Origin of the sequence: Aminobacter sp. J44 (assembly GCF_007829415.1) — a bacterium.
Classification (GTDB): Bacteria; Pseudomonadota; Alphaproteobacteria; order Rhizobiales; family Rhizobiaceae; genus Aerobium.
In genome coordinates this window covers 1-56,141 of sequence record NZ_VLJG01000056.1, presented here as the reverse complement: position 1 = coordinate 56,141, position 56,141 = coordinate 1, and the positions used below count along the sequence as shown (strand labels likewise).

Here is a 56,141-nt window from a genome sequence, read left to right as displayed (position 1 = left end):
CCGAGGCCGGCGGCAAGGGGCTGTTCACGAAGGAAATCGAGGAGGCACTGCTCGACAACCGCATCGACATCGCGGTGCATTCCTCGAAGGACATGCCGACGCAGCTGCCGGACGGGCTGGAGCTTTCCGCCTTCCTCGAACGCGAGGATGTCCGCGACGGTTTTATTGGCCGCGATAGCCCGACGCTGGAGGAGCTGCCGCATGGCGCGGTGGTCGGTTCGTCGTCGCTGCGGCGCCAGGCGCTGATCCGCCGCCTGCGTCCCGACATCGAGGTCGTGATGTTCCGCGGCAATGTGCAGACGCGCTTGCGCAAGCTGGATGAGGGACAGGTTGCCGGAACGCTGCTGGCCAACGCCGGTCTTCGCCGTCTCGGGCTTTCGGACATCATCACCGAACTCTTGCCGGTGGAGAAATTTCCGCCTGCGCCGGGGCAGGGCGCCATCGGCATTGAAAGCCGCATTGGCGACGAGCGGGTGAAGGCACTGCTTGCGCCAATCAGCCATGCCGCAACGGGCGCGGCGCTTTCCTGCGAGCGCGCGTTCCTTGCCTCGCTCGACGGCTCCTGCCGCACGCCGCTTGCCGGCTATGCGCAGGTTGAAGGCGACCGCATCGACTTCCGCGGCATGATTCTGACGCCGGACGGCGGCCAGGTGTACGAAATCGGCGCCGAGGGCAGCGTGGCGGAAGCCGCCGCACTTGGCGCGGACGCCGGCGCGCGGATCCGCGACAAGGCTGGCGCGAAATTCTTCGAAGGCTGGTCTTGAGGAAGCGGGTTCTCGTAACCCGCCCCGAACCCGGCGCGAGCGCCACCGCCGCGCGGCTCAAGGCGCTGGGCTTCGCGCCCATCGTCCTGCCGCTGACCAGGATCGTGCCGGTTGAGCCGAAACTGCCGGCCCCGCCGGGTGTCTATGACGCCGTCATTGTCACCAGCCCCAATGCCGTTCGGCACATACCGGCGAAACTCATCGATGCATTCCACACCCGGCCGCTCTATGCGGTTGGGGAGGCGACCGGATCTGAGGCAAGGAAGTCTGGCTTCACGAATGTGCGCATAGCAGGCGGAACAGCCGTGCAGCTTGCCGATCTAATTAGCAAGGAGCTGCCCGCCGGTTCGCACCTCCTGCACCTCGCGGCAGTACAGCGGACGAAGGGATTTGCCGATGCGCTGGACGCGTGCGGCATTCGTCTCGACGTCGCCGAAGTGTATTCGGCAGAAGAAGTCAGTTACCCAACTGACTTTGTTTTGAATGCGATTGCGCAAGGAGAAGTGTGGGGCGCGCCGGTGCTGTCGGAGCGTGCTGGCCAGCTGCTTGCCGGGCTAACAGCCCGTGAAGGTATATGGCAAGCATTTGAAAAGACGACGTTCTTCTGCATCTCGCAAAAAGTCGCGACGGCGTTTTTCGGCGTTGATGCCAAGCGCATCTTCGTAAGCGCGGCGCCTTCCGAAGAAAGCGTTCTTGAACTTCTTCTTACCCATTCGGGAGGGTGACCACCGCGTTGCCCTTTTCACGATCTAGCGAGCGGCCTAGATCAGGAAGAAACGGTTATCGTGAACCGTCATGAGCTGAAGGACTGCCGGCATGGTGAAGACGCCCCGAACCCGACACTCAAAATCCAGCCGGGAGCCTGTGACGATCGACCTTTCGCCTGACGAGGTCTCGCGTCTGGACGAGGAGCGGAAGGCAGCAGAAGCAGAAGCTTCTCCCGTCGATCAGCCAGCCGAAACGGACGCACCTACCCAGCCGGCAGAGGCCGTCGACGCGTCCGAGACACCGGCCGAGCCTTTTGAGCCGGAGGCGACTACAGAAAAACCGGTTCGCGACGTGCCCGAGGGCGAATCACCCTACAGCACGGCATCCTCAAGTTCCTTCGGCCGCAGCGAATCGGTGCGATCGCCGGGGGCCGCGAAGCGCGGCTCTAGCGGCTCGCTGCTTGCAGGCGTCGCAGGCGGCGTGATCGCGCTGGCGATTGCCGGCGGCCTGCACTTCGCGGGACTGCTCCCCGGCAGCCGCAGCGTCCTTGAGGACCACAGCCCGGCCATCGCCTCGCTGGAGGAACAGGTGGCCGCGCTGCGCCAGCAAGTTGCATCCGCTCCGTCGGGCGGGGCCGATACGTCCGCACTCGAAGCACGCCTGCAGGAGGCCGAACAGCGCCTCGCCACCGTCACCGAGCAGGTCGAGGGGCTGCGCCAGGAAGTTGCGTCTGCGGCGCAGACGGCCGGTGATGCGGGCACCATCGATCTCACGCCGGTTGAGGAGCGCCTGACGAACCTTGAAAACGCGATCCGGGAACTGCGGGAAAACCCGGCAACCGATGAAGCAGCGCTTGGGGAGATGAGCAACGATGTTGCCTCGCTGCGCGAGCTAGTCACGAATGTGCAGAATGCGCAGTCGCAGCTGACCGGACGCCTCGAAGGTCTTGAAACCCGTATCAGCGAGTTCGCTTCGCGCCTCGACGAACAGGCGGATGCGCCGTCGACCGCGATGGTCATCGCCGTCTCGGCGCTGAAGGCTGCGGTTGACCGCGGCGTGCCGTTCAAGGCTGAGCTCGACACCATTGCAGCGCTGACGCCGGATGCGGCCGAACTAGACGGCCTCCGCCCCTACGCGCAGAACGGCGTGGCGACGCTTGCGCAGCTCGCGGCGGAAGCTGATGCAGCCGCCAATGCCATGATCGCCGCCGAGCGTCCGGTCGATCCCGATGCGGGCATCGCCGACAAGCTGTGGCAGAGCGCGATGGGGCTGGTGCAGGTCCGTCCCGTCGGCATGGTTGAGGGCGACGGTGTGCCGGAGATCGCGGCGCGCATTGACGCCGCCGTCGAGGCCGGGAACCTCGAGCGTGCGCTGACCGAATACGAAAATTTGCCGGACGCCGCGAAGGAAGCGGGCAAGCCGTTCATCGAGAAGGTGCGGGCGCGCCGCGAAGTCGACCAGCTTGTCGACCAGGCTTTGGCCGCCGCGCTGAGGAGCTAACTGATGTTCCGTATCCTGTTCTTCCTGCTCCTCGTTTTCCTGATTGGTCTTGGCTTCGCGTGGCTCGCCGACCGGCCCGGCGAGCTGGTCATGACCTTCAACGGCTACCAGTATCAGGTGAGCCTGATGGTCGCCGCCGTCATCATGGTGGCGGTCGTGGCGCTGACCATGCTGAGCTGGTGGGTTCTGAAAGGCATCTGGTACAGCCCCTACACCGTGACCCGCTATTTCCGCGTCCGCCGCCGCGACCGTGGCTACCAGGCGCTGTCGACCGGCATGGTCGCCGCCGGTGCGGGCGATGCCGCGCTGGCACGTAAGAAGAAAAAGGAAGCGATGAAGCTGATCGCGGCCGATCAGGAGCCGCTGATCCATCTTCTCGACGCGCAGGCGTCGCTGCTCGAAGGCGATCACGAAGCTGCGCGCACCAAGTTTGAGGCGATGCTCGCTGATCCGGAAATGCGCCTGCTTGGTCTGCGCGGCCTCTATCTGGAGGCTGAACGGCTGGGCGACCGTGTCGCTGCGCGCCACTATGCGGCAAGGGCTGCGGAGGTGGCACCGCAGCTTGGCTGGGCTACCGATTCGACGCTCGAAGAGAAGGTCGAGGCGGGCGACTGGGACGGCGCGTTGAAGCTGGTCGAGACGCAGAAGGCGACCAAGCAGATTGACAGGGTCGCCGCAAACCGCCGCCGCGCGGTGCTGCTGACGGCGAAGGCGCAGGCGATCTTCGATGCCGATCCCGCCGGCGCGCGCACTGCCGCGACCGAAGCCAACAAGCTCGCGCCGGACCTCGTTCCAGCTGCGGTGATTGCCGCGCGCGCGGCCTTCCGCCTCAATGACATGCGCAAGGGCGCAAAGATCCTCGAGGCTGCTTGGAAACTCGAGCCACATCCCGAGATCGCCGAGGCCTATGTCCACGCGCGGCCGGGCGATTCCACCCATGATCGCCTTGAGCGCGCAAAGCGCCTGCAATCGCTTCGCCGCAACAATGTCGAGTCGGCGCTCGTGGTGGCGCGGGCTGCGCTCGACGCGGGCGAATTCGGACTTGCGCGGCGCGAGGCGGAGACTGCGGCAAGGCTTGGTCCACGCGAAAGCGTGTTCCTGCTGCTAGCTGACATCGAAGAGGCCGAAACCGGCGACCAGGGCAAGATCCGTCATCTGCTCGGTCAGGCCGTGCGCGCGCAGCGCGATCCGGCCTGGGTTGCCGATGGCGTCGTTTCGGAAAAATGGGCGCCGCTGTCGCCCGCCACCGGCCGACTCGATGCGTTCGAGTGGAAGGTACCAGCGGAAAAGATCAGCCAGCTGATCGAGCCCTATGAGCCGGAGGCGCCCACGCCGAAGCCGGTGATCGCGGCTCCGGCTGCACCGGCTCGCCCGGCCGAACCGGTCGAGGAGGCGAAGGTGGAGCAGCCCGAGCGTCCGGCTGCCGCAAAGAAACCAGAGGAAGCGGCGGGTCTCGCTTCGGTCGTCATCACGCCGCCGGTGCTCGATGCCGAGCCGGTTGATCTGGAAGAGGAAGAAGTCCGGATTGCCCGCCTGCCGGATGATCCGGGTGTCGATCCCGAAGAAAAGGAAGAAAAMCCCGCCGGCTTCAGACTGTTCTAGCGAAAAGCTTCGCGCTACTAAGAAGGTATGCTCGACCAACTCAAGACCTTCCTGGCCAATCTGAAGCCAGCTTCCGGCGACAAGCTGCCGGAAGCGGACGATCCGCGCGTGGCGGCGGCGGCACTGCTGACCTATGTTGCGGACGCGGATGGCACGCGCGCGGATTCCGAGCGCGCCCAGTTGCGCTCTGGACTGGCAGAAGCGTTCGGCTTGTCGGGCAAGCAGCTCGACCAGCTGCTGTCAGCGGGCGAGCAGGCGAGCCGCGAGGCGATCGACTTCTACCAGTTCACCAGCGTTCTCAACCGCACGCTGCAGCAGCCGCAAAAATCAGAGCTGGTGCGTCTGCTGTGGGAAGTCGTCTACGCCGATGGCGAGCTGCATGAACTCGAGGACAATGTCGTCTGGCGCGTTGCCGAACTGATCGGAATCGAGCAGCGCGAACGGGTGCTCCTGCGCAAGCAGGCGCGCGAAGCGGCGGGAATAGGCGAACAGGACTGACATGCATCCGCACGATCCGCATCGGCCCTCGCGGGGAAAGATCCTCATCGTGCTGCATCAGGAGCGATCAAGCCCGGGCCGGGTCGGCCAGCTTCTCACTCAGGCGGGCTTCCATCTCGACATCAGGCGCCCGCCGCTGGGCGATCCGCTGCCGGAGACGCTGCACGAGCATCGCGGCGCGGTGGTGTTCGGCGGACCGATGAGCGCCAACGACCCGGAGGAGTATATCCGGCGCGAAACTGAGTGGCTCGCCGTGCCGCTCAAGGAAGAGAAGCCGTTCCTCGGCATCTGCCTTGGGGCGCAGATGCTGGTGAATCATCTTGGCGGCCGCGTTGGCCCGCGCGAAGACGGCGCGGTCGAAATCGGCTGGTACCCGATCCACGCGACCCAGGAAGGCAAGCAGATGATGGACTGGCCGGACATGGTCTATCAATTCCATCGCGAAGGTTTTTCGCTGCCTTCCGGCGCGACGCTTCTTGCAGGCGGACAGACCTATCCGAACCAGGCGTTCCGCTATGGCAGGAAGGCCTATGGCATCCAGTTCCATGCCGAACTGACGCGGGCGATGATGCACAGCTGGGTGGTGCGCGGCGCAAGCCGCTTCGAGCTGCCCGGCGCGCAGCAAGGCCGTGAGCACCTCAACGGCCGGTTTTTGTGGGACATCAGGCTGCGGCGCTGGCTGGAGGAATTCCTCCAGCACATCTTCGAGCATGGGTCCGACGCGCGCGTCGTTCCGGCCGCAGAGGCCAACGAGGCAATCAGGTACGGCCGTCGAGACGACGTGCTCTCCTGAGTTCCGGGAACAGCCACGCCCAGAGCGCTGCGATGCCGATCGCGCCAATCCCGCCGACGACCACGGCGGGGACGGTGCCGATCAGCGAGGCCATGGTGCCGGCGCGGAATTCGCCAAGTTCGTTCGAAGCGCCGACGAAGACGCCGTTGACGGCACTGACGCGGCCGCGCACGCGATCCGGCGTCCAGAGCTGGATCAGCGTGCTGCGGATATAGACGCTGACCATGTCCGCGGCGCCGAGCAGCGCCAGCGCGGTGATCGACAACCACGGGATCGTCGAGACACCGAAGACGATGGTGAAGACGCCGAACAGCGCGACGAAGAAGAACATGAGCAGGCCGGCGTGGTCGCGGATCGGATGGCCCGCAAGCCAGACGGCAACGCAGACCGCGCCAAGGCCCGGCGCCGAGCGCAGCATGCCGAGCCCCCATGGGCCGAGCTCGAGGATATCGCGCGCATAGACCGGAAGGAGCGCGATCGCGCCGCTCAGCAGCACGGCGAAGAGGTCGAGCGAGATTGCCCCCAGCACCACCTTCTCGCTGCGAATGTAGCTGAAGCCGGCAAAGAGCGAGCCAAGGCCGCTCGATTCGCGCTCGAAATGCAGTGCGGGCTTCGGGATCGAGAAGATCAGCAGCGCGGCAACGCCCATCATCACAGTGGCGACGGTGTAGGCTGCTTCAGGCGAGATGCCGTAGAGCAGGCCGCCCGCTACCGGGCCGACGATGGTGGCGACCTGCCAGGCAGACGAGTTCCAGGCGACGGCGTTTGCGAAATCCTCCGGCGGCACGAGATTGGCGACGAGCGACGATGAGGCAGGCGAAAAGAACGCGCGGGCTGTGCCGAACACCGCCAGCACGAGGAAGACGTGCACGACGTTGGTGAGACCCCGAAGCGTGAGAAGCAGCAGCGCGAGCGCACACAGCGCCTCGACGGTGATGGCGAGGCCCATGATAAGGCGCCGGCCGAACCGGTCGGAAACGGCGCCCGTCACCAGCACCAGCAGCAACGCCGGCGCGAACTGCACCAGACCAACAAGTCCCAGATCGAACGGATTGCGGGTCAGGTCATAAATCTGCCAGCCCACCGACACCGAGACGATCTGCGAAGCAAAGTTCGTCGCGAAGCGGGCGCCGAAGAAGCGCAGATAGGACGAGTGGCGGAAGGCGGCGTAGCGGTCGTCGGGACGTGCGGAAGAGGGCATGCGGGAACACTCTGTGCGGGCTGGCCGCCTGATAGCGCAACTCGCCGCGGCCGCGCAGGCCTATTCAGGCGCGTTCCGTTTGCCGAAATGTCAGGCGACCTGGCGGGCGAGGGCGCAGCGGGACCAGAGGCTCGACAGGGCATGCACCAGCGCGTCGATGTCGGCATCCGTGTGCAGCGGCGTCGGCGTGATACGCAGGCGCTCGGTCTTCTTCGGCACCGTCGGATAATTGATCGGCTGGACGTAGACCCCGTACTCGTCGAGCAGCAGGTCGGAGATCCATTTGCACTTGGCCGCATCGCCCACCATCACCGGCACGATGTGGCTCGGGTTCGGCATCACCGGGATGCCGAGCTTGTCGAGACGCTGGCGCACTTTTGCGACGCGGTCGCGATGGGCCGCGCGCTCGACATTGCTGGTCTTGAGGTGGCGGATCGAGGCGAGAGCGCCAGCCGCGATGTGCGGCGGCAGAGCGGTCGTGAAGATGAAGCCTGAGCCGTAGGAGCGGATGAAATCGATCACCGCCGCGGAGCCGGTGATATAGCCGCCGACAACGCCGAAGGCCTTGCCGAGAGTGCCCTCGATCAGGGTGATCCGGTTCATCAGCCCTTCGCGCTCGGCAATACCGCCGCCACGCGGGCCGTACATGCCGACGGCATGGACCTCGTCCAGATAGGTCATCGCGCCATGCTTTTCGGCGACCTCGACGATGTCAGCAATAGGGGCGATGTCGCCGTCCATCGAATAGACGCTCTCGAAGGCGACGATCTTCGGCCGGTCGGGGCCGACCTCGGCGAGTTGCCTGTCGAGATCCTCGACGTCGTTGTGCTTCCAGATGCGGCGCTCTGCCTTCGAGTGGCGAATGCCCTCGATCATCGAGGCGTGGTTTCCGGCGTCGGACAAGATCACGACGTCCGGGATCTGCGCCCCGAGCGTCGACAGGCTGGTCCAGTTGGAGACGTAGCCCGAGGTGAACAGCAGCGCGGCCTCCTTGCCGTGCAGGTCGGCAAGCTCCTGCTCGAGCAGGACGTGATAGTGATTGGTGCCGGAAATGTTGCGGGTGCCGCCGGCGCCCGCACCGTAGCGGTCAAGCGCCTCATGCATGGCTTCGATCACCTTCGGATGCTGGCCCATGCCGAGATAGTCGTTCGAGCACCAGACGGTAACGTCGCGAATCTCGCCGTGGGCGTGACGGCGTGCAGCCGGGAATGCGCCAGCCTGGCGCTCCAGCTCGGCAAAGACGCGATAGCGCCCTTCGTCCCGCAGGACGTTCAGCTTCGTGGCGAAAAAGGCTTCGAAGTCCATGTCGCGTCTTTCGTGATAATTCGTCTTTTCGTGTTTTCCGCGCCTTCGGTCAAGTGTCGGGGGTGATGCTACGTAAGTCTGAGGTCAGTCTCGCCCCGGCTTTACTGCCCGGGAACGAGTTTTGCGCTATGACTTTCTCATAGTCAGGAGAGGGGGACGCCATGCCGCGAGGGGACCGACCGACGAAGACCGTGCTTGCCGTTTTCGGCACGCGGCCGGAGGCGATCAAGATGGCCCCGGTGGTGAAGGAGCTGCAGCGCTCCGACCGGCTGCGGGTGCGCATTTGCGTTACAGCCCAGCACCGGCAAATGCTCGACCAGGTGCTGGAGCTGTTCGACATCGTGCCGGACTACGACCTCGACCTGATGAAGCCCAACCAGACGCTCGACGCGGTTACGGCCGGCGTGCTCACCGGCATCGGCCAGGTGCTCGATCAGGAAAAGCCGGACCTCGTTCTCGTCCACGGCGACACGACGACGACGCTGGCAGCATCGCTTGCTACCTTCTACCGGCGGCTCCCGCTCGGCCATGTCGAGGCGGGGTTGCGCTCTGGCAACCTGCAGGCGCCGTGGCCAGAAGAGATGAACCGGCGCGTGACGACGCTTGCGACGCGTTTTCATTTCGCACCGACGGCGACGTCCAAGGCCAATTTGCTCGGCGAAGGCGTTCCGGAAGCCCACATCCACATCACCGGCAACACGGTGATCGACGCGTTGCTCGAGACGGTGGAGAAGACGCGCGAGTGGGCACGGCAGGCTGAGTTTGCGCAGCGCTTCTCGTTCCTTGACCCAAAGAAAAGGCTGGTGCTGGTGACAGGTCACCGGCGGGAGAATTTCGGCATCGGCTTTGAGAACATCTGCAACGCGCTCAACGAGATTGCGCAGAAGCATGACGTACAGATCGTTTATCCGGTGCATCCGAACCCGAGCGTGCGCGAGCCGGTCGAGCGGCTGCTAGGAGCCAACCCCGCGATCCACCTGATTGATCCGCTCGACTACGAGCCGTTCGTGCACCTGATGGATCGCGCCTTCATCATCATCACCGATTCCGGCGGCGTGCAGGAGGAGGCGCCGTCGCTCGGCAAGCCGATCCTGGTGATGCGCGACACGACCGAGCGCCCGGAGGCGGTCCAAGCGGGAACCGTCATACTTGTCGGCACCGATCGCGCCAGGATTGTTGGTGAGGCTTCAAAGCTCCTGACTGACGAGGCGCACTACCGGCGCATGGCGCAGGCGATCAATCCCTATGGCGACGGCCTTGCCGCAAAGCGCATTCGCGCCGTCATTGAGGATGAGCTATAAGCCGGCCTCTCAGGCCGCAGCATCATTGGAGCACAGCGTGACATTCGTATTTCCCCCAGCGCCGCAGGCAAGCGTTGCCGTTCGCGGCGAGGCCGCCCGTTTTCCGGTCCGCCGCATCTTCTGCGTTGGCCGAAACTACGCCGCGCACGCCCGCGAGATGGGAAAAGACCCCGATCGTGAGCCGCCGTTCTTCTTCACGAAACCGGCCGACGCGGTGGTTGAAGACGGTGACACGATCCCTTACCCGCCGCTGACCGAAGACCTACACCACGAGGGCGAACTGGTAGTCGCGACCGGCAAGGGTGGTTTCAACATTCCCGAGGCCGACGCGCTGTCGCATGTGTTTGGCTACGCGATCGGCAACGATCTTACGCGCCGCGACCTGCAAGCCGAGGCCAAGGAGCTTGGCCGTCCTTGGGATTTCGCCAAGGGATTTGACCGCTCCGCCGTCTGCGGCCCGATCGTGAAGGTGGAAGAGGTGGGCCACATCAGCTCCGGCGCCATCACCCTTTCGGTAAATGGAAAGGAGCGCCAGCGCGGCGACATTGCCGACCTGATCTGGTCGATCCCGGAGGTGATTGCGATTCTGTCGCAGTCGATTCGGCTCGAGGCCGGGGACCTGATCTACACCGGCACGCCCGCCGGAGTGGGCGCGCTGGTGCCGGGGGATGTCTGTGTCGTCGAGGTCGAAGGGCTCGGTTCCGTCACCACGACAATCGGGCCGCGCGAAGCCGCCTGATCTCTCGGTCTTAGCGTCCAGCCTGCCGGGCCGATCAGTCCGGCAGGTTGTTTCCTGCGCGCGTTAACCTTCGTAAAGGTTTGATTTAATTACCAAACGGTAATCTTACCGTTCATTTTCCATTCAGTTTCGCGCCGCTAGGTTCGCCTCATCAACAACGAGGACCCCCCAAGAATGTTCAAGCGTACGATCCTTGCGGCGATTGCCTTCTCCTTCATCGCGGCCCCGATGGCGCAGGCCCAGACCCGCCACGATCCGCGGCACCCGGCCCCGCAGCATCATCACCAGCCGGCGCCGAAGCCGCATTTCCAGGCTCCCGGTAAGAAGCCGCAGGCGCACGCTCCGACCCCGAAGCGTCATCACTGGAAGCGCGGCGAGCGCGTGGCGGACTGGAAGCGCCGTCCGGCGGTTCGTGACTACCACCGCCACGGCCTGAAGCGCCCGTCGAAGGGCCAGCAGTGGGTCAAGGTCGACAACGACTACCTGCTGATCAGCGTCGCAACCGGCCTCATCCTCGGCATCGCTGCTAGCCGGTAAGGCTCAATCAACGAGAAATTACAGTGGACCGGCCGCCGCAGGGTGGGCCGGTTCATTATTTTAGGCCTTAACCTTCTTTTTGTTGCTATCCATTATCCCGTTACCAAACGGGAACCTCCATGACCGGTGCGGCCTACATCCTGATCATAGCCCTGTCGATCACGGGGCTGTTCAGCGCTGCCTTTGCGGCAATCGCGCTCTACGACCGCCGCTACATTTCCGCATGGTGGTTCGCGGCGACCTATGTGATGGGCATCGCCTACGGCGTCTCCGAATTCCTGCTGCCGTATTTTTCGAATCTGCAGCTCGGCGCCTTCCTCGGCCACGTCCTGTTCCTGGTCGCCCTCACATTGCTCAATATCGGCCTGACCTGGCATTACAATGTGAAGACGCCGATGGCGGCGCTGGCGTGCATCTTCATTGTTTCGGTGGGAATCAGCAGCGTCATTCACGGAATGCCGCGCGATTCGTTCACGCGGCTGATGCTCTACCAGGCGCCTTACTGCGCGATGCAGGCGCTGGGCGTTTACATCATCCTGCTCGCGCCAAAGCGCCGCACGCTCGACAACGTCCTGGCGGGCTTCCTCGTCATCAGCTCGCTGCACTACCTGCTGAAGCCCTTCCTGGCAGTGGCCTTCGGTGGCACGGGGCCGTCCCCGGCGAGCTACCTGACGACCACCTATGCGATGGCATCGCAGTCGCTCGGCACGGTGCTGGTGGTGGCAACCGGCCTGTTGCTCCTGGCCAGCCTTGCCTTCGACATCATCCAGCAGATCACGCTGCGCTCCGAGACTGACGCGCTGTCGGGCCTTCTCAACCGGCGCGGCTTCGAGCTGCGGTTGGCAGAGCTCGCGCGCGAGAGTGCCGAGAAGCATTTGCCGCTGACGCTGGTGACCTGCGACCTCGACCACTTCAAGACGGTCAACGACACCTATGGCCACACGGCCGGCGACCGTCTGATCGTGTTGTTTGCCGACATTCTGCGCCGCATTGGGCGGCCGAATCATGTTGCCGCGCGCATCGGCGGCGAGGAATTTGCCGTCATCCTGCCCGCGACCAACCTGCACGCGGCGAGACTCCTCGCGGAAAACATCCGCAGCGTCTATTCCGCCAGCCGGCCGCAGGACATTGCCCGCGACCTGCGCATCAGCGCCAGCTTTGGCGTTGCGGAACTGGCCGAGGGAGAAAGACCGCAGTCGCTGTTCGCTCGTGCTGATGCCGCGCTCTACGACGCCAAGCGCGCCGGCCGCGATTGCGTGCGGCCGAGCCTGTTCGTTTGCCCGACGGAAGAGAAGTCGGGCTCCTGCTAGTTGGAGGTCTCGGTCACCAGTGCGTAGCGGACGAGCTCGTCGCGCGACAGGTGATAGAGCGACTGCGGCGGCGTATCGAGCGCATGCAGCCACAACTCCGCTTCCACGCCCATTTCCGTGAGATAGCGGGCGATGCGCGCAATGGCGATTGCATCTTCAATCGAGCCGCCCGGCGAATTGAGGGAGACCGTCTTCACCTCTGACTCAACGGTCGCGAATTTCTCGCGAATACGTCGGGCCGAACCGGGCTCGATCAGGCCGGTGAGCTCAACCACGCCGTTGGCCTTGAGGTCGAGCTGCATCGGCCGGAGCAGCGGGTCAATGGAAGATTCTGCCGGGGGAGCGGTATAGCTTGTTGCCTCTCGGGGCTGAGGTGCCGCGCGGCTGATGGGGACTGCCGGCGTGCCCATCGGCCGCAATGCCGGGGCCTCGCTCTCGAAGGCTACGGGGACTTCAAGGGCGACCAGCGCGATCACCCCCGCCAGCATGCCGTAGATGGCGGAACGAAGTGTCTCGCCCGCGTCGAAGCGGGAGATGTAGCGCGACAGTCGTGACTGCGGGCGAAAGGCAACGCGCGGGGAGCGGCGAAAGGTCTGCGCTGCCTGCATCGACGCCCCCTCTGTTCGTTGAAAACCCGGTTACCTGCAGACGAGCGGCGCTTGCGGGATCTCGCCGTCGGTCAGGCCGTTCATGTGGGCGCGGCCCGTCCAGACATGCGGCGGGCGGGTGCAGAAGGTGTAAGTCTTTTCCTCGGCCTGAGGCTTGTCGTCGAGGTAGACGACCTGGGGCTCGTAGTAGGAGCCGGTCTCGTTGTAGGCGTCGGCGGTATGGCCCATGCCGACGATGATGCGCTTGTAGCCGGCGGGGCTATGGATCACGAGGTTGCCATAGGAGTCGGCATAGACCCGGTCGCTAACCGCGCCGCCGGCTGCCGCTACGGAAACAGAAGCCAGCATCGCCGCAGCGACGGCACTTGCTAGGAAGATATTGCGCATCGGTTTGCTCCCAAGCCGACAAGAACAGCAACGTTAACTCAGATATTAACCTTTTATTAACCATTGTTAAGGGCTTCTGCACCTGGTCAGGCCCGCGCATGCGAACATGGTTAACGCGCGGTGATTGACAGCCCCATCCGCCTGGGCCGATACAATTGCGATAAAGGAGCGGTGCATGAATCAGCCACACCAGATCGACATCACCCTTCTGCGCCTCAAGGACGCCCGGGCGTTCGCGCCGCTGCTCGCCGCCTATGTGCAGGCCCTGAAGCGCGGCGCGCCGCGCAGGCCGGACGAGTTCTATGCCGAGACGCTGCTGCAGGACCGCGTGGCGGAAGTGCTCGGCGCGCGCATCGACGACAATCTCGTCGGCTTTGCCATCTTCACCGACATGCCGGACCCGATTTCGGGCCTGCGTTGCGGGCAGGTCGATCACCTTTACGTGCACCACGATCATCGCAAGAAGGGCATCGCCAAGGCGCTGATCGACGTCCTGAGCGATCAGGCGGAGGAGCGCGGCTGGTCGCGGCTGATCCTCAACGCGCCGCGCCAGCCGGAAGAAGGACGCCGGCTCTACGAGCAGATCGCAGCCCCCGCCGACTGGACCTCGCACGTCATTCGCTACGACGTCGCCTGACACTGCGAGCCCGGCGTCTCTTCCGGGCCCTTCATCCTCAATTCGACTGAAAGCATCCCTGCCGCTCATGACGACGAAATTTCATCCGGGCCGTGACGCCCTGCGAGTGGCCCTGGCAGCAGGCGCCGTCCTTTTCCTTGCAGCCTGCGTGTCCGAGACGGGCCCGACGTCCGAAACGACCGGCACCATCGGTGACGGCAATGTCCCCCAGCCACGCAGCGCAACCTATGCCTGCGAGACCGGCGGCAGCATCCGTGTCGAAGCCGGCCGTGGCGCGGTGCGCCTCACCAACACCGAGGGCGAGGTGTTCGAACTGATGGCAGCGCCGCCGAATCAGAACACCCGTTTCGGCCAGAGCGGAATGGCGCTCGTGGTCGAGGGCGGTGAGGCGCTTTGGATGCATGCGGGCAAGGAACCGCTTACCTGCCGCAGGTGAACCTGCGTCCCGGCCGGCAAAAAATGCCGGTGGGGCAAGCGACGATTAATCGATTGAAGCGGGTTTGCGGGAAATTCGGCCGCATTATCGCCACTTTACGGCTTTGACGCGCTGCGAAATCCGCATTAGAAGACCCGCACGCCAAAAGGTCGCGATCCGTACCGGCACCGCCGTTGAATAAGCTCGGAGCGAGGCCCTTAGATTTGGGGGAGCCATGAGCAAAACCACAGCCACCCGCGCCAGACCACTTTCACCGCACCTGCAGATCTACAAACCCATCCCGACGATGGTGATGTCGATCGTACACCGCATCACCGGCGGCGCGCTTTACTTCGGTATCCTCCTGTTCGTTGCCTGGCTGCTCGCAGCGGCGACGTCCGAGGATTGGTTCAACACGCTGAGCGTGATCTACGGGTCCTGGTTCGGCAGGCTGGTCCTGTTCGGCTTCACCTGGGCGCTGATCCATCACGCGATCGGCGGCATCCGCCACTTCGTCATGGACACCGGCCACTGGCTCGAGAAGCACGCGTCCACCCGCATGGCGGTCGCGATGCCGTTCATTTCGGTCGCGATCACCGTGGTGATCTGGATCATCGGCTACATGGCGCGGGGAGCATAAGCATATGTCCGATTTCCGCACTCCACTCTCGCGCGTGCGCGGCCTCGGCGCCGCCCGCGAAGGCACCGGCCACTTCTGGTACCAGCGCCTGACGGGCGTTGCGAACCTGCCGCTGATGCTGTTCTTCATCGGCCTGATCATTGCGCTCAGCGATGCATCGTTCGCCGAGGTCCGCGCCACGCTCGGCAATCCGTTCGTGACGGTCGTGCTGATCCTCGCGCTGCTCTCCGTGCTCTATCACATGAAGCTCGGCATGCAGATGATCATCGAGGACTACGTCCACGGCGAGCTCTGCAAGATCGCGCTGCTGATGCTCAATATCTTCTACACCCTCATCCTTGGCGCGGCGTCCTTGTTCGCGCTGCTCAAGATCGCATTCGGAGGCTAAAGACGTGGCCGAGATCAGAAAGAACCTCGAACGTCCTGCCGTAAACGGAAGAGCGTATACCTTCGTCGACCACAAGTTCGACGTGGTCGTGGTCGGCGCCGGCGGCGCGGGCCTGCGTGCCACCCTCGGCATGGCCGAGCAGGGCCTGAAGACGGCCTGCATCACCAAGGTGTTCCCGACCCGCTCGCACACCGTAGCGGCACAGGGCGGCATCGCCGCCTCGTTGCGCAACATGGGGCCGGACCACTGGCAGTGGCACCTCTACGACACCGTCAAGGGCTCTGACTGGCTGGGCGACACCGACGCCATGGAATACCTCGCTCGCGAGGCTCCGGCTGCGGTCTACGAGCTCGAGCACTACGGCGTTCCGTTCTCCCGTACCGAAGACGGTCGCATCTACCAGCGCCCGTTCGGCGGCCACATGCAGAACTTCGGTGACGGTCCTCCGGTGCAGCGTACCTGCGCCGCGGCTGACCGTACCGGCCACGCGATCCTGCACACGCTCTACGGCCAGTCGGTCAAGAACAACGCGCAGTTCTTCATCGAGTACTTGGCGCTCGACCTGATCATGACCGACGGCGTCTGCACCGGCGTCGTTGCCTGGAACCTCGACGACGGCACCATCCACCGCTTCGCTGCGAAGATGGTGGTGCTGGCAACCGGCGGCTACGGCCGTGCCTACTTCTCGGCGACGTCCGCGCACACCTGCACCGGCGACGGCAACGGCATGGTTGCCCGCGCTGGCCTGCCGCTGCAGGACATGGAGTTCGTCCAGTTCCACCCGACCGGCATCTACGGCGCAGGCTGCCTCATCACAGAGGGTGCCCGCGGCGAGGGCGGCTATCTCGTCAACTCCGAGGGCGAACGATTCATGGAGCGTTATGCTCCGTCGGCAAAGGACCTTGCCTCGCGTGACGTCGTCTCGCGCTGCATGACGCTGGAGATCCGCGAGGGCCGCGGCGTCGGCAAGAACAAGGACCACATCTACCTGCACCTCGACCACCTCGATCCGGCGGTCCTGCACGAGCGCCTGCCGGGCATTTCGGAGAGCGCCAAGATCTTCGCTGGCGTCGACGTGACCCGCGAGCCGATCCCGGTTCTGCCGACCGTCCACTACAACATGGGCGGCATTCCGACGAACTACTGGGGCGAGGTGCTCAACGCCGACGCCGCCAACCCGGAGCGCATCCAGCCGGGCCTGATGGCTGTCGGCGAAGCAGGCTGCGCATCGGTGCACGGTGCAAACCGCCTCGGCTCGAACTCGCTGATCGACCTGGTCGTGTTCGGCCGCGCCGCTGCGATCCGCGCCGGCCAAGTGATCGACCGCGACTCGGCTGTTCCGGACATCAACGAGCAGGCCTGCGAGAAGATCATGGAACGCTTCGACGGCCTGCGCTTCGCCAACGGCGGTACGCCGACGGCGGTGCTGCGCGAGAAGATGCAGCGCGCGATGCAGGAAGACGCTGCGGTGTTCCGCACCCAGGAGTCACTCGAGAGCGGCTGCCGTCGCATGTCGGAGATCTGGTCGGAGCTGCCGGACGTGAAGGTCCACGACCGCTCGATGATCTGGAACTCGGACCTCGTCGAGACGCTGGAACTGCACAACCTGATGGCCTGCGCCATCACCACGGTGCACGGCGCCGAGGCGCGCAAGGAAAGCCGCGGTGCGCATGCGCGCGAGGACTTCACCCAGCGCGACGACGTCAACTGGCGCAAGCACACGCTGTCGTGGGTGGACGAGAAGGGCAAGGTCACGCTCGACTACCGCCCGGTCCACACGGAGACCATGCTGCCCCTCGAAGAGGGCGGCATCGACCCGGCCAAGATTGCGCCCAAGGCGCGCGTCTACTGATCGCGGGGAAAGAGAATGGTTGAAATCACCCTACCCAAGAACTCCCGGGTTCAAGAAGGCAAGGTGTGGCCGAAGCCGGAAGGCGCGACCAACCTTCGTGAGTTCCGCATCTACCGCTGGTCGCCGGACGACGACGAAAATCCCCGCATCGACACCTACTATGTCGATCTGGACGATTGCGGCCCGATGGTTCTCGATGGACTGCTGTACATCAAGAACAAGATCGACCCGACGCTGACGTTGCGCCGCTCCTGCCGCGAGGGCATCTGCGGTTCGTGTGCGATGAACATCGACGGCACGAACACGCTGGCCTGCACCAAGGGCATGAGCGACATCAGCGGGGCGATCAAGGTCTACCCGCTGCCGCACATGCCGGTGGTCAAGGACCTGGTGCCGGACCTGACCGTGCCGTACGCGCAGCTCTCTTCGATCCAGCCCTGGCTGCAGACCGTATCGCCGACCCCGGCGAAGGAATGGCGCCAGAGCCACGAGGACCGCGCCAAGCTCGACGGCCTCTACGAGTGCATCCTCTGCTTCTGCTGCCAGACCTCGTGCCCGAGCTACTGGTGGAACGGCGATCGCTACCTTGGCCCGGCCATTCTGCTGCAGGCCTATCGCTGGCTGATCGACAGCCGCGATGAAGCGACCGGTGAGCGCCTCGACAACCTCGAGGACCCGTTCCGCCTTTATCGCTGCCACACGATCATGAACTGCACGCAGGCCTGCCCGAAGGGCCTCAACCCGGCCAAGGCGATCGCAGAGATCAAGAAGATGATGGTCGAGCGCCGCGTCTGACGCGCCGTCTGGGACCTAAAGATAGGAAAGGCGGGCTTCGGCCCGCCTTTTCTTTTGCCGTCGTGTTGGCGCCTATTTCAGGAGCGCGACGAGATCGGCGATGATTGCTGCCAACACGCCGGCTGCAATCAGCAGCACGCCGATCATGAAGGTCCGGCTCGCCCGGTCGAAGACGCGGCGCTTGAGCGAGTCGTGGCCGAGCATGACCAGGAGCGAGCGCAGCTGGGCGGCAATGCCCAGGAACAGGCAGGCGAGCGCCGGCAGATCGTCCAGCTCCCACGGAACCGGGTTGTTGGCCCACTGCGTCACGAATGAAAGCGAGAACGACAGGACGATGCCGATGACCGTGATCGTCCCGTTGCGGAAAAGTAGTTCGACCAGCTGGTCGTCGTCGTTGTGCTGATGCATGCCTGCCCCTCGTTGCTGCTTGCGGTGCGGTCACCACATCGTGCGGGCATAGGCCTCCGCAAGCGATTTGTCGACTTCCGCGCCGCTCTGGGTCATCGCGATCTGGTCGGCCAGGATCTGGCCGAGGGTCGGCAGCGTCGAACGGTCCGGCCATGTCTCCGGCTTCCAGAGTTGTGAGCGCATGAAGGCCTTGGCGCAGTGCATGTAGCAAGCCTCGACCGTAACGACGAGAACGGTGATCGGCAGTTTGCCGTCGACCGCGAATTTCTCGCGCAGGGCCAAATCAGCCGTGAGCCGGCCCTTGCCATTGATGCGCAGCGTTTCGTTCATGCCGGGGATCATGAACAATAGCCCCGCCGCCGGATTGGCGAGCAGGTTCTCCCAGGTGTCGAGTCGGTTGTTGCCGGGGCGGTCGGGAATGGCGATCGTCGCGTCATCAAGGACGGCGACGAAGCCGGGCTTGTCGCCCTTGGGCGTGACATCGGCGCGTCCTTCGGCGTCCTGAGATCCGATCAGCACAAAGGGACTGTGAACGATGAAGTTGCGCGCGTGGTGGTCGAGCGCGCGCATTTCCTTGAGCCTGGCGCGCTCAGAGGTCTCGCCGTAACGGGCCCGGAGTTCTTCCTTGCTGGTAATGAACTCCATTGCGCCCCTCCTATTCAGCCGGCTTTTCCTCCACGGAATGGCGCATGATGAGCGGCATCTGGCTGAATGTGAAGAGGACGGTGATCGGCAACGTCGCCCAGACCTTGAAGGCGACCCAGAAATCGGTCGAGAAATTGCGCCAGACGACCTCGTTCATCGCCGCGAGGACGAAGAAGAAGACGCCCCAGCGCAGCGTCAGCTTGCGCCAGCCCTCGGCGTCGAGCCTGAAAGCGGAGTCGAAGACATAGCCGAGCAGCGACTTGCCGAATATGAGGCCGCCGAGCAGCACCGCGCCGAACAGCGAATTGACGATGGTCGGCTTCATCTTGATGAAGACGTCGTCCTGCAAATAGAGCGTCAGCGCGCCGAAGATGAAGACGACGACGCCGGACACCAGCGGCATGATCGGCAGTGTGCGGGTCAGCAGCCACGACACAACCAGCGCGACCGCGGTTGCGATCATGAAGAGGCCGGTGGCGACGAAGATCGGCCCGCCGAGCCCGCCGAGCACGGGCCAGGTATCGATGAGCCATTCGCCCCGCGTATTGGCGAAGAAGAAGACGAGCAGCGGCCCGAGCTCCAGCGCCAGCTTCAGCAGCGGGTTGAGCTCCTGCTTCTTCGGGTCCGAGGGATCGCGCTCAAAGACGGGCTGATCCATCAATTTACTCCAGCAATCGCCCGGGCGAAGTCGCGGGCGGAGAAGGGCTCAAGGTCGTCGACCTGTTCGCCGACGCCGATGAAATAGACCGGCAGCTTATGCTTGGCGGCAATGGCGACCAGGATGCCGCCGCGTGCGGTGCCGTCGAGCTTGGTCATCACCAGACCGTTGACGCCCGAGACATTGCGGAAGATCTCGACCTGGTTGAGCGCGTTCTGGCCGGTGGTGGCATCGACCGTCTGCAGCACGGTGTGCGGCGCTTCCGGATCGTGCTTGCCGAGCACGCGGACGATCTTTTCGAGCTCCGCCATCAGCTCGGCCTTGTTCTGCAGGCGGCCGGCAGTGTCGATGATGAGGACGTCGGAATTGTTCGCCTTCGCCTTCTCGAAGGCGTCGTAGGCGAGGCCGGCGGCATCCGCGCCGAGCTTGGAGGAAACCACCTCCGAGCCGGTGCGCTCGCCCCAGATCTTCAGCTGTTCGATCGCGGCGGCGCGGAAGGTGTCGCCCGCGGCGAGCGTGACCTTCAGTCCGCCAGCGGTGAGCTTCGCGGCCAGCTTGCCGATGGTCGTGGTCTTGCCGGTGCCATTGACACCGACGACGAGGACGACGTGCGGCTTGTGCGAGAGGTCGAGTTCGAGGGGCTTCGCCACGGGCGCCAGCACCTTCTCGATCTCCTCGGCCATCACCTTGCGCACTTCCTCGCCGGAAATGTCCTTGCCGTAGCGGCCGGAAGCCAGCGAATCCGTCACGCGGATCGCGGTCTCCATGCCTAGATCAGCGCGCAGCAGCACGTCCTCAAGGTCCTGCAGCGTGTCTTCGTCCAGCTTGCGCTTGGTGAAGACGCCCGCGATCGAGTCGCGCAGCTCGCGCGACGATCGTGACAGGCCCTGAGACAGGCGCTGGTACCAGGACAGCCGCGGTTGCGGCTGGGTCTCTGCCTCCGCCGGCGCGTCCTCGACCCGCGCCTCAACCGCTTTTGAGACGATAACCTTTGCCGGGGCGCGGTCCTCGACAGCGGTGACGGCGGAAAGTTCCGGCTGCGGCGTGGACGGAATCTCCGACGGGCCGGACGGAATTTCCGGCTCGGCTGGTGCCGGCGGGACTTCCTCCGGTTGCGGCTCCGGCATTACCGGTTCCGGCTCGGCCGGAATTTCGGGCCGCGCTGGTTCTGGCGCAGGCGCAACGTCCGGTTCGGGTTGTGGCACTTCCGGAGCAGGCTCCGGCTCTGCGGGCACTTCCTCGGGCTGCGGCGGCACGACCTCGGGTTCTGCAGGAACCTCGGGCGCAATGGGCTCGGGAGCCGGCTCGGCAGGAACTTCGGCTGGCTGGGGCGCGGGAACGTCGGGCTCTGCGGGCTGCAGGACTTCCTGCTCTTCCGCGGGCTTTGCCGCTTCCTCTTCCGTCTTGCCGAAGGAGAAGATCTTCTTGATGAATCCGAGCGCCATGTTTCCTGCCAGTTGCTTCAGGCCGCGCGCATGGCGGCAGTCTGGGCGATCAGCTTCTCGCCGTCGTGACCCGAGATTTTCGCCTCGATGATGTCGCCGGGCGCGCCTGCTGCGATCGAGGTGACGAAAAAGCCCTCGGCGCGGCCGATGCCTTCCTTCTCGATGAGGATGCGCTGCGTCGAGCCGACGAGGCGGTCGAGATGAGCGAGGTGCGCGGCGTCGCCTGCGGCACGCAGGCGGGCTGCGCGTTCCTTGACGATGCGTCGGTCGACCTGCGGCATGCGCGCGGCCGGCGTTCCCTTGCGCGGTGAATAGGGGAAGACGTGAAGATGCGTCAGGCCGCACTCCTCGATGATCTTCAGCGAGTTCTCGAACATCGCGTCGGTTTCCGTCGGGAAGCCGGCGATGATGTCGGCGCCGAAGACGATGTCGGGGCGCAGGCGGCGCACCTCTTCGCAGAAGCGGATGGAATCGTCGCGCAGATGGCGCCGCTTCATGCGCTTGAGGATCATGTCGTCGCCGGCCTGCAGCGACAAGTGCAGGTGGGGCATCAACCGGCTTTCTCCGGCGATCGCCTCCATCAGGCTCTCATCGGCCTCGATCGAGTCAATCGACGAGAGGCGGAGGCGTGCAAGGTCGGGCACCTGCCGGAGGATTGTCGTGACCAGCTTGCCGAGCTTCGGCGTGCCGGGGAGGTCCCCGCCGTAGGAGGTGAGGTCGACGCCGGTCAGCACCACCTCGCGAAAACCATTGCCGACGAGGCGCTTGACCTGCTCGACGACCGAGCCCATCGGCACCGAGCGGGAATTGCCGCGGCCATAGGGGATGATGCAGAAGGTGCAGCGATGGTCGCAGCCGTTCTGCACCTGCACGAAGGCGCGGGCACGGCCTTCCAGCGAATCCACCATGTGCGAGGCCGTCTCGGTCACCGACATGATGTCGTTGACGCGGACCTTCTCGAAATCGTTGACGCCGAAGTCCGGCAACGCGCGGTAGGAGTGCGCCTTGAGCTTTTCCTCATTGCCGAGGACGAGGTCGACCTCGTCCATCGAGCCAAAGCCTTCCGGGTCGGTCTGGGCCGCGCAGCCGGTGACGATGATGCGCGCGTCCGGGTTCTCGCGGCGGGCCTTGCGGATCGCCTGCTTGGCCTGGCGCACCGCCTCGGCGGTGACCGCGCAGGTGTTGACGATGACCGCGCCGCCCGCGAGCGTGTCGAGCCCGGCCGTATGCGCTTCGCGCCGCATCACCTCGGATTCGTAGGCATTGAGCCGGCAGCCGAAGGTGAGGATGTCGATGCCCTTTGGATCGCTCACGGCTTCACCTCCGCAAGACTACCCCCACCCCGTACCCCTCCCCACAAGGGGGAGGGGGATACTGGGACGTGGAGCCCGGCAACAGTTGCTGTCGTCGATGCGAAATGCACCAATTCCCCTCCCCCTTGTGGGGAGGGGCTAGGGGTGGGGGTGATCCCCACATAACGCTTAAACATCATGCCGCGTCCTCGCTGACGCGCTGCCAGGAGCCAGTCTGCGGGTCGAACTCGCCAGCGAATTCCCATTCCGCCGGGCCGGTCATGATGACGTGCTCGTCCTCGCGCCACTCAATGATGAGCTTGCCGCCGCTGGGCGCCGTGATCGTCACCTTGCGCTCGGTGCGGCCGGTGCGCACGCCGGAGACGGCGGCAGCACATGCAGCCGAGCCGCAGGCGAGCGTGAGGCCTGCGCCGCGCTCCCAGGTGCGGATGTTCATCGAAGTGCGCGAGGTGACCTGCGCAATGGTGATGTTGGCGCGCTCGGGGAAGATCGGGTGGTTTTCCAGCAGCGGCCCGAACTTGTCGAGGTCGTAAGACCAGACGTCCTCGTCGACCCAGAAGATCGCGTGCGGGTTGCCCATCGAGGCGACCGAGGGCGAATGCAGCACCGGCGCATCGATCGGGCCGACCTGCAGCTCGATGGCGCGGGTGTCGGCAAACTCTTCGGCGAGCGGAATGTCCTGCCACCCAAGGCGAGGCTTACCCATGTCGACTGAGATCAGCCCGTCCTCGTGCTCGACCGCGTTGACGATGCCGGCGAGCGTCTGGAACGTGAACACCTTCCGGCCGGTCTCGGACGCGAGCGCAGAGACGACGCAGCGGGTGCCGTTGCCGCAGGCCTGCGCCAGCGTGCCGTCGGAATTGATGATCTCGATGTAGAAATCCGTGCCCGCAATGCGCGGGTCATGGATCGCCATGATCTGATCGAAATGGGTTGCCGGATCGGCCACGAGCGCGATCGCGGCCTCGGCCGTGATGCGATCGGCGCGGCCGCGCATGTCGGCAACAATGATCTTGTTGCCGATGCCGTTCATCTTGGCGAAGGAAGCGAGCGCACTCATGGGCGGTATATGGCGGAAATGGCGGGAAATTACCAGTGCCGCGGCCGGGGGCGAAGCGTCCCTGCCGCGACCCGGGCCGCGTTTGGCGTCAGGTGTGGAACTGCGCCCGGTCGATCAGCGGCTCGCGCCGCTGCGAGCGGAAGGCAGCCTGCAGGAGGCAACGGCCGCGGTTGAGCTCCAGCTCCAGCTGCAGCAGGACCTTGCGCAGCTTGCCTGCAGGCCGAAACGGCTTCTTCTGCGGCGGGCGATGAAACGCCAGGACGCTGTCGCCCTCGCCGAGGAAGCGCATCTGCACGGCCTGCGCCGGCTCGATCTGCAGGCCGGAAAGCCACGGCCGGTGCCAGAAATAGGAATCGACCAGTCCGTAGCGCTCGGTGTCCTGCAGCATGCGGCGTGCGACCTGAGGGCCGATCACATAGGCGGCCAGCCCGACGCGGTTCTTGTAGACGCGCCGCGCGACAACCTTCCCGCCAAGGAAGGTGAGGCTCTCGTGCTCGGCGAGGATGTGCGGCTCGGGCGTGAATTCTAGGTCGTAGGCGGTGTTGGCCGGCATGGGCGACCTCTCGATCTCGGCGAGCACCTGCGGCAGCGTGTCGGCCAGCACTGCGTCGTCCTCGAGGATCAGCACCGGCGCGCCCATTTCGGCGACCTTGTGCCAGGCCATCCGGTGTGAATGGAAGCAGGCGATGTCCTGCGGCAGCGTCGGGCCGGGCCAGACATTGGCGGCCGCCTGGCATTCGGCATCGGAGAGATCGCGGGCCTCGAAGGCGTCAAGGAACTCGAAGGAAAGGCCAAGGCGCGCAAGCTGGCTGGCCTGAAATGCCCGGCGAGTCGTTTCCTCTTGCCGGCTTATGATGATGATATGCATGCGGTATCCGGTATGTTGGGCGTCCCGGTTCGGTCGGGCTACGGGAGGTCGCGGCCCGCCCGCGATATGTCGGCGCAATGTCGAATCGGCGCCGCGCAAGACGCGCCGCGCCATTAGCATTTTCCCCGCCCAAAGGATCGAAAAGCCGGAAGCGTTCCCGCGCGCTGTTGCCGCAGGGAAGCGTCAGCCGGTCACGAGTCGATGATGTCTATGGGGAAGTCGGCGAAAGCATGGCCGGGGGGCGCGCGGATCGCTAGCCGCGGCCGCTATTACTTGCAGATTTCGTCGGGACGATTCATATCTACTAGAGGTGTGCTTCGGACGGTGAGAAGGGTGACTCTGATGAATGATCTGATCGGTGTTGGCCTTTATACTCCGGCCGAAGCAAGTCGGTTGCTTCACATACCTGCATCAAGAATTTTTCGGTGGCTTCGCGGGCATGAAGCCGCAGGAAAACAATACGAACCTCTGTGGGACCCTGAGGTAACGCTTGACGACGGGCGTCTTGTTCTGGGCTTTCGTGACTTGATGGAGGCGCGGGTCGCTGATGCCTTCATTCGACAGGGCGTTTCTGCCATTCGCGTTCGCGCGGCCATAAAACTCGCACGCGAAATCATAAAACAAAGTCACCCGCTGTCCACGAATCGATTCTTGACGGAGGGCAGGGAAATATTTCTTCATGTCATAGAAGAAGATGATGATGGCAATCAGACAGAGCGGCTTCTAAATCTCTTTAAGCGGCAATATGAGTTTAAGGGAGTGTTGGAGCCCATTCTGAAGACCGTTGATTTCGGGGCGGACGGACTGCCGAAGATGTGGTGGCCCGCGGGAAGACAGGTGAATATCGTCGTGGATCCGGAGCGGTCATTCGGCGCGCCAATTGACGGGGAAACGAGCATCCCGACTGCCGTCCTCGCTTCTGCGGTGCGTCTGATGGGCGAGGTTGACGCGGCGAAAGCCTACGAAGCTCCAATTTCTGCGGTACGTCGCGCGCTCGAATTTGAAGAAAGATTGGAGCAACGTTTGGCAGCTTGAAGGTCTTCTTCGACAATTGCACGCCGCCAGTACTCGCTACAACGTTGCATGGCTTTGTCCAAAAAGACGGCCATGCCGCGTATCATATAAAAGACGTCCCCGGGCTGCCTCGCGGGCGAAACTCCGCCGATGTCGAGTGGATCGAACTTCTGAAGAAGTCGTCTGAGCGGTGGATATTCATTTCAGGTGATCGGAGGCTACTGAAGAACGCGGCAGAGCGGGCGGCGCTACGCAGTGCGGGGCTCCATGGCTTTATTCTGGCACCCGGCTACCAAAAGACAGAACTCCATCACGTTGCGTCGCTTCTTATCTGGAGGTGGCCAGAGCTGCTGAAGATTACTGAGCTTGTCGCGCCCCCGGCGATGTACGAAATTCCGATGCAGCGCGGCTCGAAGCTTCGTCCAGTGAGTTTGAGATAAGGAAATCCTTGGTGGAGCTGAGGGGGATCGAACCCCTGACCTCGTCATTGCGAACGACGCGCTCTCCCAGCTGAGCTACAGCCCCTTCAAGAAGGTGGCGGAATTTAGGGTCGGGGTGAGCGACCTGTCAAGCGACGAAAAGGGCCTGCGACGCACATTTCGCATCACGTTTCGGAAGCGCGGAATTGCCGGCTCCCCTTGCCGCTGCCGGCAGGCTTGTTTACATGTTCCGGGTTCTTAGGGGAAACGGCATGCTCGCACTACTACTCACGGTTGATTACGCTCTCGGCATCTATTGGTGGCTGATTATTGCGTCGGCCGTGTTCTCCTGGCTCTACGCGTTCAACGTCGTCAATCCGCGCAACCAGTTCGTCGCCAATATCGGCTACTTCCTGCATAGGATCACGGAACCGGCGCTGCGACCGATCCGCCGCTTCATGCCGGATCTCGGCGGCATCGACATCTCGCCTATTCTTCTCCTCCTCATAATCTTTTTCATCCGTACCCTCATTCGTACCGAGCTGCTTCAGTTGGTGTGAACGAGCAGTCTTCCTTCTACAGGCGAGTTTCGGGCGGGCTCGAGCTTTTCGTCCGCCTGACGCCAAAATCGTCGCGCGATGCGGTCGAAGGCGTCGAGACCGCGTCCGACGGACGTGCGCATCTCAAGGCGCGGGTGCGGGCGGTGCCGGAAAAGGGCAAGGCCAACCAGGCGCTGGTCAAGCTGATCGCCTCGACGCTTGGCGTTCCTGCGCGCGACGTCGAGATCGTCTCGGGCGATACGGCGCGGCTGAAGACGGTGCGGGTCAGCGGCGATCCGGAATCGCTTGAGGAGAGCGTGCGCGGCCTGTCGGCCTGACCCCGGCTTTTCACGCGGCAAGGCGGCGGCTACCATGCCGGGGCGGAGTTTGCCCGGGGAGGACACCATGCGGCTTCCGGCATTGCTGGCGCTCGCGCTCGCGCTTGGTCCCGACGCTGTCGCCGAAGAAATCTTCAGCGAATACACCGACATCGACATCGAGCAGAACTGCACCGTCTACGATCAGGCGGGCGATGATGGCGGCGACTGGGTCAGCATGATCTGCGCCGGCTATCGCGGCTATCCGGTGATCCTGCAGTACAGCGACCTGCGCGAATCCGTGTTCTACGGCTTTCCGCCGATCGGCGAGGACGCGATTGCGTGGGAGAGTTTTGGCGTCTTCAACTCGACCGGCCCGAAGATCGAATGGCGCATCGAGCGCGACGGTGACGTCGAAACCCCGTTTGCCACCATCCATCGCTGGTTCGTCGCCAATCCGGTCGACGACAACGGCAAGCAGATCGAGGTGCTGGTGGTCGAAAAGGTCGGGCAGCTCAGCGACGGCGAAGGCTGCGCGGTCGCCTATGTCGTCGCAACCGGAAATCCCAATGCAAATGAAAAGGCGCGCCGCATTGCCGATGGCAGGGCGCGCCATTTCAGATGTGGTGATGAGCCGTCGGTCGATGCCGGCAGCGTGCCGCTGCCGGATGTCGTTCGCTGGACGGACAACCGGGGCTGACGCCCCGGGAGCAAAGGACCGGGTCTTTACTTGGCTTTCTTGGCGCGCTCGATCGCCTCGACGATTAGCTTCTTGGCGTAGTCGGAACCGTGCCAGCCGCCGATCTTGACCCACTTCCCCGGCTCGAGGTCCTTGTAGTGCTCGAAGAAGTGCTCGATCTGCTTGAGGGTGATCTCCGGCAGATCGGTGTGCTCGAACACCTTCTCATAGCGGCGGGTGAGCTTCGGGACCGGAACGGCGATGACCTTCTCGTCCTGGCCGCCATCGTCTTCCATCACCAGCACGCCGATCGGGCGGACGTTGATGACGCAGCCCGGGATGAGCGGGCGGGTGTTGCAGACCAGAACGTCGATCGGGTCGCCGTCGTCCGACAGGGTGTGCGGGACGAAGCCGTAATTACCCGGGTAGGTCATCGGGGTGTAGAGGAAGCGGTCGACGACGAGCGTGCCGGATTCCTTGTCCATCTCGTACTTGATCGGCTGTCCGCCAACCGGGACCTCGATGATGACGTTGACGTCTTCTGGCGGATTCTTGCCAATGGAGATGGATTCGATACGCATTTTCTTTTTCCTGACAGGCTTGAAAACGCGCTCAGGCGGGTGAGCGCAACTCGCCCGTGCCGATATACCGACCGGCTCGCTATTGCAATGCAACAACGTGCTGCAGGAGAGGCAGGATCAGTTCAATTGTTGTTTGAGAAGAGGGCGATCGGTGACTGACGACCGCTTTCGCGTGCGTCAGTTCCAGACGAAGGCGACCTTGCGCAGCGCCTTGGTGTCGAACACCTCGACGCCCTCGGCAACGTCCCGGCCGCCGGCACCCTCGTAGAAGCGCAGCGCGCCGTCGTTCTCCTCGAGCGCCCAGACGACGAGACCCGACAGGCCATGTGCGGCGAGACGCTCGCGGGCGGCGTTGAACAGGCGGGTGCCAAGGCCGATGCCTTGGTATTCAGGGCGCAGGTAGAGCTCGTAGATCTCGCCTTCCTGCGGCAATTCGCGGGCGCGGTTGCGGCCGATCGTGGCATAGCCGACGATGTCGCCGCCCATCTCGACAACGAGGACGCTGGCAGCGCGGCGAATCGCGTTCTCCCACCAGGCGCGGCCGCGGCGGCCGATCATGGAATTGAGGGCGCGATGCGGGATGATGCCCGCATAGGCGTTCTGCCAGGCTTCGTGATGCACGCAAGCGACTGCTTCCGCGTCGCGCGGCTCAGCCTTCCTGATGTCGATCGTCAGCGTATTCATGATTTGTTAAGGTTAACCTCGCGGATTCCGCCCGGCAAGCCGTCCAAGGGCCGCCGCGAAAATTTTCTTTGCGAGGCTCAAGCAGCCGTCAGATCTCGACGACGTGGTCTTCCAACTCGTTGGGATTGTTGGTTCCGCCGGGAAAATGCGCGGTCAGAAGCTCGCCGGAACGGCCGATCGCTTCGGCCAGTCCGTCAACGAGATGACCGGCCCTGGCTGCTGCCGTCAGCTTCGCGACGATGTCGTTCCACTCCGACTGCTCCACGACGGCATTGATTCCCGAATCGGCGATCACCGCCGCGTAACGCTCGGCGAGCGAGACGAAGATCAGGATGCCGGTGCGCAGCTTGGTCGTGTGGACGTTGTGAGCGAGGAACTGCTTCAGCGCATTGTCGTGCGCGCGCCGGTAGGCGAGGCGACGCGGCACCATGCGAATGCGCAGCGCAGGCACGAAGCGCGCGAGGAGAAGCGCGGCGGCAATCGCCGCGATCTGCGCCAGCACGAAGGTGACGTGCGAAACCTCGTGCCAGCTGCGGTCGAGCCAGAAGGCGACGGCAAGGCTGGCGATCAGCATGCCGATCGTTAGCATGAAGGCGGCGGGGAAGATGTAACTGTCGCTGGTGCGCGCGATGACGCAGTAGATCTCGCCGCGCGTGGTTGCCTCGGCCTGGCGGATGCAGTTTGCCAGCCGCTCGTGCTCTTTAGGCGTGAGTGATGGTATCGGCATCGCTACCAGCTCCCCGAGGCGCCGCCGCCACCCGACGATCCGCCTCCTCCCGAAAATCCGCCGCCGCCGGACCAGCCACCACCTCCGCCCGCCCAGTCGCTGCCGCCGGTGTGGATCACCCAGCCGGAGGACGAGCGCCGGCGGCGCGGCTTCGGGTTGAGGTCGACGTCCATTCCGAGCCAGCGATAGCGGCGCGGGCCGATCTTGCGGCCGAAGATCGGGGCCAGCAGGCTGATGCCGATCGAGCCGAAGAAGATCGAGAACCAGATCGTGAAGAAGATGATGACGATCCAGGTGTCGATGTCGAACGCGCTGTCGCTGTGGCGGTTGCGCTCGGCGCGCGCTTCAAGCTCGGCGCCGTTGCCCTCGAGCACCATGATGATGTCGTCGACGGCGCGCGAGATGCCGCCGGAATAATCGCCGGCGCGGAAGGCCGGCACCATCGTGTTCTCGATGATGAGCTTGGAGTGCAGGTCGGTCAGCGTGCCCTCAAGGCCATAGCCAACCTCGATGCGCATCTTGCGGTCTTCAAGCGCGACGAGGAGGAGGATGCCATTGTTCTCGCCGGCCTGGCCGAGGCCCCAGGCGCGGAACAAGCGGTTGGCGTAGGGCTCGATCGCCTCACCGCCGAGGTTCGGCACCGTGGCGACGACAATCTGATCGGACGACTTCTTCTCGAACTCTGCGAGCTTTGTGGTGAGGTCCGCTTCGGTCGCGGCATCGATGATGCCGGCGCTGTCGACGAGGCGGCCGGTAAGCTGCGGCTGCTGGGCAAGCGCAGGCAGCGCGGCGCCGATCGCGATGACGATCAGCAGGGCGCGAAGAATGCCCGCAAGGCTCATGACGCGCATCGCCCGACCGGCCCGCAATCCACTACTTCGTGCCGAAGTTGACTTGCGGCACCTCCATCTTGTCCTCCGACACGGTGAAGTTTTGGAACGGCACCGCATCGGTGAACCAGAGCTTGGCCCAGATGATCGACGGGAAGGTACGCAGCGTCGTGTTGTAGACGCGCACCGCCTCGATGTAGTCGCGGCGGGCGACCGCGATGCGGTTTTCGGTCCCCTCGAGCTGCGCCTGCAGGGCAAGGAAGTTCTGGTTCGCCTTGAGGTCGGGATAATTCTCAACAACTGCGAGCAGGCGCGACAGCGCGCTTGTCAGCTGAGACTGGCTTTCCTGGAAAGCCTGGAAGGCGGCCGGATCCTGCAGCATCTCGGGCGAGACCTGAACCTGCGTGGCCTTGGCGCGGGCCTCGACCACCGACTCCAGCACCTCGCGCTCATGCGCAGCATAACCCTTCACCGTCTCGACGAGGTTCGGAATCAGGTCGGCGCGGCGCTGGTACTGGTTGAGCACCTCGCTCCAGGCGGCCTTGGCGCGCTCTTCCGCCGTCGGGATGGTGTTGAAGCCGCAGGCGGTGAGCAGCGGCATGAGAAGTGCGAGGAACAATGCGGAGATGAGGTTGCGCGACATGGCACGTAATCCGGCAGGTTGTGACGCCTGACCTTAGCTTCATTCCGTCGAGACGCAAATGGCGCGCAATCATCGCTTGTGTGGGGGGCAGACGCGCGACTAAGCTGGCGCTCTTGCTGGGAAAAATCAGATGAGCCGGGACGACAGGGCCACGGATGAAGCACGGCGGATCATCGACCGTGTCGGACTGGAAAGCGAGCCGACCATGCTCGGGCGCGCCCGCGACCACATGGCCGGCAGGGACGCCGACCAGGCCGACTGGGTGGAGCTGTGGGGAACCCGCATCGGCCGCTGGGGTGGCGTGGCCCTGCTTCTCTACCTGATCTGGTGGCTCCTCGATTTCGCATTCACTGCCGGCTGACAGATGCACAACGACCAAACCACGCTCCATCCGCCCATCATCGTCATCTCCAGCCACGTCGTGCGCGGCTCCGTCGGCAACCGCACCGTGGTGTTTGCGCTGGAACAACTCGGTTTTCCCGTCTGGGCGGTGCCGACGATCACGCTCGCGTGGCATCCCAATCAGGGCCGCTCCACACGCATCGTCGCCGATGAGAGCCAGTTTGCCTCCCTGATGGAGGATTTTGCCAATTCGCCGCTTCTCGGCGAGGCAGGCGCCATCATCAGCGGCTATTTTGGCGACGCGGCACAGGCGAAGGCGGTCGCGGGGCTCGTGCGGGCGCTAAAAGAGCAGAACCCCGACGCGGTCTATCTCTGCGATCCGGTCTGCGGCGACGAGAAGGGGCTCTACGTATCGCAGGAGATCGCGGAGGCGATCCGCGACGAGCTGCTGCCGCTCGCGGACATTGCGACGCCGAACCGCTCCGAGCTCGAATGGATCATCGGTCATAGCCTCGACGACAACACCTCGACGATCCGCGCCGCGCGCGAGCTCGGCCCCGCGACGATGCTGGTCACGTCCGCGCATGCGATGATGGCGGGCTCGATCGGCAACCTGCTGGTGACGAAGCGCGAGGCGGTGCTTGCCGAGCACCGTGCTGTTGAGAACGCGCCGAAGGGCACCGGCGACCTGTTTGCGGCGGTCTTCCTTGCGCGGCTGATGGAAGGCCTCACGCCCGACAAGGCGCTGCGTTCGGCAACGGCCGCCGTGTTTGAGGTGGTCGCGCGGGCGGTCAAGCGCGGCTCGGAAGACCTGATGCTCGCGACGGATGCACAGAGCATCGTCCACCCGATGGCGATGGTGCAGACGCGGCGGCTGGTCGAGCCGCGCGGAGGCAAGTCTGCGTGAGCCTTGCCTGCGGCGTCGATGGCTGCAAGGGAGGCTGGGTCGCCGTCTTCCGCGACGACGGCGGCGCGCCGTCCGCTACGGTCTATCCTGACTTCGAGACGCTGATCGACAGCCTGCCGACAGATACGCAGGTCGCGGTCGACATGCCGATAGGGCTTCCAGACCATGTCGGCCATGGCGGGCGCGGACCGGAGGCGCTGGTCAGGAAGTTCCTCGGTCAGCGCCAGTCGAGTGTGTTTTCGATCCCGTCGCGAGCGGCGGTCTATGCCGAGGCGGGACCGTTTACCAGCACAGAAGAATGGTATGACGCACACCGCCGCGCGAGCGCAGTCGCGCGGCAGACTTCGGAGCCGCCACGCGCGATCTCGATCCAGGCGTTTGGCATCTTCTCCAAGATTCGCGAGATCGACCAGTTGCTCATTACAGAACCGCAATTACGGGAACGGTTGATCGAGTCTCATCCCGAAGTCGCCTTCTGGCGCCTCAACGGCGAGAAGGCGATGAGCCTGCCGAAGAAGATCAAGGGCGCGGTCAATCCGGCCGGAATGGAGGAGCGCCGGGCGCTGCTGGCAAGAAGCGGGCTGCCTCGCGCCTTCCTTGACCAGCCGCCGCCGCGCCGCTCGGCTGCCGATGATTTTCTCGACGCCTGCGCGATGCTTTTGGTCGCGGAAAGGCGCCGCGGCGGGCTTGCAAGGCCCTTTCCAAACCCGCCGCCGACCGACCGTTACGGTAATTCGATTGCCATATGGGCATGAGCGGAATTGTTGCGCGATAGCCGTTTTAGGTTTATCCGCAAGCCATGGACGCTCTTCCCCCCCACCTCCTCCGTGGCTACCGCGACTTCATGAGCGGTCGCTACGCTTCCGAAAGCGACCGTTACCGCAAGCTCGCAAAAGAAGGCCAGACACCCGAGACGATGGTGATCGCCTGCTGCGACTCGCGCGCGGCCCCCGAAACCATTTTTGACTGCGGCCCCGGCGAACTCTTCGTCGTGCGCAACGTCGCCAACCTTGTCCCGCCCTATGAGCCGGACGACAAGCACCATGCGACGTCGGCAGCGCTCGAATTCGCGGTGCAGAGCCTCAAGGTCAAGCACATCGTCGTGCTCGGCCACGGCCGCTGCGGCGGCATCAAGGCGGCACTCGACCCGTCAGCGCCGCCGCTGTCGCCCGGTGACTTCATCGGCAAGTGGATGGGCCTCGTTGCCCCTGCCGCCGAGGCCGTTGCCAACAACACGATGATGACGCCCGGCGAGCGCCAGACCGCGCTCGAGCGCATCTCGATCCGCTATTCGCTGGCGAACCTGCGCAGCTTCCCGTGTGTCTCGATCCTCGAAGGGAAGGGCAAGCTGTCGCTGCACGGCGCCTGGTTCGATATTTCGACCGGAGAGCTTTGGGCGATGAACCCGGCCACCGGCGACTTCGAGCGGCCGGACTACAAATAACCGCGACGTCTGGAGCGTTGCACGGCGGGCGGGCCGCGCCTACATCAGGTGCAACCCGCCTTCTGCATTTCCTGCAATCCTCCGGAGTCATTCATGTCCGATCTAGCCAGCCATCCCCTGACGAACTGGACGGGGCCGCTTGGCCTGCCTGCCTTCGACAAGATTTCCGACGACCAGTTTGCTCCCGTCTTCGATGCAGCTCTTGCCGCGCACGAAGCCGAGATCGCCGCCATCGCGTCGAACCCCGACAAGCCGACCATCGACAACACGCTCGCCGCGCTGGAACTCGCCGGCGACGCGCTCGGCAAAGTATCCGCGATCTTCTGGATGCGCGCTGGAGCGCACACTAATCCCGAGATCCAGAAGCTCGAGCGCGAGATTGCACCGCGCATGTCGCGCCACTTCTCCGCGATCTACATGAACGAAGCGCTGTTTGCGCGCATCGACGAGCTCTATGCGCAGCGCGACGCGCTCGGTCTCGATGCCGAGACCGGGCGCGTGCTCGAAAAGACCTGGAAGCGCTTCGTCCGGGCGGGCGCCAAGCTCAATGCCGAGGACAAGCAGCGTCTTGCCGCGATCAACGAGCGCCTTGCTTCGCTCGGCGCGCAGTTCGGGCAGAACGTGCTCGCCGACGAAGCCGGCTGGGCGCTGTTCCTCGACGGCGGCGATGACCTCGCTGGCCTGCCGGACTTCCTCGTGTCGGCGATGGCGGAGGCTGCCGCCTCGCGTGGTGAGGAAGGCCGCTATGCGGTGACGCTGTCGCGCTCGATCATCGAGCCGTTCCTGACATTCTCCGATCGTGCGGACCTTCGCGCCAAGGCCTTCGAGGCCTTCACCAAGCGCGGCGAGAACGGCGGCGAACACGACAACCGCGAGAACGTCCGCGAGACGCTGTCGCTGCGCGCCGAGAAGGCAAAGCTCCTCGGCTACGAGAGCTTTGCGGCATTCAAGCTCGACGACACGATGGCGAAGACGCCGGATGCGGTGATGAACCTGCTCGAGCCGGTCTGGCAGAAGGCGCGCGCGAAGGCGCTGGCCGACCGCGACGAGCTCCAGAAGATTGCGGCCGAGGCCGGCAGCAATGAAAAGCTGACCGCCGCCGACTGGCGCTACTGGCAGGAAAAGCTGCGCGCGCAGAAATACGCGTTCGACGAGGCAGAGCTTAAGCCGTACCTGCAGCTCGACCACATCATCGATGCCTGCTTCGACGTGGCGACACGGCTGTTCGGCGTGACCTTCGAGGAAAAGACCGGCATTGCCACCTGGCACGAGGAAGTGCGGGTATTCCAGGTGAAGAACCCAGACGGCTCGCACCGAGCGACCTTCCTTGCCGACTACTTCAACCGCCCATCCAAGCGCTCCGGCGCGTGGATGAGCTCGCTCGAAAGCGGCTACTCGCTCGGCAAGGGTGCGTCACCGATCATCTACAACGTGATGAACTTCGCGAAGCCGCCGAAGGGCCAGCCGGCGCTCCTGTCGATGGACGATGCGCGTACGCTGTTCCACGAGTTCGGCCACGCGCTGCACGGCATGCTCACCGAGGTCACGTGGCCCTCGGTTGCGGGCACCTCGGTGTCGCGCGACTTCGTCGAACTGCCGTCGCAGCTTTACGAGCACTGGCTGACGGTGCCTGAGGTGCTGGAGAAGCACGCGCGCCACTACAAGACCGGCGAGCCGATGCCGAAGGAGCTGCTCGACAAGATGCTGACGGCGCGGACCTTCAATGCCGGCTTCGCCACCGTCGAGTTCACCTCCTCGGCGCTGGTCGACATGGAGTATCACCGCCAGGGCGAGGCTCCGGCCGATCCGCTAGCTTTCGAGGCAAAGGTGCTGGAAAAGCTGGAGATGCCGGAAGAGATCGTCATGCGTCATCGGACGCCGCACTTCCTGCACGTCTTCTCGGGCGACGGTTACTCAGCCGGATACTACTCCTACATGTGGTCGGAAGTGCTCGATGCCGACGCATTCTCCGCCTTCGAAGAGACGGGCAATCCGTTCGATGCCGAGACGGCGCGCAAGCTCAAGACCTACATCTACGCGGCTGGCGGCTCGCGCGATCCGGAAGAGCTCTACACGGCCTTCCGTGGCCGCATGCCGACGCCGGACGCCATGATGGAAAAGCGCGGCCTCGCCTGAGGTCGCGCGTCAAACCTTCAAACTCTAGTGAAAAATCAGAGGCAGGGGCGCAGGTCGCCCCTGCGCTCGGGATCGGCGCAGGCCGGAGCCTTGCTGCGGTCGGCGCGCGGGCCGGTCACAAGCGCATAGTCGATGCCATGATCGCCGGGCTTGAAGGTATCGAGGGAAACGGTGTCTTCCTTAGCCGGCGGCACGACGACAGCGTCCCGGGCAGACGGCGCAGAAAAAGCCGCTCCCATGCCAATCAGGGCAGGGATCGTGGCTGCTGCAGCGATCTTGACCAACCAGGGCGCGTTCATGTGCGGGGTTCCGTCTCCTCTAAAGGAACCCCTAACGCGCAACGGTTAAAAAAGTTTCAATAAAATTAACCTTAGCCCGCGGTAACCATTCATCCCCGGCGGTAGGGGTCGCGTGGCTGGCGATCTTCAGACAGCGAGGGCCGTCCGTGCCGGACAAGGTTCTCGATGGCATCGGCCAGATGCTTCTCGTTGATGTTGTAGTCGCCAGCGGCGACGCGGATGTGGTGCGCCTCCATCAAAACGTCGGCGTGGGTGAAGCCGTGCGGCGGCTCGAAGCGATAGGAGGCGAGTTCGATCAAAAGGCCCAGCGGGTCCTTGAAATAGATCGAGTCCATGAAGCCGCGATCCTTCACGCCGCTATGGGCGATCTTTCGCTCGTCAAGACGCTCGACCGCCTGCAGGAAGGTGACCCTCGACACCGAGAAGGCGATGTGGTGGACGGCGCCGACTGGGGCTGGCCCGCGCGAGCGGTCACCCTTGCGCTCCTCATTGGTGAAGATGGTGATGAGGCGGCCATCGCCCGGGTCGAAATAGAGGTGGCTCTCATTCGGATTGTCGAGGTTGGGCTGCTCGAACACGAAAGGCATGCCAAGCACGCCTTCCCAAAAGTCGATTGAGGTTTGCCGGTCCGCGCCGACGAGCGTGATGTGATGGACGCCTTGAGCCTGAAGTTTCCGCATCGGACCCTCCTGTCGCGGAATGGTGACGGAAAGTTGAGCCCGCATGTCCGCAGTTGATGTGGCTGTTATTCTAGACTTTCCCGGCATCTGCGGCAGATGCCCAGTCTACTACGGACCGTTCATCGCCGGGAGACAATCTCCCCATTTTGATGTCCCCCTTTCGCAAATCCTAAAAAAACGATAAGAGCCGCCCATTGAAATCGGCGCGCCCCCTGTGCCGCGCAAGCCTCCTGAGGACATATGAAGCTTCGAAACATCGCGATCATCGCGCATGTCGACCATGGAAAGACCACGCTTGTCGATGCGCTCCTGAAACAGTCCGGCTCGGTCCGCGACAACCAGCGCGTCGCCGAGCGCGCAATGGACTCAGGCGACATCGAAAAGGAACGCGGCATCACCATTCTGGCCAAGGCAACTTCGGTCGAGTGGAAGGACACGCGCATCAACATCGTCGATACCCCGGGCCACGCCGACTTTGGCGGTGAGGTCGAGCGCATCCTGAACATGGTGGACGGCGCGATCGTGCTCGTCGATGCCGCCGAGGGCCCGATGCCGCAGACCAAGTTCGTGGTCGGCAAGGCGCTCAAGGTCGGCCTCAAGCCGATCGTCGCCATCAACAAGATCGACCGTCCGGACGCACGCCACGTCGAGGTCATCAACGAGGTGTTCGACCTGTTCGCCGCGCTTGACGCGACCGATGAGCAGCTCGACTTCCCGATCCTTTACGGCTCGGGCCGCGATGGCTGGATGTCGGAATCGCCGGAAGGCCCGAAGGACCAGGGTCTCGCGCCGCTGTTCGACCTGGTGTTGAAGCACGTGCCGGAGCCGACCGTGAAGGAAGGCCCGTTCCGCATGATCGGCACCATCCTCGAGGCCAACCCGTTCCTCGGCCGCATCGTCACCGGCCGCATCGAGTCCGGCTCGCTGAAGCCGAACCAGGCGGTGAAGGTGCTCCACCATGACGGTTCGCTGCTGGAAACCGGCCGCGTCACCAAGATCCTCGCCTTCCGTGGTCTCGAGCGCCAGCCGATCGAGGACGCGCAGGCGGGCGACATCGTCGCGATCGCCGGCCTCTCCAAGGGCACCGTCGCCGATACTTTCTGCGATCCGGCGGTCACCGAGCCGCTGCAGGCCCAGCCGATCGATCCGCCGACCGTGACCATGTCCTTCCTCGTCAACGACTCGCCGCTGGCCGGCACCGAGGGCGACAAAGTGACGAGCCGCGTCATCCGCGACCGCCTGCTCAAGGAAGCCGAGGGCAACGTCGCGCTGAAGATCGAGGAGTCGGAAGACAAGGACTCGTTCTACGTCTCCGGCCGCGGCGAACTGCAGCTCGCCGTGCTGATCGAGACCATGCGCCGCGAAGGCTTCGAGCTTGCCGTGTCGCGCCCGCGCGTCGTCATGCAGAAGGACGAGAACGGCCAGACGCTGGAGCCGATCGAAGAGGTCGTCATCGACGTCGATGAGGAGCATGCCGGCGTCGTCGTGCAGAAGATGAGCGAGCGCAAGGCCGACATGATCGAGCTTCGCCCGTCGGGCGGCGATCGCCAGCGCCTCGTCTTCCACGCCCCGACCCGCGGCCTGATCGGCTACCAGTCGGAGCTGCTCACCGACACGCGTGGCACGGCGGTGATGAACCGTCTGTTCCACTCGTACCAGCCCTACAAGGGCGAGCTGCCGGGCCGCACCAACGGCGTCCTGATCTCGAATGACCAGGGCGAGGCAGTGGCCTACGCGCTGTTCAACCTCGAGGACCGGGGCCCGATGATCATCGATCCGGGCGTCAAGGTCTACCAGGGCATGATCATCGGCATCCACTCGCGCGACAATGACCTCGAGGTCAACGTGCTCAAGGGCAAGAAGTTGACCAACATCCGCGCCGCCGGCAAGGATGAAGCGGTCAAGCTGACCCCGCCGATCCGCATGACGCTCGAGCGCGCGCTGTCGTGGATCCAGGATGACGAGCTGGTAGAGGTCACGCCGAAGTCGATCCGCCTGCGCAAGATGTATCTCGACCCGAACGACCGCAAGCGCTTCGAGAAGCAGAAGGCCAGCGCGGCCTGATAGCGCTCACGGGCCGGAAGGCCCGGCTTAGTCAGAATGCGGCGGCCGAATGGTCGCCGTTTTCGTTTCCGCACCAGATGCCAGGAGCTTGAAAATGGCCAAGATGATCCACTCGATGATCCGCGTTCTCGACGAGCAGCGATCGATCGACTTCTACAACAAGGCCTTCGGCCTCGAGGTCGCTGAGCGCCTCGACTTCGAAACGTTCACGCTGGTCTACCTCTCCAACAAGGAGAGCGAGTTCGAGCTGGAGCTGACCATCAACAAGGGCCGCGAGGAACCGTATGATCGCGGCAACGGCTACGGCCACCTTGCGGTCTCCGTCGAGGACGTCGCTGCCGAGCATGCGCGCCTGACCGAACTCGGCTTTAACCCGCGCAAGCTGGTTGACTTCGCGCCGGGCGGCGAGGTGATCGCGCGCTTCTTCTTCATCGCCGATCCGGACGGCTATGAGATCGAGGTCCTGCAGCGCGGCGGCCGCTACCTCTGATCGCTCTCTTTCATTGACACGCGCCGGCCGGAGGTGATGATGCAGCCCGGAGGATACGCCTCATGGATCTGACATCGCTCGTCATCTTCGCCGGCGCGCTTTTCGTTGCCGCCGGATCACCCGGCCCTTCCGTCGCCGCACTGGTTGCACGCGTCATCAGCAAAGGCAGCCGCGACGTGATGCCGTTCCTCGCCGCCATGTGGATCGGCGAGGGCATCTGGCTGTCGATGGCGGTGTTCGGCCTCGCCATCGTCGCGCAGACCTTCCACTTCGCCTTCCTCGTCATCAAGTGGGCCGGCGTCGCCTATCTCTGCCTGTTGGCTTACCGGATGTGGACCGCACCGGTCTCGGTCGAGGAAAGCGACCTGCCACGCGCCGAATCGCCGTGGAAGATGTTCGCTGCCGGCCTTGCCGTCACCCTCGGCAATCCGAAGATCATGATGTTCTACATGGCGCTGCTGCCGACCATCATCGACCTGGCCTCGGTCACGGTGATCGGCTGGCTGGAACTCACCGTCGCGATGGCGCTGGTGCTGATGGCGGTCGATCTTGCCTGGGTTGCCGCAGCCGTCCAGGCACGGCGCATCATCCGCAGCCCACGCGCCATGCGGATCGCCAACCGCGTCTCGGCGAGCATCATGGGCGGCGCTGCCGCGGCGATTGCCGCGCGCTGATCTTCCACTCGCCAAACACTCCTCGTCTGCTACCATGCCGCAAGCCCGGAGCAGACGAAGGAAGCTGGCATGACCGCCAAATCCGCGAAGTCGAGCAAGGATACTTCCAGGCTGGGGGGCGTGGACGCGCTGGTCGCGGTTTTTCGCATGCGAGGCGCGCCGGAGGATCTGGCGAGTTATGATGCCAGCGTGCTCAAGAGCGCGGCGGAACAGGCTTTTGCGGCCCTGAAACGGCACAAGCCGGGCGAGTGCATCATCTCCATCGAGGACGGACCGAAATTCGTGCACGACGGCAAGCCGCTGTCTGTCATCACCGTCGTCAACGACAACATGCCGTTCTTGTTCGATTCGGTCTCGGGCGAGATCGCCGAACACACCGGCGAGCCCACGCTGGTGCTGCATCCGGTTATGGATGTGCGCCACGACGGCACCGGCGTCTGCGAGATCCACGATGACGGGCAAAGCCACGCAGCAGGCAAGGACTGGCCCCGTGTCAGCCTGATCCACATCCACGTGCCGAAGCTGGCGGAGGCGGTGAAGGAAAAGCTGCGCGAGCGCCTCGAAATCGTCCTCTGGCAGGTGCGGCGCTCAGTGACGGACTGGAAGCCGATGCTGGCGCGTCTCTACCAGGCGATCGAGAATTTCAGCCGACCCGGCCTGCCGCTGGCGAAGCCCGCGCTGGATGAGGCCGTCGCCTTCCTGCGCTGGCTGCGCGACGACAACTTCATCTTCCTCGGCATGCGCGAGTTCATCTATGCCGGTGGCACCAGGGACGGCGCGCTGGAGCCGTCGGGCAAGGAGGGGCTCGGTATCCTTGCCGACCCCAACGTGCGCGTGTTGCGGCGCGAGGACGAAGGCCTGACCACCACACCCGAAATCCGCGCATTCCTGCACGGACCCGACCCGCTGATCGTCACCAAGGCGAACGCCAAGTCGGTCGTGCACCGCCGCATCTATCTCGACTACATCGGCGTGAAGACCTTCGACGCCGAGGGCAGGCTCGCGGGCGAGCTGCGCATGGTCGGCTTGTTTACGTCGACCGCCTATACGCGCTCGGTGATGCAGATCCCCTATCTTCGCTCCAAGGCGAAGGCGGTGATGGATGCGTCAGGTTTCGACCCGCACGACCATTCCGGCAAGGCACTCATCAGCGTTCTGGAATCCTTTCCGCGCGATGAACTCTTCCAGATCGAAACCCCGCTTCTTCAGGCACACGCCCATGCGATCCTCGCGCTCGGCGAGCGGCCGCGCGTGCGCGTCCTGTTCCGAGTTGACCGGTTCGACCGCTTCGTCTCGGTAATCGTGTTCGTGCCGCGCGACCGCTACGATTCCGACGCCCGCGAAAAGATCGGGCAGCTGCTGAAGGACAGGTTCGACGGCCGCGTCTCGGCCTATTATCCGGCGTTCCCGGAAGGCTCGCTGGTGCGCGTCCACTTCATCATCGGTCGCTCCGGCGGCAGGACGCCGGAGGTTGACGCGAAGGATCTGGAGGCCGAGGTCCGGCGGATCGTGCGCACCTGGGACGACGCGCTGCGCGACGCTGTCGGGAGCGACGCGGACCCGGCGCTGCTCAAGCTGGCGAACCGGCTGCCGCAGAGCTACCGCAACGCCTTTACCCCCTACACCGCGCTTCAGGATGCGCAAGTGCTGGGCACCATCGGCCCCGAGCATCCGATTGCAATCGACTTCTACCGCGACACCGGTCAAGGCGCGAAGGAAGCCTCGCTCAAGATCTACCACTACGGAGAGCCGGTGGAGCTGTCGAAGCGCGTGCCGATCCTCGAGAACATGGGGTTCCGCGTCATCAGCGAGCGCACCTTCGAGATCGGTGGCGATGGGCGTATCTTCATCCACGACATGGAACTTGCGAACGCGCGCGACCGCGAGGTCGACCTTTCAGACGAGGGCGAGCTTCTCGAAGAGGTGTTCCTGTCGATCTGGGATGGCCAGAGCGACAATGACGAGTTCGCCGAGCTGGTGCAGACCGCACGGCTGCGGGCACGGCAGATCCAGCTGCTGCGGGTCTACGGCCGCTACCTGCAGCAGGCGGGCATTCCGCAGAGCCAGGGCTATATCGCCGGCGTCCTCAACCGCTATCCCGACATCGCGCGCGGATTGTTCCAGCTCTTTGAGGCCAAGTTCGATTCCGCCGTCAGCGACGGTGAGGTGGTCGCGATGCACCTCAAGGCGGCGATCAAGGATGCGCTCGACGATGTGCCGCAGATTGATGACGACACGATCATCCGCAGGCTGCAGAACCTGATCGAGGCGTCGCTGCGCACCAACTACTACCTCGAGGGTGAGGCGGGGCCGCGCTCGCTCGCGATCAAGTTCGACTCGCGCGCCATCATTGGCTTGCCGGAGCCGCGCCCCTGGCGTGAAGTGTTCGTCTACGGCCCTGAGGTCGAGGGTGTGCACCTGCGCTTCGGCCCGGTCGCGCGCGGCGGCCTGCGCTGGTCGGACCGGGCGCAGGACTACCGCACCGAGGTGCTGGGCCTCGTTAAGGCACAGCAGGTCAAGAACGCGGTGATCGTGCCGGTGGGAGCCAAGGGCGGCTTCTATCCGCGCCGGCTGCCAGCACGCGGTAGCCGCGCCGAGGTGTTCGAAGCCGGGCGCAGCGCCTACATCAACTTCATCTCGACGCTAATCTCGATCACCGACAACATCGAGAACGGCAGGGTCGTCCCGCCGAAAACACTGGTTCGCCACGATGGCGACGACGCCTATTTCGTCGTTGCGGCCGACAAGGGCACAGCGACCTTCTCCGATACCGCCAACGCCATCAGCCAGGAGCATGGCTTCTGGCTGGACGATGCCTTCGCCTCGGGCGGCTCGGCGGGCTACGACCACAAGAAGATGGGCATCACCGCCCGCGGCGCTTGGGAGGCCGTGAAGCGGCATTTCCGCGAGATGAACCGCGACATCCAGACCGAGCCGTTTACCGTCGCCGGCGTCGGCGACATGTCGGGTGACGTGTTCGGCAACGGCATGCTCTTGTCGTCCTGCATCCGGCTCGTCGCGGCCTTCGACCACCGCGACATCTTCATCGATCCGGACCCCGATCCGGAGGCGACCTATGCCGAGCGGCGGCGGCTGTTCGAAAACCCGCAGCTCAGCTGGCAGGATTTCGACCGGAAGAAGCTGTCGAAAGGCGGCATGATTGTCTCGCGCGCGCTGAAAACGGTGAGCCTCACCAAGCAGGCCGCCGAAGCCATCGGGCTCGCGAAAACCGACGCGACGCCAACCGAGATCATGAACGCGATCCTCAAGGCGCCGGTCGACCTGCTCTGGTTCGGCGGCATCGGCACCTATGTGCGGGGCGCGGGTGAGACGAATGCGGACGTCGGCGATCGCGCCAATGACGCGATCCGCATCACCGGCGCGGAGGTGCGCGCGAAGGTGGTTGGCGAAGGCGCCAATCTCGGCATGACCCAGCGCGGACGCATCGAATATGCGCTTGCAGGAGGACGCTGCAATTCGGATGCGATCGATAATTCGGCCGGGGTCAACTCCTCGGACGTTGAGGTGAACATCAAGATCGCGCTGGCACCGGCGATGCGGAAGGGATCGCTGACGCGCGCCGCCCGCAACAAGCTGCTCTCGCAGATGACCGACGAGGTGGCGGCGCTGGTGCTCGCCAACAATTACGAGCAGACGCTGGCGCTGTCGCTTGCAAGGGCCCGTGGCGCAGCCGACCTTGCCCATCTCGAGCGCTTCATGCAGGCGCTGGAAGCACGCGGGCTGCTAGACCGCACGGTCGAGTCGCTGCCCTCCACCGGCGCAGTGGCGGACCGCGCGGCGAGAGGCGAGGGGCTGACGCGGCCGGAGCTCGGCGTGCTGCTTGCCTATGCCAAGCTCGCTCTGTTCGACGATCTCGTTTCCGGTCCATTGCCGGACGAGCCCTATCTCGAGGCGGACCTCTTTTCCTACTTCCCGGAGAAGATGGCGAAGAAATTCGGCGAAGAAATCCGCGCGCATCCGCTGCGCCGAGAGATCATCGCGACCGTGCTGGCCAATGACGTCATCAACCGCGGCGGGCCGTCCTTCATCACGCGGCTGCAGGACCTGAGCGGCCGCACCGCAAGCGACGTCGTTGCGGCCTATGTCGTCGTGAGCGAGGGTTTTGAGCTTCCGGCTCTATTCCGGCAGATCGATGCACTCGACAACCGCATCGACGGGATTGCGCAACTGGAGCTCTACCAAGCGGTGGGACGTTTGATCCATGCCGCAACTCTCTGGCAGCTGCGCCATGGCGATGCCGCGGCACCGCTTGCCGAGCGGATCGCCGCCCTTCGGAGCGCGCGGAAAACGCTGCAGCCACACCTCGCCGCGAAGGTGCCGGCGCAGACTGTCGAGTTCGTCGAACAGCGGTTGCGCGAAATCGCCGAGACCGGCGCGCCGAAGGAGCTGGCGACGCGGCTTGCCTGGCTGCCAATCGAGGAGCTCATTCCCGACATCGCGCTGCTTGCCGAACAGGCGACCGCCGAACTGAGGATCGCGGCGCGCGCGTACTTTTGCGTCACCGAGAAATTCCGAATCGGCCGCATCAACGAGGCCGCCCGCGCGATCCAGCCAGCCGACTATTATGACGGGCTGGCGCTGGCGCGTGCGATCGAGACCATGAACAGTGCCCGCAGAGGCCTGGCCCGCGCCGCGCTGGTAGCCTATCCGAAGGACAGGGAGCCTGTTACGAAGTGGGTTGAGGCCGGCGGCGAGCGTGTCGCGCGCACCCGCGAGCAGCTGCAGGCGCTGACGGAAGCAGGGGAGCTCACCGTCTCGCGCCTGACGGTGGCTTCCGGGCTGATGGCGGATTTGGGATAGGCGGCGGCCTTTGGGGGAAAATGCATGGATGCTGAGGCGAGAGGGCCGGTGCCGCGTCGCGGGATCATCGGCTGGATGCTGTTCGACTGGGCGGCGCAGCCGTTCTTCACCGTGGTCACCACCTTCGTCTTCGGACCCTACTTCGTCTCGCGCATGGTCGCAGACCCGGCTGCCGGACAGGCGGCCTGGGGCTACGGCATCGCGGCGGGCGGCATCCTGATCGCCATTCTTTCGCCGGTGCTCGGCTCGATTGCCGACCGCGCCGGGCCGCGCAAACCATGGATCGCCGCCTTCGCAGTGCTGAAGATCCTCTGCCTGTGCTCGCTATGGCTCGCCGAGCCGGGTTCGGCGGTGGTGCCAGTGCTGCTCGCCTTCGTCCTGGCGCAGGTGGCGGCGGAATTTTCCATCGTCTTCAACGACTCGATGATGCCGGCGCTGATTGACAAGAAGGAGATCGGCAACGTCTCCAACATCGCCTGGGGGCTCGGCTATCTCGGCGGCATGCTGGTGCTGATCTTCGTGGTCGGCTTCCTCGCCGTTTCGCCCGAGACCGGCAAGACGCTGCTCGGCGTCGAACCACTGATCGCGCTCGATCCGGCCAAGGGCGAGGACGCGCGAATAAGCGGACCGCTGTCAGCGCTCTGGTATTTCGTCTTCCTGCTGCCGCTGCTTCTGTTCACGCCCGATGCACGCAAGATGATGCCGCTCGCCGCAGCCGTGCGCGCGGGCATAGCCGACCTTGCGGGGACGATCCGCGAGGCGCGCGAGCGGGCCGGCATCGTCCGGTTCCTTGTCGCGCGCATGATCTATCAGGACGGCGTCAACGCGCTGCTCGCGCTCGGCGGCGGCTTCGCCACGGCCATGTTCGGCTGGTCGATCACCGAGATCGGCCTCTACGGCATCCTGCTCAATGTCGTCGCCATTCCCGGCTGCCTGATTGCCGGCCGGCTCGACAATTTGCTCGGCTCGAAGAAAGTCGTCGTTCTCTCGTTGATCGTACTGTCGATCGCCACCATCGGCATCGTCTCGACCGGGCCGGGCTACACGCTGTTCGGAGCCTTGCCGTTGCCCGGCGAGGACAGCGGCGGGCTGTTCGGGACGCCAGCGGAACTAGCCTACATCGCCTTCGGCCTGCTCATCGGCCTCGCGTTCGGCCCCGTGCAGGCCTCGTCGCGCTCCTATCTCGCGCGCAGTGTCTCGGCTGACGAGGCGGGGCGCTATTTCGGGCTTTATGCCTTGTCCGGCCGGGCAACCAGCTTTCTGGCGCCATTTCTGGTCGCCAGCGTCACGGCGCTGACGGCGTCGCCTCGTGTTGGAATTGCTACTGTCGTGCTGTTCCTGCTCGTTGGCCTGTATCTGCTGCTGCGGACGCCCTATCCGGCGGACGGGGTAGGCTGACGGGGAGAGTGCTGGGCACAGTCTGATTTACCTTCAGACGGCAATCGGCTGTTGCTGTTGGCGTGGGCGGCGCCTGACTGCTGCGCCGATGCTTTGCTGTCGTGGCACGGCGCCTGGTCACGCCCCCTCCACCGCCTTCGGCGGTCCCCCTCCCCCATGAATGGGGGAGGATCCGGGTCGTGCCGGGGGAAAAGGGAACGACAGCCGGAACCGATCTTGAACAATCGAACGGTGCTGACGCTGAAAGATCAGGAGATGGCGCAGGAGAATGTGATGGCCTCTGCCCCTCGGATCCTCCCCCACTTGTGGGGGAGGGGGACCATGCGAAGCATGGTGGAGGGGGCTGCCGGACGCCGGCGCCCCAGACCAATCCAATCCGCGCTTAGTGGCGGAAGTGGCGCGTGCCGGTGAAGACCATGGCGATGCCGTGCTCGTCGGCAGCGGCGATCACCTCGTCGTCACGCATCGAGCCGCCGGGCTGGATCACGGCCGTCGCGCCTGCCTCGACCGCGGCGAGCAGGCCGTCGGCGAACGGGAAGAACGCGTCCGACGCAACCACCGAACCCTTGGCGAGCGATTCCGTCAGGCCCGCAGCCTCGGTCGCGTCGAGCGCCTTGCGGGCGGCGATGCGTGAGGAGTCGACGCGGCTCATCTGGCCGGCGCCGATGCCAACGGTCGAAAGGTTCTTCGCGTAGACAATGGCGTTCGACTTAACGTGCTTGGCAACGCGGAAGGCAAAGCGCAGGTCGGCCATTTCCTTGTCCGAGGGCGCGCGCTTCGTGACCACCTTGAGGTCGAGGTCATCGACCACGGCATTGTCCCGCGACTGCACCAGCAGGCCGCCAGCGACCGACTTGACGATCATGCCGGCAGCGCGGGGGTCAGGCAGGCCATCGGTGACGAGCAGGCGCAGGTTCTTCTTGGCAGCGACGATCTCGACCGCCTCGGGCGAAGCTTCCGGCGCGATGATCACCTCGGTGAAGGTCTTGACGATTTCCTCGGCCGCTTCGGCGTCGAGCAGGCGGTTGAGCGCGACGATGCCACCGAAAGCCGAGACCGGGTCGCAGGCAAGCGCACGCAGGTAGGCGTCCTTCAGCGTCTCGCCCTCGGCAACGCCGCACGGATTGGCGTGCTTGATGATGGCGACCGCCGCGGTGCGCTTCGGGTCGAACTCGGCGACGAGCTCGAAGGCCGCGTCGGTGTCGTTGACGTTGTTGTAGGAGAGCTGCTTGCCCTGCAGCTGGCGCGCGGTGGCGACGCCCGGGCGCTTGTCGCCATTGACGTAGAAGCCCGCCTTCTGGTGCGGGTTCTCGCCATAGCGCATCACATTTTCCAGCTTGCCGCCGAAGGCGCGCCAGGTGGGCGACTCGATTTCCAGCGCATCGGCAAACCAGCCGGAGATCGCCGCGTCATAAGCTGCCGTGCGGGCATAGGCCTTGGCGGCCAGCTCCTGGCGGAAGCGGTACGGCGTTGCACCGTCGTTGGCGGCGAGGGTCTCGATCAGGCGCGTGTAGTCGGCCGGGTCGGTGACGATGGCGACGTAGGCGTGGTTCTTGGCCGAGGCGCGGACCATGGCCGGGCCGCCGATGTCGATGTTCTCGACCACCGAGGCATAGTCACCGCCAGCGGCGCGCACTTCCTCGAACGGGTAGAGGTTGATGACGGCAAGGTCGATGGCGCCGATATTGTGCGCTTCCATCGCGGCGCGATGCTCTTCGTCGTCACGGATTGCGAGCAGGCCGCCATGCACCGACGGATGCAGCGTCTTGACGCGGCCGTCCATGATTTCCGGGAAGCCGGTGATGTCGGAAACGTCCCTGACCGGAATGCCGGCTGCGGCGATCGCCTTCGAGGTGCCGCCGGTCGAGATCAGCTCGACGCTGCGATCGTGCAGCGCCTTTGCGAGGTCGATCAGGCCGGTCTTGTCGGACACCGACAGAAGCGCGCGGCGCAGCGGGACAAGATCGGGAGCAGGGATTTTCTTCGAGACGACGGCCATGGTTGTGGCTCCGGCTGGTTGGAAGCGGGGAGGGGTTGGCGGGGGCCTACCACAGCCGGCCAGTTTTGAAAACGCCGTCAGCGCTGCGGGAGGTGGAGGAAGGGAATGAATCGAGGCGGCGAGGGAGGTCTTCACCCCCACCCTGACCCTCCCCCTTGTAGGGAAGGGGGCGGGAGTGTCTCAGATCGATGAACGACGGCGCGAGGCGCTGCAGGATGACTCCACTGGCGCTTCCCATCACGTTGTGATTGGCGCCTCACCAATCTGCTCCCGTGACGCATACCACCAGCCCGTCGGGCGCGGGGTCCGTCGCGCCTCGCACCTACAGCCTCTTCAGCCGCCAGTGAATCTCCGGATGGTCGGAGGCCGCGTAGGTGAGCACGATCTGATGGCTACGGCGTGGGCCGCCGAGACCGGCGAAGAACAGCGATTCCTCGGCCTGTGGCGCGAGTTCCTCGCAGGAAAACTCCCAGCTCTCTTCCGCGCCCTGAAGCACGAAATGGCCGCGGCCGTTCTCGAACAGCTGCACGTCCGGATGGAGGTGAAACCGCGCCGTGACGCGGTCGCGGCCGTTGGCCTTTGCCACCTCGCCGTCCTTGCGGTTCACCCGGTCAATGCCTTCGAGCACGTCGCCGTTCGCCGACAAAGCAAGCTCACGCTCGTGGTAGAGCCCAAAGCGGGCGGCGTAGCCGTCGTGGCGCGCGACAAAGCCTTGGATGCCTTCGGAATCGAGGCGCTGGCAGTGGACGTGCCTTGGCCCGTCGATCAGGGGCGCGCCGACGATGCGCGCAAGCTCCTTGCCGAGGATGAAGCGGGCGGAGGAAGTGTCGTTGAGCGTCAGCGCCGAGTGCGCTGCAGTTGAACGCGCCAGCGGCCGGAAGTCATCGGCGCCATAGGTGTCGACGCCGCAATTGACGATGAAGTGGCTGCGTCCTGACGACATCTCGAACGACAGGCAGCCAGCCTGCGCGCAGTGCGAAAGCTCCGGCGGCGGAGCGACGCCCGTGTCGGCGATCACCGTTGTGTTGCCCATCACCAGCCGCTCGTAGCCGGAATGGGGCGCATGCAGCAGCGGCGCGCCGGCCGTGTCATCATGATGCAGGATCGAGGCGATGCGGTCGTGGCTGGTCGCGCCCATGCCGTTGAAGCGCGCGAGCGTGCCGTCGCGGTGACGGAAGAAACGCAGGGCCGGCAGCATCCGCTCCACCGCGCCGATCAATGCTTCCGGCGGATGCTCCGCTTGGTTGAAATAGGTCTGGCGCAGCGGCAAAAGGTCGGCGAGCAGCTCGAGCACGGCTTCCGGATTGCGGGATACGTGCCCGCCGTCCGGCAGGATCTGCGCGTCGAGCTCGATGGCGAGCTGGCGGGAGGCCGCACGAAGCGTTGAGGGCGGCGTCGGCAGCGACAGCGCAGCGAAGGCAAGCGCGATGCGGGCGCGCAGCTTCTCTTCGCCCGGCGACATTTCCTGCGCGACGGCGCGCAGGTAGCGTATCTGAATCGCCAGCGACTTCAGGAACAGGCGGTAGAACGGATAGTCGGCGCCCTGCAGCACGACGGCGGAGTGCTGCAGCCAGGCGATGATGCGCCGCGCGGTGATTGCTGGCATCCACGCAACGCCGTTGATCTTGCGGCCATGCACGTTGATCCAGTCGCGCACCAGCGCACGCGCATTGGCGGCGGCAAGGTCGGTCTCTGCGGCGCGCATGTGGCGCAGCCAGCGGAAGCCGTGCAGCGCTGAGTTCCAGGCGCTGTCGTTGACGTTGATCGTGAACGGAGACTGGCCGTGGGTGTCGACCAGGCGGCCGGCGAAAGGAAAGCGGCCATGGTAGATTTCCATGGCGATCTGGGGGTCGGCGAGACGTAAATCAGGGGGCGCGATCAGGACCCGCTCCGGGGTGCGTCCCGTGAAGCGCCAGCGATAAACAGGTCCTACACGCAGACGGCCACGCAGTCTGCGCCACAAGGTCGAGGCTACAAATCCCCAGATCTGCGGGGAGCTGCCCCTGAAGAGCGTCAAAGCGGACATCCTCCGAATCGCCGCACCCCGCCAAAGGATCGGCGAGCGCAGCTTAGATGAGCGATTGATTCCTGCGAAGGCGAAAATGCCGGGATTCCGGCCTATCTAAGCCGCATCCGGGCGGCGTAGAAGCCGTCGAGACCGGACCGTGCAGGAGCCCCGAGATCGAGGCCTGCGGGGGTGGTACGAAGCGCGCCATGCTCCGTCAAGAAGGGTCCGGCGAATGCCAGTTCACCCACCGTTACCAGGTCGGGCTCGACCTCCGGATGTGCGGCGAGGAAATCGCGATAAAGCTGTTCGCCTTCCTGCGGATCAAGCGAGCAGTTGGAAAAGACGATCCGCCCGCCGGGCTTTACCAGCGTCAGCGCCTTCTCGAGCATCCGGGCCTGCAGCCTGGCGAGCTTTTCGATGTCCTCAGGGCCCTTGGTCCAGAGCACGTCAGGATGACGCCGCACCGTTCCGGTGGAAGAGCAGGGCGCGTCGAGCAGCACAGCATCGAACTTTTCCTCCGGCTCGTAGGCAAAGAGGTCGGTGACGATCACTTCTGCGTCGAGCTTCAGGCGTTCGAGATTGGATTTAAGGCGTTTTGCCCGGTTGGGCGAAAGCTCAAGTGCGGTGACACGGGCACCCGCCTGTGCAAGCTGTGCCGTCTTGCCGCCGGGAGCCGCGCAAAGATCGGCGACGCGCTGGCCGGAATTATCGCCCAGCATCTGCGCCGGGATGGAAGCAGCCGCATCCTGCACCCACCACTCGCCTTCGGCGAAGCCGGGAAGCTGAGTGACGGAACCCTCGAGCGATTCGAGTCGAACGCCGCCAGTGGGCAGGACTATGCCGCCGAGCTTTTCGGCCCAGCCGGCCGCATCCGATTTCACCGTGAGGTCGATCGGCGCTTCGGTGCGGTGAGCTGCCGCAATGGCCTTCGCGACCTCCTCACCATAGGCGGCAACGAGGCGCTCAAAGAACCAGCCGGGGGTATCGACGGTCTTTGCAAGGACCGCTGGAAGCGCACGATCCTTGCGCCGAGCCATCTCGCGCAGCACGCCGTTGACGAGAGCGGCAAAGCGCGCGGTGCGTGGATCGGATTTCGCGTGGGTGACGGCAAGGTCGACAGCGGCGGAATCCGGCACGTCGAGGAACAGCATCTGCGCGGCCGCGACATGCAGAATATGCGACAGCGATCGGGCGTTGGCCGGCAGCGGACGCTCAAGCCGCGCCACGATCAATGCCTCGATCGTCAGGCGGTAGCGCAGCGCCGTCGTCAGGATCGCACGCACCAGCGCCCGGTCGCGCATATCGAGCGCGAGGAATTGCGGATGGCCGTGATCGTTGTCTGTCAGGCCATCGAGGGAAGTCTTTGCGTCGACGACCGCCGCCAGAAGCCGTGCAGCAGTACGCCGGGCAGCAAGGCCCGGCGCGTCTGCGGCTGGTTTCGGGGAGGTCTTCTTCGCGCCGCCGCGCGAGCGGCGAACGCCGTCAGTCATGATCGTTATCTCCAGGGACCCGAGGGATTGCGTCCCCATGGATTTGTTTGCGGATTGTTCGGACGCGGCTGCTCAGCCTGGGGCCGTGCACCCCAGGGGCCGGCCTGCGGCGAGGGGGCTTCGCCGCGCGGGGCTGCGGCCGGGCCGGAATCTGCCCGCCGCGTTGGTGCGCCGCCGCCGGTGCCGAACTCCTGCGCCATCTTGCGCAGGGCCGCGATGCGGTTGCCGGTGTCCGGGTGGGTCGAAAACAGGTTGTCCATCTTCTCGCCCGACAGCGGGTTGATGATGAACATGTGTGCGGTGGCGGGGTTGTGCTCCGCCGCGTCGTTGCGGATCGCGTGCGCGGCAGKGGCGATCTTCTCCAGCGCCGAGGCAAGCCATAGCGGCTGGCCGCAGATTTCCGCGCCGCGCCGGTCGGCAGCGTATTCGCGCGTGCGGCTGATCGCCATCTGCACGATCATCGCCGCGAGCGGCGCAACGATGACGGCGACGAGCACGCCAATGGCACCAAGCGGGTTGTTGTTTTCGCGGTTCGAGCCGCCCATGAAGAAGGCGAAGTTGCCGAGCATCGAGATCGCGCCGGCAAGCGTAGCCGTGATCGTCATGGTCAGCGTGTCGCGGTTCTGAACGTGTGCGAGCTCGTGCGCCATCACGCCTGCGACTTCCTCGCGGGACAGGCGCTGAAGAAGCCCCGTCGTTGCGGCAACCGCAGCGTTCTGCGGGTTGCGGCCGGTCGCAAAGGCGTTCGGCTGGGCGTTGTCGATCAGGTAAACGCGCGGCATCGGCAGGCCGGCGCGCTCGGCCAGCGCCTTGACGATGCCGTAGAATTCAGGGGCGTTACGCTCGTCGACCTCGACCGCGTTGTGCATGCGCAGCACCATCTTGTCAGCATTCCAGTAGCTGAAAAGGTTCATGCCGGCAGCGATCAGGAACGCGATCATCATGCCGCCTTCACCGCCAATGAGGTAGCCAACGCCCATGAAGAGCGCCGTCATCAGGGCCAGCAGCATTGCCGTGCGGATGACGTTCATCCAGACTGTCTCCGATAAGTGTACCCAAGCGGTTGCCGGGGTCGATCCCGCCACGCTAACTGTCTATATGATGGGTGGAATCCCCGACAAATTCAATGTTTGGCCATGCACGAGAACGAAGAAGCTCAGACCGAAAAGCCAGTTCGTGAACTTCCCCCTGCAGCCCTGCGCGCGCTCGCGGAAGCCGAGGAACGGCGCCGGGAAATGCAGAAGCGCGAGGGCAAGCTGCCGAAGGAAATCGGCGGGCGCGGCGGCAAGGATCCGGCCCGTTATGGCGACTGGGAAATCAAGGGCGTCGCCTGCGATTTCTGACGCGACCGAGTTCACTTCACGAGGAAGAACGTGTGAATAGCTGTAAAACTATTCATTGAGTTCACCTATCCTCAACCAATATGTCTGTCCGGCCCGCGCTGTTAACAGTTGCTTCATAGCAAGTCCCCAGATTTGCCACGCGGGCGAGTAGATATTCTATTCGCCAGCTGGATGACGAATAAGTTTCGTCATTCTCGCTGGAGGCAAACATGCTTGGACTTGCGAGAATTTCTGCCGCAGCACGAAGGTTGTGGCGCGACCGCCGCGGAAATTTCGCGATGATGGCCGGCCTGACCATGCCGGTGCTGCTGCTCGGTGCCGGATATGGCGTTAATGTTGCGCAGATCGCCCTGACGAGATCCAACCTGGTGGCGGCGCTCGATGCGGCGGTGACTTCGACCGCGCGCGACCTCACCACCGGAGCGATCGCGGAAAAGGATGCGCCACAGGTGGTCGAGGCGTTTCTCGTCGCCAATGGCCTGCGCGCCTACGCTGAGGAAGGACGCGTCCAACTCGACAACCTCGTCATCGACCGCACCGTCGGCACGATTACCGCGCAAGCGAGCGTAGAGATCGATGTTGCCTTCGCGGTATTCGGCACGGCCAATAAGCAGCGGATCACCACCGAGGCGAGCGCGATCTATTCCGACCGCCACATCGACGTTGCCATGGTGCTCGACATCACCGGCTCGATGGCTGGGAACAAGCTCAAGGATCTCAAAACCGCGGCAAAGGCTGCCGTCGACCAGCTGCTAGGTGGCAACCTCCACGGCAATGATCGTGTTCGCATCGCGATCGTGCCCTATGCGGATTCGGTGAATGCCGGGCCGCTGTCGAACACGGTCTACGTCGAGACCGACCGCGACTCGCCAGTCGAGGCGCCGAAAGTGACGCTTGCCAGCTATTCGGGACCGCTGTGCAGCACAGAGCGCGAGGGGACCAACCAGTTCACTGACGCAGGCCCTGAGGTGCAGCGGGTGAATCGCGATTACCGAATCAAGTTCTGTCCCTCCGCGGCGCTAATGCCGCTGACGGCCGATGCCAATGCGCTGAAAGCCCGGATCGATTCGTTCAATGCCGACGGCTACACTGCCGGCCAGGTTGGCATCCAGTGGGGCTGGTATCTGCTGTCACCAAAGTGGTCCGGTGTGTTGTCTGCCTCGGCCCAGCCGCATCCCTACGGCGACAAGAAGTACGCCAAGTATGCCATCCTGATGACGGACGGCGAATTCAACACCGCGCATGCCGACGTGCCCTACGGCCAGGAGGTGCGCAACCAGGCCTTCAAGGCGCGCAACTACGCCGAAAAACTCTGCACCGAGATGAAGAAGGCGGGAGTCGAAATTTTCACCGTCGGCTTCAAGCTGGATCAGTCTTCCGCCAAGGCGGTGATGTCCAACTGCGCTTCGCCCGACACCGGCGGCGTCAAGCACTACTATCTTGCCTCCACCGGGCAGGAGCTGATTTCCACCTTCAAGGCCATTGCAGGCAACATCGAGCGCCTGGCGCTCACGAAGTAAGTTCTTCCGGAAAGGAAAAGGGCCGGCATCTCTGCCGGCCCTTCGCGTTTTCTTCCGTGGTGCGGCCCGTGGGGTGGATACCCACCAGCCGCGCGTCACGCGCCTGTCAGGAAGACTGCTTCCCGAAAGGACGATCCGCCGGGGCCACGCTACGGTTGAAACCACTCGACATCGGATCACCTCCTTTCGTTTCGTTGAACACGAAGGAAAGTGTGGGGTCCTTTGGCACGGATTACAAGGGGAGAAGGTTGAAGTCTTGCCCGTACGGCGACTAAGCCGCCGATGGGAGTAAGGGCAGGGGCATGAAAAATCGGGGATTAGGGGCGCTCATCTTTCTGGCGGTGCCATTCGCGCTGGCGCCAAATTTCGCTGGTCCGGAGGCTTTTGCTGCGACTTCCGCCCCTCAGGATATTCCGATGTCGCGGCGGTCACCCGCCATGCACTACGTCCTGATGGCGCAGGCGCGCAGCTGCAAGGCGGTCCGCAGCTGCGAGGAGGCCGTGATCCTCTGGTGCAGCGGCTACAGCCGTGCTGATGGGGATGGCGACGGCATACCCTGCGAGAACGTCTGCCGTTCCAAGGAACAGGTTGATCGGATTCGAGAGCAGATCGGGTGCTGAAGGGCGGAGCTCGTTCTTCACCGCTGGTTTGTTGGCAGCGTTCCGGCCTGGATCCTCGGGTCGRGCCCGAGGATGACGAGGTKGGGACKTAATCGTTAGGTCAAAAAGGCCKGGCGGCTGAACGCTTCTGGCAGGCACCTGCGCCACTGCAGAGTTCTTTCTCGTCAATCCAATCGTCATCCTCGGGCTCGACCCGAGGATCCAGGCCGGAATGCTTGAGCCGCACTGCGGTGACGGTCTGGTGACGGCATAGCCTTGCTGCACGACCTAGCCAAAAGAACAGCGCCGCGTGGTGGTGCGCGGCGCTGTGTTTGCTTTGATGGCTAGCGAGGCTTTCGCCTCAGGCCCTTTTGTTCTGCCGGTTCTCGATCAGGTCGGTGACGACGGCGGGGTCGGCAAGCGTCGAGGTGTCGCCGAGCGACTCGAAGTCGTCCTCGGCAATCTTGCGCAGGATGCGGCGCATGATCTTGCCTGAGCGCGTCTTCGGCAGGCCCGGGGAGAACTGAATGAGGTCAGGCGAGGCGATCGGGCCGATCTCCTTGCGCACATGCGCAACCAGCTCCTTGCGTAATTCGTCCGAACCCTCCTCGCCCGCCATCAGCGTGACGTAGCAGTAGATGCCCTGGCCCTTGATCGGATGCGGATAGCCGACGACGGCTGCTTCCGAGACCTTTTCATGGGAGACGAGCGCGGATTCGACTTCCGCCGTGCCCATGCGGTGGCCCGAGACGTTGATGACGTCATCGACGCGGCCGGTGATCCAGTAATAGCCGTCCTCGTCGCGGCGGCAGCCGTCGCCGGTAAAGTACTTGCCCTTGTAGGTGGAAAAATAGGTCTGGATGAAGCGCTCATGGTCGCCATAGACGGTGCGCATCTGTCCCGGCCACGAGGCGATGATGCACAGATTGCCGTCGGCAGCCCCTTCGAGGACGTTGCCGTCATTGTCGACGAGCTGCGGCTGGACGCCGAAGAACGGCCGTGTCGCTGAACCTGGCTTCAGGTCCGTTGCGCCCGGCAGCGGGGTGATCAGGATGCCGCCGGTTTCGGTCTGCCACCAGGTGTCGACGATCGGCACCTTCTTCTCGCCGACGACATT

At 64.4% G+C, this 56,141-nt stretch carries 57 protein-coding genes and 1 tRNA gene (1 of these 58 running past the window's edge); 34 read left to right on the top strand and 24 right to left on the bottom strand.

All coding sequences use genetic code 11. From position 1 onward, the window contains the following. The 6 genes from hemC to L610_RS16580 form a co-directional block, all read left to right on the top strand. Window positions 1-764 carry the 3' portion of a hydroxymethylbilane synthase gene (gene hemC / locus L610_RS16605; RefSeq protein ID WP_024847189.1) on the top strand. The gene continues 166 nt to the left of window position 1, outside the view, so the window shows 764 of its 930 coding nt (coding positions 167-930); the start codon falls outside the window, past its left edge; it ends in the stop codon at window positions 762-764. Next, entirely contained in the window at window positions 761-1,489 is a 729-nt protein-coding gene (locus L610_RS16600; protein WP_186441565.1) for a uroporphyrinogen-III synthase, read from the top strand. The genes hemC and L610_RS16600 overlap by 4 nt, the downstream gene beginning before the upstream one ends. A gap of 139 nt (window positions 1,490-1,628) precedes the next feature. Beyond that, window positions 1,629-2,972, top strand: a complete 1,344-nt coding sequence (locus tag L610_RS16595) for a mitofilin family membrane protein (protein ID WP_186441563.1) — start codon at window positions 1,629-1,631, stop codon at window positions 2,970-2,972. A 3-nt stretch (window positions 2,973-2,975) separates the two neighbouring features. After that, a complete protein-coding gene (locus L610_RS16590) occupies window positions 2,976-4,574 on the top strand; it encodes a heme biosynthesis protein HemY (protein WP_144706433.1) in 1,599 nt (532 codons plus the stop codon). Between the two features lie 27 nt (window positions 4,575-4,601). Further along, window positions 4,602-5,072 carry a TerB family tellurite resistance protein gene (locus L610_RS16585; RefSeq protein WP_144706431.1) on the top strand — a complete coding sequence of 157 codons (471 nt, stop codon included), beginning with the start codon at window positions 4,602-4,604 and terminating at the stop codon, window positions 5,070-5,072. A 1-nt stretch (window position 5,073) separates the two neighbouring features. Next, window positions 5,074-5,865, top strand: a complete 792-nt coding sequence (locus L610_RS16580; RefSeq protein ID WP_144706429.1) for a glutamine amidotransferase — start codon at window positions 5,074-5,076, stop codon at window positions 5,863-5,865. Here L610_RS16580 and L610_RS16575 read toward each other — a convergent pair. After that, window positions 5,831-7,066 carry an MFS transporter gene (locus tag L610_RS16575; protein ID WP_144706427.1) on the bottom strand — a complete coding sequence of 412 codons (1,236 nt, stop codon included), beginning with the start codon at window positions 7,064-7,066 and terminating at the stop codon, window positions 5,831-5,833. The two genes, L610_RS16580 and L610_RS16575, sit on opposite strands and share 35 nt — an antisense overlap. Window positions 7,067-7,156: 90 nt before the next feature. Then, complete coding sequence (hemA, locus tag L610_RS16570; protein ID WP_144706425.1) at window positions 7,157-8,371, bottom strand: 5-aminolevulinate synthase; 1,215 nt, start codon at window positions 8,369-8,371, stop codon at window positions 7,157-7,159. A 161-nt stretch (window positions 8,372-8,532) separates the two neighbouring features. Between hemA and wecB the strand changes: the two genes are divergently transcribed. From wecB to L610_RS16550, 4 genes are all read left to right on the top strand, one after another. Beyond that, window positions 8,533-9,672 carry a non-hydrolyzing UDP-N-acetylglucosamine 2-epimerase gene (wecB, locus tag L610_RS16565; protein WP_144706423.1) on the top strand — a complete coding sequence of 380 codons (1,140 nt, stop codon included), beginning with the start codon at window positions 8,533-8,535 and terminating at the stop codon, window positions 9,670-9,672. 37 nt (window positions 9,673-9,709) lie between these two features. Then, window positions 9,710-10,411 (top strand): fumarylacetoacetate hydrolase family protein, encoded by a 702-nt coding sequence (locus L610_RS16560; RefSeq protein ID WP_144706421.1) that lies wholly within the window; start codon window positions 9,710-9,712, stop codon window positions 10,409-10,411. 174 nt (window positions 10,412-10,585) lie between these two features. Then, on the top strand, window positions 10,586-10,948 hold the full coding sequence (locus L610_RS16555) for an RcnB family protein (protein ID WP_144706419.1): 363 nt from the start codon (window positions 10,586-10,588) through the stop codon (window positions 10,946-10,948). 119 nt (window positions 10,949-11,067) lie between these two features. Further along, window positions 11,068-12,258: a diguanylate cyclase gene (locus tag L610_RS16550; RefSeq protein WP_144706417.1), complete on the top strand. Its 1,191-nt coding sequence runs from the start codon at window positions 11,068-11,070 to the stop codon at window positions 12,256-12,258. Here the strand turns inward: L610_RS16550 and L610_RS16545 are convergent. Together L610_RS16545 and L610_RS16540 are read right to left on the bottom strand one after the other, a co-directional pair. Next, window positions 12,255-12,866: a hypothetical protein gene (locus L610_RS16545; RefSeq protein WP_144706415.1), complete on the bottom strand. Its 612-nt coding sequence runs from the start codon at window positions 12,864-12,866 to the stop codon at window positions 12,255-12,257. The genes L610_RS16550 and L610_RS16545 overlap by 4 nt on opposite strands. Before the next feature lie 30 nt (window positions 12,867-12,896). After that, a complete protein-coding gene (locus L610_RS16540) occupies window positions 12,897-13,253 on the bottom strand; it encodes a hypothetical protein (protein ID WP_144706413.1) in 357 nt (118 codons plus the stop codon). 175 nt (window positions 13,254-13,428) lie between these two features. On the opposite strand from L610_RS16540, the gene L610_RS16535 reads away from it, so the two are divergent. The 6 genes from L610_RS16535 (at window position 13,429) to L610_RS16510 (ending at window position 17,980) form a co-directional block, all read left to right on the top strand. After that, on the top strand, window positions 13,429-13,890 hold the full coding sequence (locus tag L610_RS16535; RefSeq protein ID WP_024847203.1) for a GNAT family N-acetyltransferase: 462 nt from the start codon (window positions 13,429-13,431) through the stop codon (window positions 13,888-13,890). 67 nt (window positions 13,891-13,957) lie between these two features. Next, window positions 13,958-14,326, top strand: a complete 369-nt coding sequence (locus L610_RS16530) for a hypothetical protein (protein WP_144706411.1) — start codon at window positions 13,958-13,960, stop codon at window positions 14,324-14,326. A gap of 214 nt (window positions 14,327-14,540) precedes the next feature. Further along, on the top strand, window positions 14,541-14,945 hold the full coding sequence (sdhC, locus tag L610_RS16525) for a succinate dehydrogenase, cytochrome b556 subunit (protein WP_144706409.1): 405 nt from the start codon (window positions 14,541-14,543) through the stop codon (window positions 14,943-14,945). A gap of 4 nt (window positions 14,946-14,949) precedes the next feature. Then, window positions 14,950-15,333 (top strand): succinate dehydrogenase, hydrophobic membrane anchor protein, encoded by a 384-nt coding sequence (sdhD, locus tag L610_RS16520; protein ID WP_024847206.1) that lies wholly within the window; start codon window positions 14,950-14,952, stop codon window positions 15,331-15,333. A gap of 13 nt (window positions 15,334-15,346) precedes the next feature. After that, a complete protein-coding gene (gene sdhA / locus L610_RS16515; protein ID WP_144706521.1) occupies window positions 15,347-17,185 on the top strand; it encodes a succinate dehydrogenase flavoprotein subunit in 1,839 nt (612 codons plus the stop codon). A 15-nt stretch (window positions 17,186-17,200) separates the two neighbouring features. Continuing rightward, window positions 17,201-17,980 carry a succinate dehydrogenase iron-sulfur subunit gene (locus L610_RS16510; protein ID WP_024847208.1) on the top strand — a complete coding sequence of 260 codons (780 nt, stop codon included), beginning with the start codon at window positions 17,201-17,203 and terminating at the stop codon, window positions 17,978-17,980. Between the two features lie 72 nt (window positions 17,981-18,052). Here the strand turns inward: L610_RS16510 and L610_RS16505 are convergent, their stop codons facing one another. From L610_RS16505 to L610_RS16475, 7 genes are all read right to left on the bottom strand, one after another. After that, window positions 18,053-18,388 (bottom strand): hypothetical protein, encoded by a 336-nt coding sequence (locus tag L610_RS16505; RefSeq protein WP_024847209.1) that lies wholly within the window; start codon window positions 18,386-18,388, stop codon window positions 18,053-18,055. 30 nt (window positions 18,389-18,418) lie between these two features. Next, a complete protein-coding gene (locus tag L610_RS16500; protein WP_024847210.1) occupies window positions 18,419-19,033 on the bottom strand; it encodes a pyridoxamine 5'-phosphate oxidase family protein in 615 nt (204 codons plus the stop codon). A gap of 10 nt (window positions 19,034-19,043) precedes the next feature. After that, the gene (locus tag L610_RS16495; RefSeq protein WP_024847211.1) at window positions 19,044-19,691 is read right to left on the bottom strand and encodes a septation protein A; all 648 of its coding nucleotides are present in this window, start codon (window positions 19,689-19,691) and stop codon (window positions 19,044-19,046) included. Beyond that, window positions 19,691-21,136 carry a signal recognition particle-docking protein FtsY gene (gene ftsY, locus L610_RS16490; RefSeq protein WP_144706407.1) on the bottom strand — a complete coding sequence of 482 codons (1,446 nt, stop codon included), beginning with the start codon at window positions 21,134-21,136 and terminating at the stop codon, window positions 19,691-19,693. The genes L610_RS16495 and ftsY overlap by 1 nt, the downstream gene beginning before the upstream one ends. 17 nt (window positions 21,137-21,153) lie before the next feature. Then, window positions 21,154-22,449, bottom strand: coding sequence for a tRNA (N(6)-L-threonylcarbamoyladenosine(37)-C(2))-methylthiotransferase MtaB (mtaB, locus tag L610_RS16485; protein WP_034329358.1), 1,296 nt, complete (start codon window positions 22,447-22,449; stop codon window positions 21,154-21,156). A 175-nt stretch (window positions 22,450-22,624) separates the two neighbouring features. Then, complete coding sequence (gene dapF / locus L610_RS16480; RefSeq protein ID WP_024847214.1) at window positions 22,625-23,509, bottom strand: diaminopimelate epimerase; 885 nt, start codon at window positions 23,507-23,509, stop codon at window positions 22,625-22,627. An 88-nt stretch (window positions 23,510-23,597) separates the two neighbouring features. After that, window positions 23,598-24,377 carry a glycosyltransferase family 25 protein gene (locus tag L610_RS16475; RefSeq protein ID WP_024847215.1) on the bottom strand — a complete coding sequence of 260 codons (780 nt, stop codon included), beginning with the start codon at window positions 24,375-24,377 and terminating at the stop codon, window positions 23,598-23,600. Between the two features lie 342 nt (window positions 24,378-24,719). Between L610_RS16475 and L610_RS16470 the strand changes: the two genes are divergently transcribed. After that, window positions 24,720-25,412, top strand: a complete 693-nt coding sequence (locus tag L610_RS16470) for a hypothetical protein (protein ID WP_144706405.1) — start codon at window positions 24,720-24,722, stop codon at window positions 25,410-25,412. Further along, window positions 25,409-25,831, top strand: coding sequence for a hypothetical protein (locus L610_RS16465; RefSeq protein ID WP_144706403.1), 423 nt, complete (start codon window positions 25,409-25,411; stop codon window positions 25,829-25,831). The genes L610_RS16470 and L610_RS16465 overlap by 4 nt, the downstream gene beginning before the upstream one ends. A 9-nt stretch (window positions 25,832-25,840) precedes the next feature. Here L610_RS16465 and L610_RS16460 read toward each other — a convergent pair. Further along, window positions 25,841-25,916 (bottom strand) — tRNA-Ala (locus tag L610_RS16460). Between the two features lie 166 nt (window positions 25,917-26,082). Here L610_RS16460 and L610_RS16455 point away from each other — a divergent pair. From L610_RS16455 to L610_RS16445, 3 genes are all read left to right on the top strand, one after another. Then, window positions 26,083-26,370, top strand: coding sequence for a YggT family protein (locus L610_RS16455; RefSeq protein WP_024847218.1), 288 nt, complete (start codon window positions 26,083-26,085; stop codon window positions 26,368-26,370). Further along, on the top strand, window positions 26,367-26,687 hold the full coding sequence (locus tag L610_RS16450) for a DUF167 domain-containing protein (protein ID WP_024847219.1): 321 nt from the start codon (window positions 26,367-26,369) through the stop codon (window positions 26,685-26,687). The genes L610_RS16455 and L610_RS16450 overlap by 4 nt, the downstream gene beginning before the upstream one ends. A 67-nt stretch (window positions 26,688-26,754) precedes the next feature. Further along, on the top strand, window positions 26,755-27,366 hold the full coding sequence (locus L610_RS16445; protein ID WP_024847220.1) for a hypothetical protein: 612 nt from the start codon (window positions 26,755-26,757) through the stop codon (window positions 27,364-27,366). Between the two features lie 26 nt (window positions 27,367-27,392). Here the strand turns inward: L610_RS16445 and ppa are convergent, their stop codons facing one another. The 5 genes from ppa to L610_RS16420 form a co-directional block, all read right to left on the bottom strand. Then, window positions 27,393-27,926 carry an inorganic diphosphatase gene (gene ppa, locus L610_RS16440; protein ID WP_024847221.1) on the bottom strand — a complete coding sequence of 178 codons (534 nt, stop codon included), beginning with the start codon at window positions 27,924-27,926 and terminating at the stop codon, window positions 27,393-27,395. Window positions 27,927-28,103: 177 nt separating this feature from the next. After that, complete coding sequence (locus tag L610_RS16435; RefSeq protein WP_024847222.1) at window positions 28,104-28,610, bottom strand: GNAT family N-acetyltransferase; 507 nt, start codon at window positions 28,608-28,610, stop codon at window positions 28,104-28,106. Window positions 28,611-28,698: 88 nt separating this feature from the next. Beyond that, complete coding sequence (locus tag L610_RS16430) at window positions 28,699-29,337, bottom strand: TPM domain-containing protein (RefSeq protein WP_024847223.1); 639 nt, start codon at window positions 29,335-29,337, stop codon at window positions 28,699-28,701. A 2-nt stretch (window positions 29,338-29,339) separates the two neighbouring features. After that, window positions 29,340-30,188, bottom strand: a complete 849-nt coding sequence (locus L610_RS16425; RefSeq protein ID WP_144706401.1) for a YgcG family protein — start codon at window positions 30,186-30,188, stop codon at window positions 29,340-29,342. 22 nt (window positions 30,189-30,210) lie between these two features. Next, on the bottom strand, window positions 30,211-30,810 hold the full coding sequence (locus tag L610_RS16420) for a LemA family protein (RefSeq protein ID WP_024847225.1): 600 nt from the start codon (window positions 30,808-30,810) through the stop codon (window positions 30,211-30,213). Between the two features lie 130 nt (window positions 30,811-30,940). On the opposite strand from L610_RS16420, the gene L610_RS16415 reads away from it, so the two are divergent. The 5 genes from L610_RS16415 to L610_RS16395 all read left to right on the top strand — a co-directional run bounded on the left by L610_RS16415 (window position 30,941) and on the right by L610_RS16395 (window position 35,639). Then, window positions 30,941-31,171 carry a hypothetical protein gene (locus tag L610_RS16415; protein WP_024847226.1) on the top strand — a complete coding sequence of 77 codons (231 nt, stop codon included), beginning with the start codon at window positions 30,941-30,943 and terminating at the stop codon, window positions 31,169-31,171. A gap of 3 nt (window positions 31,172-31,174) precedes the next feature. Then, window positions 31,175-32,059 carry a pyridoxal kinase PdxY gene (gene pdxY / locus L610_RS16410; RefSeq protein WP_144706399.1) on the top strand — a complete coding sequence of 295 codons (885 nt, stop codon included), beginning with the start codon at window positions 31,175-31,177 and terminating at the stop codon, window positions 32,057-32,059. Further along, window positions 32,056-32,814, top strand: coding sequence for a DUF429 domain-containing protein (locus tag L610_RS16405; RefSeq protein ID WP_144706397.1), 759 nt, complete (start codon window positions 32,056-32,058; stop codon window positions 32,812-32,814). Before pdxY ends, L610_RS16405 begins: the two co-directional genes overlap by 4 nt. A 44-nt stretch (window positions 32,815-32,858) precedes the next feature. Beyond that, window positions 32,859-33,503, top strand: coding sequence for a carbonic anhydrase (locus L610_RS16400; RefSeq protein ID WP_024847228.1), 645 nt, complete (start codon window positions 32,859-32,861; stop codon window positions 33,501-33,503). Between the two features lie 93 nt (window positions 33,504-33,596). Further along, a complete protein-coding gene (locus L610_RS16395; RefSeq protein WP_024847229.1) occupies window positions 33,597-35,639 on the top strand; it encodes a M3 family metallopeptidase in 2,043 nt (680 codons plus the stop codon). A 35-nt stretch (window positions 35,640-35,674) separates the two neighbouring features. On the opposite strand, the gene L610_RS16390 is transcribed toward L610_RS16395, so the two are convergent. Both L610_RS16390 and L610_RS16385 read right to left on the bottom strand, forming a co-directional pair. Beyond that, window positions 35,675-35,938, bottom strand: a complete 264-nt coding sequence (locus tag L610_RS16390) for a hypothetical protein (protein ID WP_144706395.1) — start codon at window positions 35,936-35,938, stop codon at window positions 35,675-35,677. 89 nt (window positions 35,939-36,027) lie between these two features. Then, window positions 36,028-36,618, bottom strand: a complete 591-nt coding sequence (locus tag L610_RS16385; RefSeq protein ID WP_144706393.1) for a VOC family protein — start codon at window positions 36,616-36,618, stop codon at window positions 36,028-36,030. Between the two features lie 240 nt (window positions 36,619-36,858). Here L610_RS16385 and typA point away from each other — a divergent pair, with 240 nt between their 5' ends. The 5 genes from typA (at window position 36,859) to L610_RS16360 (ending at window position 46,065) form a co-directional block, all read left to right on the top strand. Then, on the top strand, window positions 36,859-38,682 hold the full coding sequence (gene typA, locus L610_RS16380; protein ID WP_024847232.1) for a translational GTPase TypA: 1,824 nt from the start codon (window positions 36,859-36,861) through the stop codon (window positions 38,680-38,682). Window positions 38,683-38,776: 94 nt separating this feature from the next. Continuing rightward, entirely contained in the window at window positions 38,777-39,172 is a 396-nt protein-coding gene (locus L610_RS16375; protein WP_144706391.1) for a VOC family protein, read from the top strand. 62 nt (window positions 39,173-39,234) lie between these two features. Then, the gene (locus L610_RS16370; protein WP_144706389.1) at window positions 39,235-39,846 is read left to right on the top strand and encodes a LysE family translocator; all 612 of its coding nucleotides are present in this window, start codon (window positions 39,235-39,237) and stop codon (window positions 39,844-39,846) included. 69 nt (window positions 39,847-39,915) lie between these two features. Continuing rightward, window positions 39,916-44,667, top strand: coding sequence for an NAD-glutamate dehydrogenase (locus L610_RS16365; protein WP_144706387.1), 4,752 nt, complete (start codon window positions 39,916-39,918; stop codon window positions 44,665-44,667). 24 nt (window positions 44,668-44,691) lie between these two features. Continuing rightward, window positions 44,692-46,065 carry an MFS transporter gene (locus L610_RS16360; RefSeq protein WP_024847236.1) on the top strand — a complete coding sequence of 458 codons (1,374 nt, stop codon included), beginning with the start codon at window positions 44,692-44,694 and terminating at the stop codon, window positions 46,063-46,065. A 382-nt stretch (window positions 46,066-46,447) separates the two neighbouring features. Here the strand turns inward: L610_RS16360 and purH are convergent, their stop codons facing one another. From purH to htpX, 4 genes are all read right to left on the bottom strand, one after another. Further along, window positions 46,448-48,064 carry a bifunctional phosphoribosylaminoimidazolecarboxamide formyltransferase/IMP cyclohydrolase gene (gene purH, locus L610_RS16355; protein WP_024847237.1) on the bottom strand — a complete coding sequence of 539 codons (1,617 nt, stop codon included), beginning with the start codon at window positions 48,062-48,064 and terminating at the stop codon, window positions 46,448-46,450. Window positions 48,065-48,386: 322 nt separating this feature from the next. Next, a complete protein-coding gene (locus L610_RS16350; protein WP_245263659.1) occupies window positions 48,387-50,081 on the bottom strand; it encodes a heparinase II/III family protein in 1,695 nt (564 codons plus the stop codon). Window positions 50,082-50,182: 101 nt separating this feature from the next. Then, window positions 50,183-51,571: an RsmB/NOP family class I SAM-dependent RNA methyltransferase gene (locus L610_RS16345; RefSeq protein ID WP_024847238.1), complete on the bottom strand. Its 1,389-nt coding sequence runs from the start codon at window positions 51,569-51,571 to the stop codon at window positions 50,183-50,185. After that, window positions 51,568-52,593, bottom strand: coding sequence for a zinc metalloprotease HtpX (htpX, locus tag L610_RS16340; RefSeq protein WP_144706382.1), 1,026 nt, complete (start codon window positions 52,591-52,593; stop codon window positions 51,568-51,570). The genes L610_RS16345 and htpX overlap by 4 nt, the downstream gene beginning before the upstream one ends. 105 nt (window positions 52,594-52,698) lie before the next feature. On the opposite strand from htpX, the gene L610_RS16335 reads away from it, so the two are divergent. From L610_RS16335 to L610_RS20615, 3 genes are all read left to right on the top strand, one after another. Continuing rightward, entirely contained in the window at window positions 52,699-52,905 is a 207-nt protein-coding gene (locus L610_RS16335) for a DUF1674 domain-containing protein (RefSeq protein WP_024847240.1), read from the top strand. A gap of 209 nt (window positions 52,906-53,114) precedes the next feature. Continuing rightward, window positions 53,115-54,425 carry a TadE/TadG family type IV pilus assembly protein gene (locus tag L610_RS16330; RefSeq protein ID WP_144706380.1) on the top strand — a complete coding sequence of 437 codons (1,311 nt, stop codon included), beginning with the start codon at window positions 53,115-53,117 and terminating at the stop codon, window positions 54,423-54,425. A 302-nt stretch (window positions 54,426-54,727) separates the two neighbouring features. Continuing rightward, window positions 54,728-55,045, top strand: coding sequence for an excalibur calcium-binding domain-containing protein (locus L610_RS20615; protein ID WP_246659040.1), 318 nt, complete (start codon window positions 54,728-54,730; stop codon window positions 55,043-55,045). Window positions 55,046-55,385: 340 nt separating this feature from the next. Here L610_RS20615 and L610_RS16320 read toward each other — a convergent pair. Continuing rightward, window positions 55,386-56,141 (bottom strand): AMP-binding protein (locus L610_RS16320; protein ID WP_144706378.1); only part of this gene is annotated, 756 nt, incomplete at its 5' end.

Excerpts from the sequence above, each read along its gene's own strand:
- L610_RS16585 (WP_144706431.1), top strand. The coding sequence starts at position 4,602 with ATGCTCGACCAACTCAAGACCTTCCTGGCCAATCTGAAGCCAGCTTCC.
- L610_RS16580 (WP_144706429.1), top strand. The coding sequence starts at position 5,074 with ATGCATCCGCACGATCCGCATCGGCCCTCGCGGGGAAAGATCCTCATC.
- L610_RS16575 (WP_144706427.1), bottom strand. The coding sequence starts at position 7,066 with ATGCCCTCTTCCGCACGTCCCGACGACCGCTACGCCGCCTTCCGCCAC.
- hemA (WP_144706425.1), bottom strand. The coding sequence starts at position 8,371 with ATGGACTTCGAAGCCTTTTTCGCCACGAAGCTGAACGTCCTGCGGGAC.
- wecB (WP_144706423.1), top strand. The coding sequence starts at position 8,533 with ATGCCGCGAGGGGACCGACCGACGAAGACCGTGCTTGCCGTTTTCGGC.
- L610_RS16555 (WP_144706419.1), top strand. The coding sequence starts at position 10,586 with ATGTTCAAGCGTACGATCCTTGCGGCGATTGCCTTCTCCTTCATCGCG.
- L610_RS16550 (WP_144706417.1), top strand. The coding sequence starts at position 11,068 with ATGACCGGTGCGGCCTACATCCTGATCATAGCCCTGTCGATCACGGGG.
- L610_RS16545 (WP_144706415.1), bottom strand. The coding sequence starts at position 12,866 with ATGCAGGCAGCGCAGACCTTTCGCCGCTCCCCGCGCGTTGCCTTTCGC.
- L610_RS16540 (WP_144706413.1), bottom strand. The coding sequence starts at position 13,253 with ATGCGCAATATCTTCCTAGCAAGTGCCGTCGCTGCGGCGATGCTGGCT.
- L610_RS16535 (WP_024847203.1), top strand. The coding sequence starts at position 13,429 with ATGAATCAGCCACACCAGATCGACATCACCCTTCTGCGCCTCAAGGAC.
- L610_RS16530 (WP_144706411.1), top strand. The coding sequence starts at position 13,958 with ATGACGACGAAATTTCATCCGGGCCGTGACGCCCTGCGAGTGGCCCTG.
- sdhC (WP_144706409.1), top strand. The coding sequence starts at position 14,541 with ATGAGCAAAACCACAGCCACCCGCGCCAGACCACTTTCACCGCACCTG.
- sdhD (WP_024847206.1), top strand. The coding sequence starts at position 14,950 with ATGTCCGATTTCCGCACTCCACTCTCGCGCGTGCGCGGCCTCGGCGCC.
- L610_RS16510 (WP_024847208.1), top strand. The coding sequence starts at position 17,201 with ATGGTTGAAATCACCCTACCCAAGAACTCCCGGGTTCAAGAAGGCAAG.
- L610_RS16505 (WP_024847209.1), bottom strand. The coding sequence starts at position 18,388 with ATGCATCAGCACAACGACGACGACCAGCTGGTCGAACTACTTTTCCGC.
- L610_RS16500 (WP_024847210.1), bottom strand. The coding sequence starts at position 19,033 with ATGGAGTTCATTACCAGCAAGGAAGAACTCCGGGCCCGTTACGGCGAG.
- L610_RS16495 (WP_024847211.1), bottom strand. The coding sequence starts at position 19,691 with ATGGATCAGCCCGTCTTTGAGCGCGATCCCTCGGACCCGAAGAAGCAG.
- ftsY (WP_144706407.1), bottom strand. The coding sequence starts at position 21,136 with ATGGCGCTCGGATTCATCAAGAAGATCTTCTCCTTCGGCAAGACGGAA.
- dapF (WP_024847214.1), bottom strand. The coding sequence starts at position 23,509 with ATGAGTGCGCTCGCTTCCTTCGCCAAGATGAACGGCATCGGCAACAAG.
- L610_RS16475 (WP_024847215.1), bottom strand. The coding sequence starts at position 24,377 with ATGCATATCATCATCATAAGCCGGCAAGAGGAAACGACTCGCCGGGCA.
- L610_RS16470 (WP_144706405.1), top strand. The coding sequence starts at position 24,720 with ATGAATGATCTGATCGGTGTTGGCCTTTATACTCCGGCCGAAGCAAGT.
- L610_RS16455 (WP_024847218.1), top strand. The coding sequence starts at position 26,083 with ATGCTCGCACTACTACTCACGGTTGATTACGCTCTCGGCATCTATTGG.
- L610_RS16445 (WP_024847220.1), top strand. The coding sequence starts at position 26,755 with ATGCGGCTTCCGGCATTGCTGGCGCTCGCGCTCGCGCTTGGTCCCGAC.
- ppa (WP_024847221.1), bottom strand. The coding sequence starts at position 27,926 with ATGCGTATCGAATCCATCTCCATTGGCAAGAATCCGCCAGAAGACGTC.
- L610_RS16435 (WP_024847222.1), bottom strand. The coding sequence starts at position 28,610 with ATGAATACGCTGACGATCGACATCAGGAAGGCTGAGCCGCGCGACGCG.
- L610_RS16430 (WP_024847223.1), bottom strand. The coding sequence starts at position 29,337 with ATGCCGATACCATCACTCACGCCTAAAGAGCACGAGCGGCTGGCAAAC.
- L610_RS16425 (WP_144706401.1), bottom strand. The coding sequence starts at position 30,188 with ATGCGCGTCATGAGCCTTGCGGGCATTCTTCGCGCCCTGCTGATCGTC.
- L610_RS16420 (WP_024847225.1), bottom strand. The coding sequence starts at position 30,810 with ATGTCGCGCAACCTCATCTCCGCATTGTTCCTCGCACTTCTCATGCCG.
- L610_RS16415 (WP_024847226.1), top strand. The coding sequence starts at position 30,941 with ATGAGCCGGGACGACAGGGCCACGGATGAAGCACGGCGGATCATCGAC.
- pdxY (WP_144706399.1), top strand. The coding sequence starts at position 31,175 with ATGCACAACGACCAAACCACGCTCCATCCGCCCATCATCGTCATCTCC.
- L610_RS16400 (WP_024847228.1), top strand. The coding sequence starts at position 32,859 with ATGGACGCTCTTCCCCCCCACCTCCTCCGTGGCTACCGCGACTTCATG.
- L610_RS16395 (WP_024847229.1), top strand. The coding sequence starts at position 33,597 with ATGTCCGATCTAGCCAGCCATCCCCTGACGAACTGGACGGGGCCGCTT.
- L610_RS16390 (WP_144706395.1), bottom strand. The coding sequence starts at position 35,938 with ATGAACGCGCCCTGGTTGGTCAAGATCGCTGCAGCAGCCACGATCCCT.
- L610_RS16385 (WP_144706393.1), bottom strand. The coding sequence starts at position 36,618 with ATGCGGAAACTTCAGGCTCAAGGCGTCCATCACATCACGCTCGTCGGC.
- typA (WP_024847232.1), top strand. The coding sequence starts at position 36,859 with ATGAAGCTTCGAAACATCGCGATCATCGCGCATGTCGACCATGGAAAG.
- L610_RS16375 (WP_144706391.1), top strand. The coding sequence starts at position 38,777 with ATGGCCAAGATGATCCACTCGATGATCCGCGTTCTCGACGAGCAGCGA.
- L610_RS16370 (WP_144706389.1), top strand. The coding sequence starts at position 39,235 with ATGGATCTGACATCGCTCGTCATCTTCGCCGGCGCGCTTTTCGTTGCC.
- L610_RS16365 (WP_144706387.1), top strand. The coding sequence starts at position 39,916 with ATGACCGCCAAATCCGCGAAGTCGAGCAAGGATACTTCCAGGCTGGGG.
- L610_RS16360 (WP_024847236.1), top strand. The coding sequence starts at position 44,692 with ATGGATGCTGAGGCGAGAGGGCCGGTGCCGCGTCGCGGGATCATCGGC.
- purH (WP_024847237.1), bottom strand. The coding sequence starts at position 48,064 with ATGGCCGTCGTCTCGAAGAAAATCCCTGCTCCCGATCTTGTCCCGCTG.
- L610_RS16335 (WP_024847240.1), top strand. The coding sequence starts at position 52,699 with ATGCACGAGAACGAAGAAGCTCAGACCGAAAAGCCAGTTCGTGAACTT.
- L610_RS16330 (WP_144706380.1), top strand. The coding sequence starts at position 53,115 with ATGCTTGGACTTGCGAGAATTTCTGCCGCAGCACGAAGGTTGTGGCGC.
- L610_RS20615 (WP_246659040.1), top strand. The coding sequence starts at position 54,728 with ATGAAAAATCGGGGATTAGGGGCGCTCATCTTTCTGGCGGTGCCATTC.